49 protein-coding genes and 1 riboswitch (1 of these 50 running past the window's edge) are annotated in these 57,128 nt (G+C 63.7%); of the genes, 30 read left to right on the forward strand and 19 right to left on the reverse strand.

Features of this window, described 5'->3' with window-relative positions; all coding sequences use genetic code 11:
* Both ABB26_RS18725 and ABB26_RS14890 read right to left on the reverse strand, forming a co-directional pair.
* Positions 1–183: transposase (locus tag ABB26_RS18725; RefSeq protein WP_152982700.1), on the reverse strand; the 183-nt coding region annotated here is incomplete at its 3' end.
* Positions 184–685: 502 nt separating this feature from the next.
* Positions 686–1,627, reverse strand: a complete 942-nt coding sequence (locus tag ABB26_RS14890; RefSeq protein ID WP_057635498.1) for an HNH endonuclease — start codon at positions 1,625–1,627, stop codon at positions 686–688.
* A gap of 839 nt (positions 1,628–2,466) precedes the next feature.
* On the opposite strand from ABB26_RS14890, the gene ABB26_RS14895 reads away from it, so the two are divergent.
* Both ABB26_RS14895 and ABB26_RS14900 read left to right on the forward strand, forming a co-directional pair.
* On the forward strand, positions 2,467–3,684 hold the full coding sequence (locus ABB26_RS14895) for a GGDEF domain-containing protein (protein WP_057635499.1): 1,218 nt from the start codon (positions 2,467–2,469) through the stop codon (positions 3,682–3,684).
* Positions 3,685–4,012: 328 nt separating this feature from the next.
* Positions 4,013–6,196: an arylsulfatase gene (locus ABB26_RS14900; RefSeq protein WP_161809063.1), complete on the forward strand. Its 2,184-nt coding sequence runs from the start codon at positions 4,013–4,015 to the stop codon at positions 6,194–6,196.
* A 141-nt stretch (positions 6,197–6,337) separates the two neighbouring features.
* Here ABB26_RS14900 and pnuC read toward each other — a convergent pair whose 3' ends face one another.
* The 3 genes from pnuC to ABB26_RS14915 form a co-directional block, all read right to left on the reverse strand.
* Positions 6,338–6,931 (reverse strand): nicotinamide riboside transporter PnuC, encoded by a 594-nt coding sequence (pnuC, locus tag ABB26_RS14905; RefSeq protein WP_211261975.1) that lies wholly within the window; start codon positions 6,929–6,931, stop codon positions 6,338–6,340.
* Positions 6,928–9,099, reverse strand: coding sequence for a TonB-dependent siderophore receptor (locus ABB26_RS14910; RefSeq protein WP_057635501.1), 2,172 nt, complete (start codon positions 9,097–9,099; stop codon positions 6,928–6,930). Before ABB26_RS14910 ends, pnuC begins: the two co-directional genes overlap by 4 nt.
* 68 nt (positions 9,100–9,167) lie before the next feature.
* Positions 9,168–9,263, reverse strand: a riboswitch (TPP riboswitch).
* Positions 9,264–9,318: 55 nt separating this feature from the next.
* The gene (locus ABB26_RS14915) at positions 9,319–10,455 is read right to left on the reverse strand and encodes a phosphotransferase enzyme family protein (protein WP_057635502.1); all 1,137 of its coding nucleotides are present in this window, start codon (positions 10,453–10,455) and stop codon (positions 9,319–9,321) included.
* 242 nt (positions 10,456–10,697) lie between these two features.
* On the opposite strand from ABB26_RS14915, the gene ABB26_RS14920 reads away from it, so the two are divergent.
* Positions 10,698–11,651, forward strand: coding sequence for a hypothetical protein (locus ABB26_RS14920; protein WP_057635503.1), 954 nt, complete (start codon positions 10,698–10,700; stop codon positions 11,649–11,651).
* A gap of 154 nt (positions 11,652–11,805) precedes the next feature.
* On the opposite strand, the gene ABB26_RS14925 is transcribed toward ABB26_RS14920, so the two are convergent.
* The gene (locus ABB26_RS14925) at positions 11,806–12,756 is read right to left on the reverse strand and encodes a hypothetical protein (protein ID WP_057635504.1); all 951 of its coding nucleotides are present in this window, start codon (positions 12,754–12,756) and stop codon (positions 11,806–11,808) included.
* A gap of 278 nt (positions 12,757–13,034) precedes the next feature.
* Between ABB26_RS14925 and ABB26_RS14930 the strand changes: the two genes are divergently transcribed.
* From ABB26_RS14930 to ABB26_RS14940, 3 genes are all read left to right on the forward strand, one after another.
* Positions 13,035–14,129: a DNA glycosylase AlkZ-like family protein gene (locus ABB26_RS14930; RefSeq protein WP_057635505.1), complete on the forward strand. Its 1,095-nt coding sequence runs from the start codon at positions 13,035–13,037 to the stop codon at positions 14,127–14,129.
* Between the two features lie 64 nt (positions 14,130–14,193).
* A complete protein-coding gene (locus tag ABB26_RS14935) occupies positions 14,194–14,589 on the forward strand; it encodes a hypothetical protein (RefSeq protein WP_152982701.1) in 396 nt (131 codons plus the stop codon).
* 229 nt (positions 14,590–14,818) lie between these two features.
* A complete protein-coding gene (locus tag ABB26_RS14940; protein ID WP_057635507.1) occupies positions 14,819–15,970 on the forward strand; it encodes a YncE family protein in 1,152 nt (383 codons plus the stop codon).
* 54 nt (positions 15,971–16,024) lie between these two features.
* On the opposite strand, the gene ABB26_RS14945 is transcribed toward ABB26_RS14940, so the two are convergent.
* Positions 16,025–16,465 carry a helix-turn-helix domain-containing protein gene (locus ABB26_RS14945; protein WP_057635508.1) on the reverse strand — a complete coding sequence of 147 codons (441 nt, stop codon included), beginning with the start codon at positions 16,463–16,465 and terminating at the stop codon, positions 16,025–16,027.
* A gap of 69 nt (positions 16,466–16,534) precedes the next feature.
* On the opposite strand from ABB26_RS14945, the gene ABB26_RS14950 reads away from it, so the two are divergent.
* Together ABB26_RS14950 and ABB26_RS14955 are read left to right on the forward strand one after the other, a co-directional pair.
* The gene (locus tag ABB26_RS14950) at positions 16,535–17,017 is read left to right on the forward strand and encodes a DUF2938 domain-containing protein (protein ID WP_083490864.1); all 483 of its coding nucleotides are present in this window, start codon (positions 16,535–16,537) and stop codon (positions 17,015–17,017) included.
* A 150-nt stretch (positions 17,018–17,167) separates the two neighbouring features.
* A complete protein-coding gene (locus ABB26_RS14955; RefSeq protein ID WP_057635509.1) occupies positions 17,168–17,353 on the forward strand; it encodes a hypothetical protein in 186 nt (61 codons plus the stop codon).
* Between the two features lie 109 nt (positions 17,354–17,462).
* Here the strand turns inward: ABB26_RS14955 and ABB26_RS14960 are convergent, their stop codons facing one another.
* From ABB26_RS14960 to ABB26_RS19315, 6 genes are all read right to left on the reverse strand, one after another.
* A complete protein-coding gene (locus tag ABB26_RS14960; RefSeq protein WP_057635510.1) occupies positions 17,463–17,684 on the reverse strand; it encodes a hypothetical protein in 222 nt (73 codons plus the stop codon).
* Positions 17,685–17,764: 80 nt separating this feature from the next.
* Positions 17,765–18,139: a BON domain-containing protein gene (locus ABB26_RS14965; RefSeq protein ID WP_057635550.1), complete on the reverse strand. Its 375-nt coding sequence runs from the start codon at positions 18,137–18,139 to the stop codon at positions 17,765–17,767.
* A gap of 762 nt (positions 18,140–18,901) precedes the next feature.
* Complete coding sequence (locus ABB26_RS14970) at positions 18,902–20,536, reverse strand: alkaline phosphatase D family protein (RefSeq protein WP_057635511.1); 1,635 nt, start codon at positions 20,534–20,536, stop codon at positions 18,902–18,904.
* Positions 20,537–20,668: 132 nt separating this feature from the next.
* A complete protein-coding gene (locus ABB26_RS14975; protein ID WP_057635512.1) occupies positions 20,669–23,683 on the reverse strand; it encodes a TonB-dependent receptor domain-containing protein in 3,015 nt (1,004 codons plus the stop codon).
* Between the two features lie 307 nt (positions 23,684–23,990).
* On the reverse strand, positions 23,991–25,154 hold the full coding sequence (locus ABB26_RS14980) for a hypothetical protein (RefSeq protein ID WP_057635551.1): 1,164 nt from the start codon (positions 25,152–25,154) through the stop codon (positions 23,991–23,993).
* A 220-nt stretch (positions 25,155–25,374) separates the two neighbouring features.
* Positions 25,375–25,674, reverse strand: coding sequence for a hypothetical protein (locus ABB26_RS19315; RefSeq protein ID WP_057635513.1), 300 nt, complete (start codon positions 25,672–25,674; stop codon positions 25,375–25,377).
* Positions 25,675–25,856: 182 nt separating this feature from the next.
* Here ABB26_RS19315 and ABB26_RS14990 point away from each other — a divergent pair, with 182 nt between their 5' ends.
* The 6 genes from ABB26_RS14990 (at position 25,857) to hemC (ending at position 32,374) form a co-directional block, all read left to right on the forward strand.
* Positions 25,857–26,786: a CorA family divalent cation transporter gene (locus tag ABB26_RS14990; protein WP_057635514.1), complete on the forward strand. Its 930-nt coding sequence runs from the start codon at positions 25,857–25,859 to the stop codon at positions 26,784–26,786.
* Between the two features lie 138 nt (positions 26,787–26,924).
* A complete protein-coding gene (locus ABB26_RS14995; RefSeq protein WP_057635515.1) occupies positions 26,925–27,233 on the forward strand; it encodes a DUF3817 domain-containing protein in 309 nt (102 codons plus the stop codon).
* A 553-nt stretch (positions 27,234–27,786) separates the two neighbouring features.
* The gene (gene mdoH, locus ABB26_RS15000; RefSeq protein WP_057635516.1) at positions 27,787–29,727 is read left to right on the forward strand and encodes a glucans biosynthesis glucosyltransferase MdoH; all 1,941 of its coding nucleotides are present in this window, start codon (positions 27,787–27,789) and stop codon (positions 29,725–29,727) included.
* 202 nt (positions 29,728–29,929) lie between these two features.
* A complete protein-coding gene (locus tag ABB26_RS15005; protein ID WP_057635517.1) occupies positions 29,930–30,592 on the forward strand; it encodes an alpha/beta hydrolase in 663 nt (220 codons plus the stop codon).
* Between the two features lie 104 nt (positions 30,593–30,696).
* The gene (locus ABB26_RS15010) at positions 30,697–31,425 is read left to right on the forward strand and encodes a LytR/AlgR family response regulator transcription factor (RefSeq protein WP_057635552.1); all 729 of its coding nucleotides are present in this window, start codon (positions 30,697–30,699) and stop codon (positions 31,423–31,425) included.
* A gap of 31 nt (positions 31,426–31,456) precedes the next feature.
* Positions 31,457–32,374, forward strand: coding sequence for a hydroxymethylbilane synthase (gene hemC / locus ABB26_RS15015; RefSeq protein WP_057635518.1), 918 nt, complete (start codon positions 31,457–31,459; stop codon positions 32,372–32,374).
* Positions 32,375–32,682: 308 nt separating this feature from the next.
* On the opposite strand, the gene ABB26_RS15020 is transcribed toward hemC, so the two are convergent.
* The gene (locus ABB26_RS15020; protein ID WP_057635519.1) at positions 32,683–33,462 is read right to left on the reverse strand and encodes a DUF481 domain-containing protein; all 780 of its coding nucleotides are present in this window, start codon (positions 33,460–33,462) and stop codon (positions 32,683–32,685) included.
* Between the two features lie 163 nt (positions 33,463–33,625).
* Between ABB26_RS15020 and ABB26_RS15025 the strand changes: the two genes are divergently transcribed.
* Positions 33,626–34,591, forward strand: a complete 966-nt coding sequence (locus ABB26_RS15025) for a helix-turn-helix transcriptional regulator (RefSeq protein WP_057635520.1) — start codon at positions 33,626–33,628, stop codon at positions 34,589–34,591.
* Positions 34,592–34,842: 251 nt separating this feature from the next.
* Here the strand turns inward: ABB26_RS15025 and ABB26_RS15030 are convergent, their stop codons facing one another.
* Positions 34,843–35,442 (reverse strand): lipocalin family protein, encoded by a 600-nt coding sequence (locus ABB26_RS15030; protein WP_057635521.1) that lies wholly within the window; start codon positions 35,440–35,442, stop codon positions 34,843–34,845.
* 137 nt (positions 35,443–35,579) lie between these two features.
* On the opposite strand from ABB26_RS15030, the gene ABB26_RS15035 reads away from it, so the two are divergent.
* Positions 35,580–35,897 carry a hypothetical protein gene (locus ABB26_RS15035; RefSeq protein WP_057635553.1) on the forward strand — a complete coding sequence of 106 codons (318 nt, stop codon included), beginning with the start codon at positions 35,580–35,582 and terminating at the stop codon, positions 35,895–35,897.
* A 68-nt stretch (positions 35,898–35,965) separates the two neighbouring features.
* Positions 35,966–38,065 carry a prolyl oligopeptidase family serine peptidase gene (locus ABB26_RS15040; protein ID WP_057635522.1) on the forward strand — a complete coding sequence of 700 codons (2,100 nt, stop codon included), beginning with the start codon at positions 35,966–35,968 and terminating at the stop codon, positions 38,063–38,065.
* Between the two features lie 420 nt (positions 38,066–38,485).
* Here ABB26_RS15040 and ABB26_RS15045 read toward each other — a convergent pair whose 3' ends face one another.
* Positions 38,486–39,679 carry a pyridoxal phosphate-dependent aminotransferase gene (locus ABB26_RS15045; RefSeq protein WP_057635554.1) on the reverse strand — a complete coding sequence of 398 codons (1,194 nt, stop codon included), beginning with the start codon at positions 39,677–39,679 and terminating at the stop codon, positions 38,486–38,488.
* Positions 39,680–39,836: 157 nt separating this feature from the next.
* Here ABB26_RS15045 and ABB26_RS15050 point away from each other — a divergent pair, with 157 nt between their 5' ends.
* The 9 genes from ABB26_RS15050 to hslU all read left to right on the forward strand — a co-directional run bounded on the left by ABB26_RS15050 (position 39,837) and on the right by hslU (position 48,193).
* On the forward strand, positions 39,837–41,945 hold the full coding sequence (locus ABB26_RS15050) for a S9 family peptidase (protein ID WP_057635523.1): 2,109 nt from the start codon (positions 39,837–39,839) through the stop codon (positions 41,943–41,945).
* A gap of 15 nt (positions 41,946–41,960) precedes the next feature.
* Positions 41,961–42,368 (forward strand): YbaN family protein, encoded by a 408-nt coding sequence (locus tag ABB26_RS15055; RefSeq protein ID WP_057635524.1) that lies wholly within the window; start codon positions 41,961–41,963, stop codon positions 42,366–42,368.
* Between the two features lie 50 nt (positions 42,369–42,418).
* Positions 42,419–42,655 (forward strand): LPS translocon maturation chaperone LptM, encoded by a 237-nt coding sequence (gene lptM, locus ABB26_RS15060; protein WP_057635525.1) that lies wholly within the window; start codon positions 42,419–42,421, stop codon positions 42,653–42,655.
* On the forward strand, positions 42,648–43,499 hold the full coding sequence (gene dapF, locus ABB26_RS15065; RefSeq protein ID WP_057635526.1) for a diaminopimelate epimerase: 852 nt from the start codon (positions 42,648–42,650) through the stop codon (positions 43,497–43,499). Before lptM ends, dapF begins: the two co-directional genes overlap by 8 nt.
* The gene (locus ABB26_RS15070) at positions 43,496–44,173 is read left to right on the forward strand and encodes a DUF484 family protein (protein ID WP_057635527.1); all 678 of its coding nucleotides are present in this window, start codon (positions 43,496–43,498) and stop codon (positions 44,171–44,173) included. Before dapF ends, ABB26_RS15070 begins: the two co-directional genes overlap by 4 nt.
* Before the next feature lie 15 nt (positions 44,174–44,188).
* Entirely contained in the window at positions 44,189–45,067 is an 879-nt protein-coding gene (gene xerC / locus ABB26_RS15075) for a tyrosine recombinase XerC (RefSeq protein ID WP_083490866.1), read from the forward strand.
* Between the two features lie 113 nt (positions 45,068–45,180).
* The gene (locus ABB26_RS19625) at positions 45,181–45,996 is read left to right on the forward strand and encodes a DUF1203 domain-containing protein (RefSeq protein WP_245626236.1); all 816 of its coding nucleotides are present in this window, start codon (positions 45,181–45,183) and stop codon (positions 45,994–45,996) included.
* Positions 45,997–46,177: 181 nt separating this feature from the next.
* The gene (gene hslV, locus ABB26_RS15090) at positions 46,178–46,729 is read left to right on the forward strand and encodes an ATP-dependent protease subunit HslV (RefSeq protein ID WP_057635528.1); all 552 of its coding nucleotides are present in this window, start codon (positions 46,178–46,180) and stop codon (positions 46,727–46,729) included.
* A 90-nt stretch (positions 46,730–46,819) separates the two neighbouring features.
* Positions 46,820–48,193 carry an ATP-dependent protease ATPase subunit HslU gene (gene hslU, locus ABB26_RS15095; RefSeq protein WP_057635529.1) on the forward strand — a complete coding sequence of 458 codons (1,374 nt, stop codon included), beginning with the start codon at positions 46,820–46,822 and terminating at the stop codon, positions 48,191–48,193.
* A 155-nt stretch (positions 48,194–48,348) separates the two neighbouring features.
* Here hslU and ABB26_RS15100 read toward each other — a convergent pair whose 3' ends face one another.
* Positions 48,349–49,020, reverse strand: a complete 672-nt coding sequence (locus tag ABB26_RS15100; protein WP_057635557.1) for a TetR family transcriptional regulator — start codon at positions 49,018–49,020, stop codon at positions 48,349–48,351.
* Positions 49,021–49,240: 220 nt separating this feature from the next.
* Here ABB26_RS15100 and ABB26_RS15105 point away from each other — a divergent pair, with 220 nt between their 5' ends.
* Entirely contained in the window at positions 49,241–50,431 is a 1,191-nt protein-coding gene (locus ABB26_RS15105) for an efflux RND transporter periplasmic adaptor subunit (protein ID WP_057635530.1), read from the forward strand.
* Between the two features lie 12 nt (positions 50,432–50,443).
* On the forward strand, positions 50,444–53,587 hold the full coding sequence (gene smeE, locus ABB26_RS15110; protein ID WP_057635531.1) for a multidrug efflux RND transporter permease subunit SmeE: 3,144 nt from the start codon (positions 50,444–50,446) through the stop codon (positions 53,585–53,587).
* Positions 53,588–53,802: 215 nt separating this feature from the next.
* Here smeE and ABB26_RS15115 read toward each other — a convergent pair whose 3' ends face one another.
* Together ABB26_RS15115 and ABB26_RS15120 are read right to left on the reverse strand one after the other, a co-directional pair.
* Positions 53,803–54,051, reverse strand: coding sequence for a hypothetical protein (locus ABB26_RS15115; protein ID WP_057635532.1), 249 nt, complete (start codon positions 54,049–54,051; stop codon positions 53,803–53,805).
* 113 nt (positions 54,052–54,164) lie between these two features.
* Positions 54,165–54,617 carry a nucleoside deaminase gene (locus ABB26_RS15120; RefSeq protein WP_057635533.1) on the reverse strand — a complete coding sequence of 151 codons (453 nt, stop codon included), beginning with the start codon at positions 54,615–54,617 and terminating at the stop codon, positions 54,165–54,167.
* A gap of 103 nt (positions 54,618–54,720) precedes the next feature.
* Here ABB26_RS15120 and ubiE point away from each other — a divergent pair, with 103 nt between their 5' ends.
* Both ubiE and ABB26_RS15130 read left to right on the forward strand, forming a co-directional pair.
* On the forward strand, positions 54,721–55,485 hold the full coding sequence (gene ubiE, locus ABB26_RS15125) for a bifunctional demethylmenaquinone methyltransferase/2-methoxy-6-polyprenyl-1,4-benzoquinol methylase UbiE (protein ID WP_057635534.1): 765 nt from the start codon (positions 54,721–54,723) through the stop codon (positions 55,483–55,485).
* Positions 55,486–55,632: 147 nt separating this feature from the next.
* Positions 55,633–57,128 carry the 5' portion of a M1 family metallopeptidase gene (locus tag ABB26_RS15130; protein WP_057635535.1) on the forward strand. Its footprint extends 460 nt past the window's final position, so only the first 1,496 of its 1,956 coding nucleotides appear in the window; its start codon is at positions 55,633–55,635; its stop codon lies off the right edge, out of view.

Consider the following 57,128-nt stretch of genomic DNA (forward strand, 5'->3'; position numbering starts at 1 on the left):
CGCTTTCTGATTAACCTCAACGCGCCGGCCTACCTCCCCTAAGCCGTGCTGACGTCTCCAACCATACAAACTGTGGACCGATACACCCAGCCGCTCAGCAACCTCAGCTACTGGCCGGCCATATTCGACAATTTGCCGAACCGCCTCGATCTTGAACTCATCCGTGTAACGTTTCGTACTCATAACCACCTCCGCCTAAGCCATAGTTTATGGCTGCGAGGTGTCTACGAAATCCTGGGCGATTCACTCATTCTAAGGCTGCTCCTTGCAACTAGCTGGCGGTTTGCGCCTGGGATTATACGCTGAAGACAAGGTGGGCAGAATCGGGTCGAGTCTGATCTGACTCCTGCCGACTACGGTCGATTAGAGGAAAACAGGGGTCAGATTCAGGTTAATTCTTATCTGGCTCCTGTCGGCTGCGGCCGGCCAAATCTCAGCGAACGATTGTGTCCGATTTGCGGGTAGGCCGCAGATTGCTTATGTGAAGAAGGCGGCAGAACCGTTTGAATTCTCAGCTGAGATGGCAACGCCAACGGCCCAGGACTGAAACGATAGGATGCGGGTAAACCCGCCCGTTAGGGGGGGGGTATGTAGCAGGGAAATGGGGTCAGAATCTATTTGGCTTAGTTGCCAATAGTATTGATTCCCATTTCTACCGTACATTTCCTATTGGATTAGCTGGGTGTCAATTAAATTTTTGAGCGAAAGCAGCACGGTGCTGTTCAAGAAAAGGCGTTTGTTCGGGTCTAAAGCCATCAAGCTTCTTCTGCGAATCAATGCCCCAGCGCTCCAGTACGTCCAGAGAAAGTGACTGGTGAAAGCGCATACGCCCATTGTCTTCGAACGTCATTAGGTGGTCGTCAAACAGCGCGTCCACATGTGGTGACAGCAAGATGCCGTTGTGACCATTGAGGCGTTCGATGTTGCTGGACGTACGCCAGGGTTTGATGTGACTTGCGATAAGTACCCGGCTATCTCCCACGCCGGTGACGCGGCAAGCAGACTCCAGCAGCATCACGCGCTTTCGATACAAGCCTTGGCCCACGCGTGCTTTGGCTAAGTGCAGACGCTGTGTCTCAAGCATGCTTGGATCCTGCTCGATCACGCGCAAGTCCTCCAACAGCTCCGGCGCAGGCACATGCTCGGCGACGGGGTGATGGAGCCAAGGTTTCGGGTCGATCTCCAGCAGTGCGAGCAAGATATGGCCCAGCGCTTCGCTGATCGCGGCCAGGTAGCAGCCTTGGTTGCCGTGCCCTGTAGTTTTCTGGATTGGGGAATGCTTGTCTGGCAACAGTGCTGCTAACTGCTGCAGGTGGTCAGTAGGGCGCAAAGGCTGAGCAACCGGCTCGAAATACACATCCACTAGCCAGCCAACATCGGACCAATTGTCGCCTACGTTGCCAAATTCCTCTGGCTTTGGGCCCGGTACTGCAGCAGCAGTGACAGTACCGACATACGCGATATTCCCGAAGCCGTATGAAAACACGGTGTCGCCAACCTTTACGTGGCGCATATTTTCGTAGCTCTGATTGAATGCGCCATTGGCGTTACGGTACGGAGACCACAGGTAGCCCCCGCGAACCTCATGAGCACGCGTCTGCTTGTGATTAACCCACCAGAAGCTCATCGGCCGGCCTCAATGCAGCAGACGAAGTTTGTTGATTGGGAAGTAGTAAAGACCGCATTTGCCATTCAGATTTTCCCCCTTTTGGGGGATGGTAGGCGAGCAGTCCGGAATGTTCCATCTCATCGCGCGGGACGCACCTAGGCCAGGCTCGCTGCTCCTTGGTTCTGGGGCTGACGAAATGAGAGAAAGAGTGAGTTACTCCGTACTGGAGTACATGTATCGCGATGCAGGTAACTGGAAGACCTACGGGGCAGCGCTACTACAGGGTCGAGCGGGGGCTTATGAAGCGAGGATTCGATCCTGCTTAGATCCAGGAGAGCTCTTCGTACCGGAGCAAGTGCTGTTGCTCGGTCTGCATCGGCGTCATTGGGAACACTATGGCGATGGGCCAAGCGATATGGATCATGCGTTCCATGAGTTTCTAGGGTTGCGCGACGCGCAGGAGGATGACCTGGCTTTGCGTCCGCCGGTGGGAACTACGAGGCTGGCTGTATCGCTGTTTCTAGCGGCGTGCTGCAGCTGGGATGTGCGCTGCTCGCGGTACTTGATCGACGAATATTCTGGTTGGCTTGGATGAGTTCGCTCAGACCGTTGGCCTGACCAATTGCTCCATTAATTACCAATACGCTCATCGAACAGCGCTTCCGTCGCGTTGATCGTAAGAGACGGGTGCAACGCTCATGCTGGCAATAAAGCCCGATACGAAACGGCGGCCAAGCAATGTGATTGGGTACGATACGCGCCACCTAAGCTTCACCGCACTGGATTCCCCAGCCTAATTGGGCGGACCGTAATCCGCGCCGCTTCGCATCCGTTCTGTCCCCAACGTTGAACACCCCATGATCGCCACCCTTCTCGTAGGCATGTTGTGTGTCTACCTGCTGAGCTTCACCGTGATGTTCCTGCTCATCAGTCGGCGTCTGCATGGCGAGAAGATGGGCATGGATGCATTTGCGGTGGGCAACCTCACGCTGGGCATGGCGTATGTGCTGCAGCTGCTGGAAGAGCCGGCGGGATTGAGCTGGATGAGTGTGATCAATCATTCGCTCACGCTCTGCTCGCTGCTGGCGTACTGCGTGGGCGGGGCGCGCTTCTTCGGTCGCTCGACGCCGCTGCTCTGGCCGTTGATCGGCGTGGCAGTGGGCTATGGCGTGGTGCAGGTTGTGGTGGATGCGGCGTGGGGGTCGGTGGCGCGCTATTCCATGCTCGCGGCGACCTGTGCGCTGTGCTTCGTCGGCATGGTCGGGATGCTGCTGTATGGCGCGCGGACGTTCGCGCGGGACCTGCGCGGCGAAGTGCTGTTGTTCGCGTTGTTGATCAGCGGCATCTGCGTGTTGAACATCATCAAGCTCAGCAAGCTGTTGAGTGGCGGGCTGGCGGCGCTGAGCATGGATGGCCAGTTCCAGATGGTCTTCTATGTCTACATGTGTTCGCTGGCAACCATTCTTCCGCCGTCCATCGTGTGGCTGGTACTCCGCCGCCTGACGGACGCCCTTCGCAACATGGCCGCACGCGACCCGCTGACGCAGCTGCTCAACCGCCGTGGCCTGACCGAGGCGCTGGATGTCAGCTTCCAGCGGCCGAACAGCAGGGCGCGTCTGCTGCTGATCGATGTCGATCATTTCAAGCGCATCAACGACGACTACGGCCACCACGTGGGCGATGCCGTGTTGTGTGGTGTTGCCGAGGCGCTGCGCGGTGCCGTGCGCAAGGACGATCTGGTCTGCCGGCTGGGTGGCGAGGAATTCGCTGCGATCTGCATGGGGGCCGACGATGCAGCCGCATTGCGCGTGGCCGAGCGGGTGCGCAGCACCATCGAGCAGAAGGTGATGCTGCAAGGGCCGCGCTATGAAGGGCTGCGTTGCACGGTGACGGTCGGTATCTCCGACTGCTTTGGCGACGAGAAGTCGCTGGACCGGGCCATGCAGGCTGCGGATGCGGCGCTCTATCGGGGCAAGGAGGCTGGGCGCAACCGGGTGGAGTGGGCATTGCCGGTTGCGGACGGGCTTCTTTCGAGCGACAGGCCAAGGAAAGTTGCGGAAGCGGCGCTTCCCTGAGGTGCGATCACCATCAGGCATGGGGTCGCGCGAAGCTGGCTCAGTCCCGATGCAACGGGATCAGGATCGACAAGACACGCGCACGGCCGATGGGGGGAGGAGTCAGGCAGTTGGCGCAACCTGAATCCGCCTACGGGCTCTCCTTATCTGGTGGGTCGATCAATAAAACATCAGAACCCGCCAATGCTTCTGTCAGAAGTGAAGCCCGCTGGCTTGTTTCAGATGCAGGAGCTGCGCATGGTGTGCAGCAGACAGATGAACCGGTGATGGTGCGATGGGGCGGACTAGGCAGGTGATGTTGCGGTGTCGTGGGCGCGTGATGGCGGTCATGGCGTTGGCGTTCATCGCACCATTGGCCGCCAACGACTGGCAAGTGGCAACTGCCGCCAAATCCGCACCCAACATCATCGTGATACTGCTCGATGACGTGGGTTTCAGCGATCCGGCTGGTTTCGGCGGCGTGGCGCGGATGCCCGCGTTCGACAAGGTGGCAGAGGGCGGTCTGCGTTTCACCAACTTCAATACGACGGGCATGTGTTCGCCGACACGGGCATCCCTGCTGTCCGGCCGCAATCATCATGCGGTCGGCTTTGGGCGTGTCGCCGATTGGGCTACGGGCACGCCTGGTTATGACGCGATCTGGAAGCCGGATGCGGCACCGATTGCTCAGGTACTCGCAAGCAGCGGCTACAGCACGGCGGCCATCGGCAAATGGCACAACACGCCGGAGTGGGAGGTATCGCCCGCAGGCCCATTCGATCGCTGGCCCACGGGGCTGGGCTTCGATTACTTCTACGGGATCATGAATCACGGCGGTGACAACCATTGGGAGCCGGCAAGCCTGTACCGCAATACCACGCCGGTTGAGCCGGTGCAGCGTCCCGGGCAGACGTATCACCTGACCTCGGACTTCGTGGACGAGGCCATTGGCTGGGTGCGCACGCAGCGTTCGGTCGCGCCGCAGAAGCCGTACTTTCTGTACCTGGCCACGGGCGCGGTGCATGCACCGCATCATGTGCCGCAGGAATGGATACAGCAGTACCGGGGAAAGTTCGACCAAGGGTGGGACGTCCTGCGTGAGCAGATTTTCGCCCGGCAGAAAGCACTGGGCATCGTGCCTGCCGACGCGGTGCTGACAGCGCGACCGGTGGAAATCCCGCCGTGGGAATCGCTGAGTGCGGAGCAGCGGCAGGTCTTTGCCAGGCAGATGGAGGTGTTCACCGCTTACCTGGCGCATACCGATCATGAAGTTGGCCGTTTGCTGGAGCAGGTGAACGCGGATGACCCGGCCAGCAATACGCTGGTGTTCTATGTGGCCGGAGACAACGGCGCCAGCGGCATGGAGGGAATTCACGGCTATATGGATGCCGCTGCGGGACATGCGCCGCAGTTGGCGCATCTGGATGAGCTTGGCGGGCCAAAGCACTTCAATGACTACTCCTCCGCGTGGGCATGGGTAGGCAGCACGCCGTTCCAGTGGATGAAGCAGGTAGCGTCACACTTTGGTGGCCTGCGCGTCGCGATGGCGGTTTCCTGGCCGGGCAAGATTGGTCAGCCCGGTGCGACCGTTCAACGGTTTGCGCATGCCAATGATGTGGCCGCTACCATTCTGGAGGTTGCCGGTACTGCCATGCCGGAAGTGCTGGAGGGTGTGGCGCAGCGCCCGCTCGATGGCGTGAGTTTTTCCGGTACGTTCAAGGACGCCAACGCCGCTGCCCCCGCGCGTGTGCAGTACTTTGAGATGCTTGGGAACCGTGCGCTTTACCAGGATGGCTGGATTGCAAGCGCGCGCCATATGACGCCCTGGATAAAGCCCTATCCGGAGGGTTTCGAGAAGGACCGTTGGGAGCTGTACAACCTCAACCAGGACTTCAGCCAGTCCATGGACCTGGCAGCGGCGTACCCGGAGAAACTGGAAGAGATGAAGCAGCGCTTCGATGAGCAGGCGCGCGCCAACAATGTCTATCCGTTGGCCAATTACGTGGAAGGCCGCGACTACGGCGCACCGACGGTGGCCGGCACGCGCCGGCAGTTCGCGTTTGTTCCGCCCCTGCAGCGCCTGCCGACCAAGGCATTGCCGCGGCTGTCGCGCAACAGCTTCAGCATGCAGGCCGAGGTGGAGATTCCCGCTGGTGGCGGACACGGCACGCTGATGGCCTATGGCAGCCGATTGGGTGGGTTTGCCTGGTATCTGAATGACGGGCATGTGGTATTTGCCAACAACGTCAATGGGCGTGACCGTTCGCAGCTGGTATCTGCAAACGCATTGCCCGCGGGGCCGGCATCGCTGGGGATGTCCTTCGTGCGCGACGCACAAGGCAATGGTGGCGTGGTCACCCTGCACGTCAACGGCAAGCCGGCAGGCGAACGCCGTGTCGAACGGCTGGGCTCCCCGGTGCTGGGCTCGTTGGGTATTGCCCGTGCCTATACCTCACCGGTCAGCGCGGACTATGAGCTGCCCTTTGCCTTCAACGGGACGATGAAGCAGTTGCAGATCACGCTCGATCAGTGACTGCGAGGTGCTCGGTCGCCGCATCGTGATGATGTCGGGTCGCAGCGAAGCTCAATCCTCGCCTGCTTGGCCCAATCAGCCTAGCTGCTGTTGCGCAGACGAGGCCGTGAGGTGTTCAGCGGGCCGCGGTGCCCTTTGAACTCAGTGGCTCGGGGTAAGCGCATGACGCTGACCCCGGTGTTCTTCCTTCTTCCAGGCACGAAGGCCCATCGCGGCCAAGCCGACGAAGACCAGATACAAGCCCGCCGTCGCATGCAGCGACTTCACCGCATACATGCCGATGTAGACCACATCGACCACGATCCACAGCCACCACGCGGCGGTGTGGCGGCGTGCCTGCCACCATTGGGCGACCAGGCTGAGCGCGGCGAGCATGGCGTCCAGCCAGGGCAGGGCGGCGTTGGTCCAGCTGTGCATGGCCGCACCGAGCGCGATGCCGAAGGCGATGCCGATGCCCAGGTCACGCGCCAGCAGGTGATTGGCCAGCGGCACGATGATGACGCGACCATCGGGCCGGTCCTGCCGCTGCCAGTTGATCCAGCCGTACAGCAGGAAGGCCGCGAAGGCGCATTGCAGCAGCGTGTCCGAGTACAGCCGGGCTTCGATGAACACGAAGGCGTACAGGCCAACCGAGATCAGCCCCACCGGCCAAGCCAGCATCCGCCGTTGCGCCATCAGCCACACGCCGAGGATGCTGGCGCCGACTGCCGACCATTCCAGAATCGCCGGGTTCATAGCGCGACGGTGACCGACAGGCGCGCCTGACGCGGGGCACCCGGGAACAGGTAGTAGTCACCGGAGCTGCTGCCGGTGTCGCGCCAGTAGAAGCGGTTGAACACGTTGTCCACCGACAGGTTCCAGTTCACCGCGTGCTCGCGCAGCTGGTGCTGGAAGCGCAGGCCCACATCGGCGACGTTGTAGCTCGGTGCACGCACGCGGCCGTCGGCGGTGGCGACGTTCGAGGACGCATAACGCCAGCCGCCGGTGACGCTCAAGCCGGCGACGAACGGCAGTGCGTAGTCGGCATGCAGGCTGGCGCGCGTGCTCGGCACGTTGATCAGCGGATGGCCCTCATAGGCCGGCGTGCCGGTGTTTCGTGCACGTGCGCGCAACGCGCTGGCGCTTGCGGTCAGCAGCAGGCGTTCGGTGACGCGGCCTTGCGCGCTCAGTTCCAGGCCGATGTGGTTCTGTTGGCCTTCCTGCACGAAGGTGTAGCCGTAGGCGCTGTCGTCTGGCTTGGCGTACTGGAACGGTTGGCTGATACGGAACAGCGCCGCGCCCAGCGTCAGTGCATCCGACGGCGTGTACTTGGCGCCCATTTCCAGCTGGCGCGAGCGCACTGCCGGCAGGAAGGTGCCTTCATTGGTGGTCCAGAACGGCGCTTCCTGGCCGAGCGAAATGCCCTGCGCGTAGCTGGCATAGAGGTTCAGTTCGTCGTTGGCGCTCCAGATCAACGCGGCCTGCGGCAGGAACCGCGACAACCGGCTGCTGCGTTCCAGGTTGCCGCGCTTGTCGAAGGCGCGCTCGTCCAGCCGCACGAAGCGGCCACCGGCCAGCACCTGCCAATCGTCGGCGAAGCTCATGCGGTCGAGCAGGAATAGCGATTTCTGCGTGCTGTCCAGGCGACGCACCGAAGGGCCCGGTTGCAACGGCGACGGCGCAAACTGCGGCACGTGCTTGTCGTGGATGTTGGCGGTGCCGACGTACTCGTTGACGTTGCGGCGCTTGTCGACGGTGCGGTCGAAGTAGTCCGCACCGAAGGTCAGCTGGTGCTCGACGCCGCCGGTGCTGAAGCGCCCGCGTAGCTCGGCGCGCAGCTGCTGGTTGCGGCGGGTGTCGTCCGGGCTGCGGTAGTCGTAGATGTCGTAGTCGCCATTGGGCGCGAAGTAGTTGCCCGGCACGCTGCCGTCGGCGCATTCGGCGGCGTAGTAGCAGCCATAGGCGAAGGCGACGTTGTCGTCGATGACCGAGCGGCTGTAACTGGCCGACACGCGCGACTGCCACGCGCTGTTGAAGTCGAAGGTGTGCAGCGCGGTGATGTTGGTGCTGTCGATGCCGACCGGCTCCTGCCACGCCTGGTGGCCGAGCATCTTCTTGCGGTCAACGTTGCGCGGCAGCGCGGTGGCGCCCAGCAGCTGGTAACCGGAGGCCGAACGCTGCGCGCTGGTCTGGTAGTTGGCATCCACTTCCAGCTTGCCGCGCTCGCCGATCAGCCAGTCGGTCGCCAGCGAGTAGAAATTGCGGCGGCCATCGGCATTGTCGATATAGGAACTGCTGTCATCCCACGCGGCGTTGAAGCGCAGGCCGATGCGCGGCGTGACCCAGTGGCCGACGTCGATGGCGGCGTAACGGCTGCCTTCCGAATCGGTGCCGAGGGTGACGCTGCGCACTTCGGCCGGGCGCTTGCCCACATAGTTGATGACGCCGCCCGGCGCGATCACGCCGGCGGCCAGGCCGGCTTCGCCCTTGAGGATCTCCACCTGCTGCACGTTCTCCAGCGCCAGGCGTTGTTCGCCAGCGATGGTCAGGCCGTTGAAGCGGTAGCCGGTGGCGGTATCCAGTGCGAAGCCACGGATGGCGATGTTCTGGTAATAGCCGACCGGTGCGTAGCTGTCGCCCAGCGATGCGTCGTTGTAGGCCAGCTCGGATAGCGTGCGTACGTGGCGGCTGTCGAGCAGCTCGCGGTCCAGTACGGTGATCGAGGCGGGGGTGTTCTTCCAGTCACCCACACCGAAGCTGTTGGACTGGGTGTTCTTTGCATGCGGCTGCGCGGCCTGCACGCGCACGGCGGCCAGCTCGGTGGGCGAGCGGTCGGCGGCAGCGGTTTCGGGGTTGCTGGCGTGCAGCGGCAGGGCCGCGCTCAGGGCAGCAGTCAACAGCGAGATTCGATAGCAGCGGTTCATTCGTTTCGTCATCAGCCGATGGGGGAGACGAAGCGAAGGCGCGCACGCGCAACGCCATGGAGGCGGTGTGCCTGCTGCTCAAAGCTCCCTACGCCGGTGCAAACCGGATCAGGTTCCAAGGGACTCTCTCAGCCTGCAAAAACCAGGCACCCCCGCTTCAGGCGCGTATTGGACCACAAACGGTACGGTTTTGCCCTCCGTCCGTGTTCAGGTGGTGACTCAGGCGGCGGCGTGCAGTGCGGCCAGCAGTGCTTGTCCGTCGTGGCTGCGGAACCATTGCGCGTGGCCCAGCAGGAAGACGTGATAGGCCACGTCAGCGTCGGCGGTCGAACCGGTTGCGCCCTGGAAGTACTCGACTTCCGACAATGCGAAATCGAAATGCACTACCGGCAGCAGGTCGGCCAGCAGATGCACCTGCGCAGCAGATAACGGCCGCACCTGTCGGTAGCCATCGAGCAGGGCGAGGGCGATATCCACATGCATCGCCTGCGCGCCACGTTCCAGTTCCAGCCACGCCACCGCGTTGCGCTCGATTGCCGTGGCCAGATCAAACAGCGCGCTGGTCGGCGAGGCCAGGCCGAAGTCGAGCACGCTTGCCACGACCGTGGCAGCACCTTCGCGGCGCCAGAGCAGGTTGGAGACATGCCAATCGTTGTGCGCCCACAGCCGTGGCTCGTCCTGCAGGCGCTCGGCCAATTCCGCGTGCCATGGCAATACGGTTTGTTCGAGGTCCCATTGCCAGGGCTTGTGCGACAGGTAATCGGCCAGTGCGGGTCGGTCGATGAAGTCGCGCTCCAGCATTGCGATGGGGTCGGCGGTGCGGAGCAGATCGTCGCGCGTCACCAGCATGTGGGTGCTGCGCTGGGGAGCGATGTAGCTTGCCGAGGCCTGATGCAGCGTGGCGAGCATTCTGCCGGCCTCGCGCGCCTGATCCCGCTCGGTCAGAGGTGTCCAGGACGGTGCATCGCGGTACAGATCTTCGCCATCGGCGAGGGCATGCACTTCGTAGGTCCAACCATCGTGTGCCACGGCCGTCGCACCGTCGCGATCCTTCAACACCTGGACCACCGGTACGCCTGCCCCGGCAAGGTGCGCGATGAAGCGGTGTTCCTCGCTCAGACACGCCACATCACGGACGCTGTGGTGGTGACGCTTGATGAAAGTCCGCCCCGTCGCGCTTTCGACGATGCCAGCGGCAGACATGGGACGAGGGCTATGCCACAGCACCGGGCCAGCACCTTCAAGCTGCGGGAAGCGATCACGCAGCCAAGCGACCTCGCGGTCGCTGATCGCAGGCCAGTCGGCTGGGACCTCGTCATTGTTGAGGCCTTGGACGCGGTGTTGGGGGGTGGTCATGAAAGGTAGATCGGAGCGTGCGGGATGGTGCGGGGAGCGAATAGGGTAGCGCGTGTTGTCGAGCACGGTGACTGCCGCAATGGCGCCTTGCAGCAGCGCCTTCGGCAACGGTTGGCATGTATACGCTCGTTCATGGCGTCTATAAACTCCGGGCCCGGGGCATCACCCAACGCAGCGCCTGCGCTTGTCGGGGCGTCAACGCATCGGCCCCTGGATACCCTCTCGAAACGGAAGTCGAACGCATGAAGATCCGCTTGTTGGTTGCAGCGTTGGCAGGCTTTGCCTGTGCCGATGCCTTCGCAGTAGAAGACACCGCGCCGCAGGGGCCCATCGCCACCATCGAGCGGCCCGCACGCATCCGCTTGTTTGGCCAGAACGGTGTTGGTTTGACCATGTATACCAATGCGCGTTGTGAGGATGAGTACGACGAGGAGATCGAGGCATCCGGCGCGTTATCGCACAACTTCAAGGCGCTGATCGGGAAGAAGCGACCGAACGAGTCCATCGGCATTCCCGAAACCGACAGCACGCGGAATCTGGCCTCCCGCGACAAGCTGTGGGCCAGCCCGTACTACGCGGAGTATCCGTTGGTGCCGGGGCAGCCTGTATCGCTGCAGGCGAACATCGCCAGTGGCTCGGGGTGGAGCTGCAACCGGGGGCGTGGAATACATATCGCTTTCGTCCCGGAGCCGGGAGTGGATTACGAGGGCGACATGATCCGCGATTTCGGCGGTGGCAGCTGCGGCATCGCGATCCGTCGTGTCGCTGAGGACGGCAGCGTGAGTGCGGTCCTGGGTACGCCGGTTCCGTCCAGGTGCGCGGTGGAAACCGCCAAGGTGCCGGAGCTGATGGTGATGCTGCTGGAGCCGGAGCGTCTGCAATACCGGCTTGCGGAAGAAGGCGCTGGCGTCGATGAGCTGGACAACGACGATGACAGCGTCGAGGATCTGCAGGAGATGCTGGCCGAGGCGCCCATCGCGCAGGGCATGCCGGTATGCATCGTCGCCGCTGATGAAACCCGTGCCAGCGAATTCGGCAAGGCACTGCCTGCGCTGCTTCAATCACGCGGCGTGCAGGGGCAGGTGATCCACGGCGATGCCAAGGCTTTGGCGAGCGACTGGCAGCTCACCGCAGAACGGCCACTGACCTTCGCCCTGGCTGAGTACTACTGCCGCTCGGTGGCCGGCAATCGCTGACGATTGGCGGGATGGAGGTGCGGCATGCTGGTTACACATAGCCGCCGCATGGCACTCCTCCCGGCGGGGAGGAGTGCCTTCACGTGATGCGGGTAGCTTGCCGGCGCCTCCCAGACCGCGGAATGAGCAATTCGTCCAGCAATGACACGGTGGCTCATCTCACCACGCATTTCAGCGTCCGGCCGTCCCATCCGCAGGACATGCGATTTCGGCCTGCAGAAGAGCCTGTGATCGGGATTCCGTACATCTGTGCAGCCTGCATCCACCTTTCCAGGTTCCTCGATCCGCCTGCATCCACTTCACCGAAGTAGTACCCACCAGCGTACTCGGGGGCGGTCTGAGGCTGAGCGATTGTCTCGTCGGGGATTTTGTTTCCAATGTTGTCACGGCTCTCGCCCTTGACGTATTTGGCTTCAGCCACATTGTCCTGCGTTATCCGGTAGGTCGTCCGTGAGCCATCGCGCCAGGTGATCACTATCGTGATTGCGCCGGCGCCGAATTTTTCGCCCCAGTTCAAGGCCAGCTTCTGCACGGAAAGTGCGATGGAGTTCCAGGCGGCATTGTCGGTATTCGCACCAGCGAGGTCGGTAGCCAACTGCTGACCCAGCCGAGACTTGAATGTGGCCGACTGAACAATCTCATGCGCATTGGAATCTCGATAGGCATTGGGAAAGCTGGCTCCCAAGGGATTTGAATGCTGGGGATTGTCCGGGTGAAGGGTAACTATCATGCCTCCGTCACCCTTCCTGGGTAGGGTTTTTGGCTCCTTGACGCCCTGGTTCGGAGGGGAGCTGCCCCTTGGCGCCGTGACCGTTCCTGACGCATCAAGTACACGGTAGAACGCTGCGGATATCTGCGTGGGTACGGAGGCGGGAAGGGTGCGCCAGCGTCTCAGTTCCCTGTCGTACTCAACGTTGTAAGCCGTCAGTCTGGCATTGCTGAAGTCGACGACCAGGGTCAATCCGATACCCCCCGAGATCGCGGCATTTCGGGTGGATGGGCAGTTGTTGCATTCGATGACACCTCCCGCGTGGGAGGGGGCGGCGAACATTGTCGAGAGCAGAACAAAGCCGAGCAGTAGCGGGAAGATGGAAATCCGATTCATCGGGGGATCCTTGTTCGCAGCTGATGCTGCACAGGAATGCTGGCGTGGCCATCCATCCCTTGCATCGCCAAAGTGGAAGCAGAAAGTGTCAGCGCAGTGCAATGAATGGCATGGGGGATTTCCCGAAGAGCGTGATCAATCCGGCCTTTGGGCTGGAGTGGCACGAACCCGGGTTCCTCGTCGGATCAGTCCCGCTGTCTCCGGTCACCCGGGAGCGCCTGGGGAGGCCGAGTGCAGTCGTACCTGACTCCGGCGCAGGTTTTGGTCATGATTGGTCCATGACCCTCAACCTCGACCACCTGCGCCGCTACGCGGTCGCCCGCTCGCTGTTCAAGCCGACCACGTTGATGCGGGCGATCGGCAAGCTGGGCTTTGTCCAGGCCGATCCCATCCGGGCACCTGCGCGGGCGCAGGACCTGACCTTGCGTCACCGGGTCAGCGGCTACCGTGCCGGCGAGCTGGAGCAGCGCTATCCGCGATTGGCCCTGGAAGAGGACTTCTTCGTCAACTACGGCTTTCTGCCGCGCGAGCACCATGCATTGATGCACCCGCGCGAGGCGCGCGTGGTATGGACGCCGACACGTTGGAAGCAGGCGCACGCGGTGCGGGAGTTCATTGCCGAACGCGGGGCGGTGCACCCGCGTGAAGTGGATGCGCACTTCGCCCATGGCAAGACCACCAACTGGTTTGGCGGCTCGTCCAATGCCAGTACCCAGTTGCTCGATGGCATGCACTACCGGGGCATGTTGCGCGTGGCGCGCCGCGACGGTGGCACACGCGTCTATGCCCTGCGCGGCGGGGATGCGGCGCCGGTAGACGAGTTGGTGGCCCATGCGCGCCTGGATGCGCTGCTCGACATCGTCGTACGCAAGTACGCACCGCTGCCGGCGGCCAGTCTGGGGCAGCTGCTGGGATACCTGCGCAGCGGCGTGCCACAGTGGCAGGGCCTGCGCGCTGCCGCGCTCAAGCGTGCACGTGAGCGCCTGGGCACGGCCCGCATTGACGGTGTGGACTGGTACTGGCCAGCGGACGAGAATCCACGCGCGGCACGCTGGAAGCCCGATGATGCGGTGCGGCTGCTGACGCCGTTCGATCCAGTGGTGTGGGACCGGCGCCGTTTCGAGTTGTTCTGGGGCTGGGCGTATCGTTTCGAGGCCTACACACCCGCACCCAAGCGCAAGCTCGGTTACTACGCGTTGCCGCTGTTGTGGCATGACCGGGTGATCGGCTGGGCCAACCTCAGTGTCGCCGGAGGTGAGCTGCAGTCGCAATTCGGTTATGTGGACGGTCGTGCACCGCGTGATGCTGCGTTCCGCTCGGCATGCAACGCGGAGCTGGAGCGCATGCGCATCTTCCTTGGGCTGGAAGGATGAGTTCATCCGCGTTGTCCGTCATGGAAATTTTGTGTCATCCGATTACTGATCAGGCAGGGAAATGATGAAGTCAGCGTCGACAGCCAGCCGCAGCAGCGCAGTGCACATGGCAGTGGCCTTCATCGCGATGGGCGGCTGGGCGGCGTTCGCAAACAGTGCGCATCCGATGCCGGGGCCGCTGATTGCGGGCGTGGTGCAAGGCACGCTATCCGCACTGATCACGCTGTTTCTCAAGCGCATGATCGAGGCGTTGTCGGCCCGGTACCCAGGGAGCGTCGGCACCTGGCTGCCGCCGCTGGTTGCGGTGCTGTCCTCTTTGGCCCTGCTGAGCAGCGTCCACTGGTTGGCCGGTACGCCGGAGATCGTGCGCACGATGGCTGTCCCGCTTTCGGTCACAGCGGTCTACGCCACCGTGTACAACCTGGCGTTGCGTCGGGTGGCTGCCGGCGGTGTTGGTTAGGCCTGCCGGCGCGGCGTTGATTCGACCCTGATCCCGGTTCTTTGTTTTCTGATTTCGCGCGTCGTGCCGCGATGGGGGGCGGCGTGGTATGAGCAAATGCTCGACGTGCCGGCCGGTTTTGCCTACCATGCCGCCACCAGCAAGCCAGCCCGCGATTCCGCAGGCCCTGCCGTTCGAAGACGGCCCAGCGAGCCAGGACACCCTCCGTGCCCTATCAAGGAAGCTCGCAATGTCTCCATCTTTCCTGTCCCGTTCCGTCGCGCTTGCGCTGACGGTGTCTTTTGCGCTGGCTGCACCGGGCGCCTTCGCCGCCGCGCCAGCCGCCGCCCACACCGCCGCTGCTGCGGGTGTGCAACGTCAGGCCGTGGCCAAGGGTCTTTACGAACTGGCTTACAGCCCCTTGCAGAATGCTCTGTTCGTGGCCTCCTCCGGCGGGTTTGGTGATGACGCCGGCCCCGCGCAGGTACTGCGCCTGGATCCGAAAACGCTGGCCGTGCAGGCGCGCATTCCGCTGGAGCGCAAGGCGTTCGGCGTAGTGCTCGATGATGTCGGTCATCGTCTCTACGTGGGCAATACCGTCGATACCTCGGTGACGGTGGTGGATACCGCGCAGAACAAAGCCATTGGCACCGTGCAGCTGATGGAAAAGGTGGTCGGCAAGGACGGCAAGTCGTACTACAGCCATGACCTGCGTGAGCTGGTGGTCGATGCGCCGAATCATCGCCTGTACGTCACCGGCCACTCGCAGGAAGGCAGTGTGCTGTTCGTGGTGGATACGCAGTCGTTGACGCTGGTCGACACCATCGCCGGACTGGGCAACGCCAAGGCACCGGGGTTGGCCCTGGATACGGCGGGCAAGCAGGTATACACCTCCAACCTGTTGGGGGAACTGGTCAGGGTTGGCACCGACAGCGGCAAGGTTGAGCAGCGCTTCAGGATCAGTGCCGAGCAGCCGATGAACATCGCGCTGGATCCTTCCAGCCCGCGCCTGTTCGTCACCGACCAGGGGCTGGAGATGATCCGCAGTTACCAGGGCAACAGCATCGCGGGCTTCGTCTCGCGTCATCCGGGCAAGCGCGTGCTGGTACTCGACCGCAGCACCGGGCAGGAGCTTGCCAGCATTGCGACCGATGCCGGCCCGCTGGGCATCCTGCTGGACGCACCGCGCAAGCGGCTGTATGTGACCAACCGCGAGGCCGGCACGGTCACTGCGTATGACAGCGACAGCTATCAGCAGCTGGCAAGCTGGTCGGTGCCTACGCACCCCAACAGCCTTGCGCTGGATGCGAAGAACAACGTGCTGTACGTGAGCATCAAGAACGGCGAAGCCGACCCGAAGGGCGGCGAGGAAAGTGTTGCCCGTATCGAGCTTGGCAGTTGAGTGATGCGATTGGCGCATGATTGCGCCGCAGGGGGCCAGGGCAGTACGTGCCCGTTACCCTGGTCCCTTGTTTCCTGCTGACACGGCTGCGCGCTGCGGGGCCTGCCGGCGCAGCGCCTTGTTCATCAGGCACTGGAATGTCGGGCATTGCAGGTGGTCAGCCTGCTGGCAGCGGGCCGCATGACGCAGGCCGTCGCGCAGTGCCTGCAGGCGCGCGATGTGCCTATCGAGATCGTTGGCCTTGCGCAACAGCAGCGGGCGGTCCATCGCGAACTGGCCGTGGGCGTCGAACATGCCGGCGATCTCGTCGAGCGAAAAGCCCGCAGCGCGGCCCAGCGCGATCAATGCCAGCCGCTGCATCACCGCCGCATCGTAGACGCGGCGCAGTCCCTTGCGGCCCAGTGGATGGACGAGCCCGCGCGCTTCGTAGTAACGCAGCGTGGAGGCGGGCAGGCCGGACTGGCGGCTGACCTGGCCGATGTCGAGCTCCTGCATGCTTGACCTCAAGTCGACTTCAACTAGCAGACTGGATGAGAACAGGAATCCAGTGGAGAGGAAAGCGCCGTGACGACGTCGGAGTGGGCAATACGAATCGTGGTGCTCGGCGGTGTCGCCACACTGGTGATGGATGGATGGGCGTTGTTGCTGCGCTGGATGGGCCTGCCGACACTGGACTATGCGCTGGTTGGCCGCTGGCTTGGGCACATGCGTGAAGGGCGCTGGTGGCATCGTCCAATCCAGCACAGCACGCCGATACCCCATGAGCGCCTGCTGGGTTGGGGTGCGCACTATGCGCTCGGCATCCTGTTCGCACTGCTGTTGTGGATGGTGGCGGGGGAGGGCTGGCTTCGTCAGCCCACGCTGGCACCGGCGCTGGTGTTCGGCGTGGCGACCGTGATCGTGCCGTGGTGCGTGATCCAGCCGGCGTTCGGTGCCGGTGTGGCGGCATCACGCACACCGAAGCCTTGGCGTGCACGCGTGCAGAGCGCAGCAACGCATGCGGTATTCGGTGTGGGCCTGTTCATCGGTGCTTTGGTCGTTGCCTGAGGCGCGGATTGTCGCCCGGGTCGCAGCGGCTAATGTGGTGGTGTTGCCTGGTTACGTTTGTAGCGGGACGCACACAAGGGGTTACAGCGAGATAACCGTTGGGCGCGCAGGCTGCTGGTGCGGCAGTGTGCCGTGATGTGGAGGTAGACGATGGGCAGCAAGCAGCACCCCAACCCGCCGCAGAAGATGGACCAGAACCGGCCGGGGCGTCCGGGTGTGGATGACGCGCAGAAGGCCAATCCTTCGCGGCAGGCGTCGCGCACCGAGCCGAGCCACCAGAAGGACATGCAGGACAGGCAGGCGTCGCAGAAAGACCGGATGGCGCCCAAACATTGATGTCGCTGTAAACAGGCAAGGCCCCGGATCGGGGCCTTGCCATGCTGCTCTGGAGCGACGCCGGAGGCAGCGGGAAAGCTGCAGCCAGCATGAAGAGGAGGGGGCGCCTCTAATCCGAGACGATCAACGACCAGATGCCGAAACGTTCACGGAACTGATAGCGGTAGCCGCTCTTGTCGGTCTGTTCGGCAATGTTGCCGTTGTCATCGACCAGGGTGCGGCGCGTGGCTTCGTTCGTGACCTGGGGTGAGCCATACGACTCAGCGTCCAGGGTAGTGACTGGGATGGTTTCGCGACCGGGGCCTTCGAGAAACAGGTGGAGCGTATCCATTGGAGTCTGCCTTTTCCGGGGCTGGGTACGCATGCCCCTGGCATGGGGGGCTGCCAGGGGCATGACGGGAAATGTGTGGATCAGCGTCCGTGCGCGGCATGACCCACGACGATACCCGAGCTGTCCACGCGGCTCACGCCCTCGATCTTGCGTGCCACGGCGACCGCACGGTCGGCTTCAGCCTGTGTGCCGACATTGCCACTCAGGGACACCACGCCATTGACGGTTTCGACCTTCAACTCCATGCCGGGCACATCCTTGGTGGCAAGCAGGTCGGCTTTTACCTTGGTGGTGATCCAGGTATCGCTGCCGGGTTGCTCGGAGTGGGTGCTGGCCACCTTGTCATGGCCACTTTCCTGTGCGCGCGGATCGCTGGTAGCGGCCACCGCGACGGGCGCGCATGCCGGCAGTAATGCCGCAGCAAAAAGCAGATTGCGAACGTTCAAGTGCTTCATGTTTTGGTTCTCCATCTGGTGATGGGGGCTGGACTCGATGCACTGAATCCGGTTTCACCCTAGGGGGGCGCGTGTTAACACCGCGCGCTGGTGATGTGAGTTGCCAATGCGTCGCATGATCACGTTGCAGAACGAAGCATGAAGCGTCGTGCTGAATGCACAGTTCGAAACTCATGCGAGCGGGTTTCGAGGAATCTTCGGCGTGCTGATCACGCAACTGCGTCCAGCGTATGCAGGCACACAGGTCCGGAGAGTGGTGATGACACGCGGTGAAGAACGCGCTTATACGGGAAACAGAAACGCCAGGCTGAACACATCCAGCAGCGTGAGCGCGAAGATGGCAGGTCGAAGCAGGATGCCGCGCGCATTGGCTGGGCAACGGTCAACAAGCAGGACGGTGGCGGCAGGAAATCAGGGTCCGGCAGAGCCCATGCCAGGCATCACTGAATTGGTGTCCGGTGGACGCCGATGTCCTGGCAGAGGGAGACGCGAAGCAGGTAAGCGGGAAATCAGTACCGGAAATCGGAGAGTCGGATCGCCGGCAGTTCGCGGGGACTTGGTGCGGTTGCCCGCTTCTCCTTGGCAGGAGAATGCGTACCGAAGAAGCGGGAGAGGGGAGCGCGAAACGTGCCGGGTTTTCCCGGCTTCGGCTTCCCCTCACCGCAACTCCCGCTCGCAGCACCTGGGCTGAAGCGGGGGCCCAATCAATGCGCGGTCGGTTCGTGCTTCGGCATCCGCTCGGTTTCACGGCGGGAGGGTTTCTCACCCTGCGAACACTTTACGATCCTGCTCCACGCGCATTCGATGTGTCCCGGCAACCGCAGTACCGCGCGTCTTGATGTCCTGCATGAACACCCACTCGCTGCTGACCTGTTGCGGCGTGATCTCGATCATCGCGTAGCCGCGCTGTGAGGTGTCGCACCAGCTGATTTCCGGATTGGTTGCCATGAACGCTTTGGCCACGTTGCGCGGATCGGTCGCCATGCTGCCTTCGATGCCACCGGAGGTGACGGCCTGCACCGCGAACTCCACGCCGGCCGGTCGGCCGTCCTCCTGCAGCGAGAATGCCCAGGCGTTGTGGCTGTCACCGGAGAGCATCACCAGGTTGGCGTCGGCCTGCTGGGCGGCACGCAGCAGGCGCGAGCGCGCGGCGGGATAGCCGTCCCAGCGGTCCATCCACATCGGCAGCCCAAGGCGCGCGGCGCGCACGTTGTCCTTGAACGCTTCGCGGCTACGGTCGCTGGCTTCCGGTCGCAGCCAGCCCACGGTTTCCTGCGGCATCACGGTACGGCCCAGAATCGTGCCCATGCCCACCAGTTGCCAGTGACTGCTGCGCGCGTTGGCTTGCAGGGCGTGATGCAGCCAGCTTTCCTGCTCCAGGCCCAGCATCGTCGCGGAGGCGTCCTGCCACGGCCCATCACGGAAGACTTCCAGTGCGGCATCGGTACCTGCGGCAAAGGCGTTTTTGATATCGGCCGGCTGGGTCCTGCCGATCAACCGCGACTCGGTGCGATACAGCGTGGCCAGTGTGCCGATTGAATAGGCTTTCCACGGCTCTTCGGAAACCGGCATCCATTCACGGTAGGCCTGCACCGCTGCCGCCTTGCGGATGTTCCAGTCGCCTTCCTTGTCCGGCTGGTGGTTCTGTGCGCCACCTTCCCAGCTGTCGTTGGTGATTTCGTGGTCGTCCCACAGTGCCACCATCGGCGCCATCTGATGCAGCTTCTGAAGATCGGCATCGGCGCGGTAACAGGCAAGGCGCATGCGGTAGTCGAGCAGGGACACCATCTCGTGATCGTGTGCCGGCATGACGTCGCGCTCGGCAATCCGATCCTGCGGTTTGTAGGACGCGATGCCGTACTCATAGATGTAATCGCCGACGTGCAGCCACAGATCCATGTCGTCGCGTTCGGCGGCGTGTGCGTAGGCGTTGAACCAACCGATGGGCAGGTTGGCGCAGGAGAACAGGCCGAGCTTGAAGCTGGCCACATCACCTACCGGCAAGGTACGGGTGCGGCCCACCGCTGAGACGCTGCCATCGGGCGCGATGAAGCGGTACCAGTAGGTGGTGCCCGGCTGCAGGCCGTCGATGGTGAGTTTGGCGGTCCAGTCGCGGTAGGCACCGGTGCGTACCGTGGCGCCGCCGATCACACGGGTGAACGCCGGGTCCAGCGCCATCTCTGCCTGCAGGCGGACTTCGTCGGAAGTACCGCGCGGCACGTAACGCGTCCACAGCAGCATCGAATCACTGCCGGGTTCGCCGCTGGCGACGTTGTGGGTGAAGCCCTTGGCGTTGAGCACTTCAGCGGCAAGCAGCTTGCCTGCCGGCAACAACAGGGCACCCAGGCCAAGGCCGGCGCCGATGATCAGGCGACGGCGGTCTATGTTGAGGGTCATTGTGGGAATCCTGGCAAAGCGTTGTGGGGAGATGGGGAAGGGCGGTGAAGTCGTTGTGCTTGAAATCTGCCCTCACCCCAACCCCTCTCCCGCATGCGGGAGAGGGGCTCTGGACTGCTGCGTTTCTTTTGCTCAGAAGCGCCCGCGGATGCCGAAGTTCCACATCGAGCCGTAGACCGTGTACATCTGCACGCGGCTGGGGATGTTGGAATAGATGACTTCCGGTGCGTTGAAGATGTTGCGGCCGGACAGCATCACGTCGATGTTGTCGGTGAGCTTGTAGCTGGCGCTGATGTTCCAGAGCTCGCGCGAGTCACGGTAGAGGATGCCGTTGTTGGCGCTGGTCGGCGTGTTGCTCAGCGCGCTGATGCGGTGGCTGGACTGGTAGTTGCCGTTGACCTGGAAATCAAAGCGCCCGTAGTTGTAGCGAATGCCCCAGTTGGCGGCTTCCTTGGGAATGTTCTGGCGCGGGCCGTCCGGATTCACTTGGGTCAGCGAGCCGTACACGCTCAGGCCCTTGAACGCACCGGGCAGGAAGGTGAGCTGCTGGTTGTACTCCAGCACCATGCCTTCGTTGGTGCTGGTACCGGGCAGGTTCTGCGCGCTGCGGAAGGTGTAGCCCTCGTAGTCGCCGGGATTGAAGCCGACGCTTTCCGGATCGACCGTGATGCCGGTGACCTGCATGTCCTGCATGTCCAGCTTGTAGTAGGACAGGCCGAGCATGCCCGACGGCTCCAGGTAGTACTGCAGGCTGGCGTAGTACTTGGTGGAGTGCTCGGGCTTGAGCTGGGCGTTGGGCACGGTGACGATCATGGTGTCTTCGTTCACCGACACCACGCCGCCGAGGTTGCCGTAATCCGGGCGCAGGATCGATTCACTGAAGGACAACTGGCCGACCAGCTTGTCGGTGAAGTCGTACTTCATGCCGCCACTGAGGAAGAAATCGTCGTAGTCGCCGCGACGGGTGACATAGCGGCCGTTGTTGTACTGGAACATCACGCCTGCGACGGTGTTCGGGTCCAGCCCGGCGGCGGTGACTTCGCTGAGCGGCCGCACATCGGCCATGCGTGCTGCGGTCTTGGTCTTCTCGTAGCGCAGGCCGAGATCGAAGCGGGCATCGCCGATCCGCGTCTCCGCTTCGATGTAGGCCGCATCCACGTCCTCCTGGATGCGCTTGTTGTTGTCCAGCCGACGCTTGAGGTTGCCCACCACATCGGCCTCGAAATACTCCGGGTGGTCCTTGAAGATGTCGTACATCGCGTAGTTGCTGTCGGCGCGCCAGCCCTGCTGGTTCATGTTGCCCGCACCGGTACCGATGATCTCGAAGTCGTAGTTCTCGGTCCACGGGATGGTCGAGGACGGATCGGTCTGGCTGCCATTGGGGCCGACATACTTGTACTGCTGCCAGGACCCTTCGTTGGTGCGCCAGTCATTGCGACGTGTGCCCAGGCCGCCCATCAGGGTGAGTGGGTTGTCCAGCCAGGTGAAGTGCTTTTTCAGGTCGAGGTTGACGCCGGACTGGTCGTTGACCGCGTCCGACTCGGCCGTGCGCACGTTGTAGCCGATGGCGGTATCCCGGTTGAAGTTGGTCGGGTCGTTCCACGGGCGTCCGCCGGTCTGCGCCAGGTTCCACTCGTGCGAGCTTTCCGACGGGCGATCCAGGGTGAAGCCGATACCGGTCAGCCAGCTGTCGGTACGCTGGAAGAAGCCCTTGCTGTTGTCGCGGAAATTGAATTCGGCGCCCGAGTAGCTGCCGCGCAGCACCGCCTCCCAACTCTCGCCCTTGTACTCGAGCTTGGGTGCGATGAGGTACGCAGGCGTGCCCGCGTAGCGGTGCGAGTACTGCGTGTGCAGGCGTGTATTGGTTCCGTTGGGGTTGACCACGATGTGGTTGGGCGTGGAGCCCGGTGCAGCTTCGGATTTCGACGTGGTGCCGAAGATCAGGTAGGTGTACTGGTTGAAGTACTCCACGTCGTACATGGAGTAGGTGCTACGCAGCGAGGCGACCAGGTTGTCGGTGATCTGATAGTCCAGGCTCAGGTTCGCAGCAGTACGGCTGGTCATCTTCGGGCCGGGGCGCCACATCACCCGGTAGGGCATCGCGCTGCCATCGGGCTTGTAGGCGTAGTCGGTCTGGATGCGGTCCTGCTGCACGTAGTTGGCGTTGTAGCTGGCGTTGAATTCCACGCCGAACCGGCCATCCATGAACACATCGCCGAAACCGAACTGGCCGGACGGGTAGATGGTCGAGTGTTTCTTGTCATCCGGAAAGTACTTGCCCGACCAGGTGGAGTCCGACGTGCCCACCGCGCCCAGCTGGAACACCAGGTCGCGCTTGGTGCGCTGGAAGGCGTACTTGCTGCGCAGGTTGATGTTGCCGCCCGGTGCGTCGGCTTCCATCGCCGCGGTGAGCGTGTGGTTCAACTCGATCGACTCGATGCCGGTGATCGACATCTGCTCGAAGGAGTTCTGGCGGCCTGAATTGTTGTTCGACGTGGCCGTGGCCATGCGCGCGCCATCGGTGGTGAAGGTCGAATACTTCGGATCCAGGCCGCCGATGCGCACGGCGGTGGCGTCGACTTCGGTGTAGTCCAGGGACAGGCCCGGCATCGACTTCATGAACTCGCCCACATCGCCCATGGTCAGCGCGCCGTAGTTGTCGGCGGCCACCACGTTCTTGGCGTTCATCGCCGCACGGCGCTCCATGATGGCGCTGGCCTGGCCATCGCGCGACGCAGTGACCTTGATCATGTCCAGGTCGGTGGCATCGCCGCCGCCGGCCACGTAGGACGGTGCCTTCAGCGCGACATCCAGCACGCCGGCCTTGCCCGCCTCGATGCTGACGGTTGAGCGGGAATCCTGCAGGCCGGTGTATTTCACCAGCACCGTGACGTCACCTGCTGGAATGCCGGTGAGCTGGAAGTGGCCACCTTCCTGCGTGTAGGTGACGTTGCGGCTGCCTTCGACACGTACTTCGGCGTTGCGCACGTAGTCGCCGGTGGCGGTATTGAGCACGCGGCCACGCAGGCTGCCGGTACCGATGTTCTGCACGGTGGCGGTGTCGGTCTGTTGGGCGAATGCATCAGGCGAAACGCAAAGCGCAGCAAGGATGGCGCTGACCAGCGCCGGCTTCTTCAATTCGAGCATGGATCTGTTCCGGAGGAGTGTGGGAGTACCGCACACAGCTGAGGTTCCGCCGTGCAAGCGGCGCAACGATACGTCCGGACAATTACAGAAACTTTACGTTTTCCCCATGCAGATGCAGATGTGTGAATCTGGTTTTTCTTGTGTGCCACGCATACGCCACCGTATGAAGGGCGCGCGGATGAGGCATGCAGAGCGGCTTCAGCCGCGGAGCGGGCACACGCTCAGGTTGCGCAACGCACGCATCTGCAGGGACCCGGTCGGCGCCATCAGCTTCACGGCTGAAGCTGATGCTACGGCGGGGTGTGCTTCACCGCCGGTCCGCATCCACACGGATGAAAGGCTGTTGCGCATCGTCGCTCCAGCGCATCAGCTGGAGGTCCGCACGCTGCTTGCCGTCTTCCTTCGAGTTTCCAACCAGATAGAACAGGCCATCGCCGACAGGTTGCAGGCCGACATCGGCTTTCTGCTTCCAGCCACGGATGCCGGTGGTTTCGTCCCTCAATCCTGCATCGGCCAGTGGCAGCAACAGGCCTTGTTCCCAGCGCCGGCCATGTTTTCCGGGAACACCGATCAGGCTGCCCCGCTGTGGTTCTGCCTGTGCATCAACGGCAAACATCAGGTAGTTGGGGAAGCTGGGCTTTTTGCCCGGGTACACACCCATGAACCATCGCTGCTGTGCCGCGTCGTACGCCAGGTTCTGCACGCCATAACTGGTGTTGCCGGTACGCACGAAGTACTTGCCATCCACTGTTCCAGGTCCACTGCGATGAGGAGCGCTTTCGTTCAGCGGGTGGGCGAGGCGATGCCAGTCCGTGATGTCGTATTGCAGCAGCACCTGGTGATCATTGTCGCTGCGCGTGGTGTTGCCGTAGATGCCATAGGCAACCGTAAGCAACTGCGGGCCATTGGTGCGTCCGAACTGCGGACCGAACGAAACGCCGTCGATGCCTGAGCAGCCGTAGCGATGATCCGGTGAGGCCGTCACGTTGTCGTGGTACCTGCCATCGTCGCCATCGAACGTACCATCCCCGTTCACATCGGCGGTGTAGTCGGCCACCACTTCCGGCAGGTACACCGTCCGCAGGATGTCCACGTCCTTTGCGTTGATGCCCACGCGATCGATCCGCGCGACATCGATCACCGCAATGTAGAACGCCTCATCCTTCTTGTACTCCAGCGAGCCGTAGACCTTGCCATCGGCTGCATTGAAATCCAGGTCGCCGAGGTGGCCGGTCCAGCCCACCAGCGTGCCGATCAGCTTTCCGCTGAAGTCGTAGCGCGCCAGCAGATTGGTGAAGGAGTAGTAGATGTAGCCGCCGCGCATGTCCACTGCGATGCCCTGGACATGGCCGGACTCCCAACTGCCACCGTGCTGAGTGAGCGGCAGCCTGGGCAGTTCATTGGCTGATAGGGGCGGTGCGGAGGCGGCGAGGGTGCCGGCAAGGAAAAGCAGGGAGAAGCGGAGTTTCATGCGCAGGGCCATCGCGGCGGGTACGACCGCGCAGCGTTGCGGCAGGGAGTGACGGGGTGATGACAAGAAGGGTGTCGGTGGCGGTCACCGGCGCGTGCGACCTGATCGGAAGCGTGCCATGTGTGGGGCCTGTGCCCCGAAACGCCATGGCGGCGTGCCCGGAACGCGGCGGGCACGCAAGGCAGCCGGCATTGCACCGGCCGCCCAGGGAGCGAAGGGTTCAGGCTTCTTCTTCTTCCTCTTCTTCCTCGTCTTCTTCTTCCTCGTCGCCCTCTTCTTCGTCCTCTTCTTCCTCGTCCTCTTCCTCGAACGCTTCCAGCTCTTCAACGCGCACGAAGTTGGGCAGGGTGTCGGCGAGGCTGATTACCTTGCCGTTGGCGAGCATCGGGCGCACCGCGCGCTTGCCGGCTTCTTCCACAATGGCAAAGCACACCAGCGTCTGCGCGCTCTCTTCACCATTCTCTTCAAATACGGCGACCCAGCCGTCGGCGGGGATGATCTGGATGATGTTGTCTTGCATGGCTGGACTGTTGGCGAAGGGAACGCAGAGCTTGCGTGAAGCCGGTGGCGCTGTGCAATAGCCGTAGCCCGGAGGGAGGAGGTGCCGTCCACCGCAAGCCCTGCCTTGCCCGGGCGGGTGCCTTTACGCGGTCGCCAGATGGATGGAGGATGCCGACAGGTTCTTTGTTCGAGGCGCGCCCCATGCTGCATTGCCGGACCATTGTTGAAGCAGGATCGGGTGCGAAGTCCGCCTTGTGGGTGGACCTTTGCCAACCCACGCCGGAAGAACTGGCACAGGCAGCGCAGCAGGTCGGGTTTCCAATCCCGGATCGGGCCGGCATCAGCGAGATCGAGTTCAGCAGCCGGGTGCGGATGGAAGGCGAGGCATTGGTGCTGAACCTGCCGCGTTTCCAGTACGAGGCGGCGCAGGTGGTGGCACCGCTCGGGTTCGTGGTCGCGCCCAACGCCCTGGTGGTGCAGCGCGAACATCCCGTGGATGCGTTCACCGCGCTGGAGGCCGAACTGGGCAAGCACCCCTGCGTTGGCCCCGCCGATCTGTTCCTGCGCATGATCGAACGCATCGTCGACTATCTGGCCGACCTGCTCGAATCGCTGGAGAGCAGCATGAGCGAGTTCTCGCGGCAGGCCTTCAACAAGCCCAAGGGCCGCCGCACACCCCGACGGCTGGAACGCATGCTGCACGAAGTAGGGGTGATGGGGCGTCATATCGGCGCGCTGCACAACACCTTGCATGGCCTGCTGCGGATGATGAATTACCTGGACGAATCCGCGCCGGAGTGGTTCGGCGCCGACGCACACAAGCGGATCAAGCTGGTGCTCAAGGACATCACCTCGCTCAGCGAGTTCGAGCAGCAGCTGGGTGACCGCAACGAATTCCTGCTCGACAGCGTTCTGGGCCTGATCAACATGGACCAGAACGAAGTGATGAAGGTGATGGCGGTGGCCTCGGTGGTGGGCATTCCGCCAACGGTCCTGGTCGGCATCTGGGGCATGAACTTCGCCACGATGCCGGAGCTGCATTGGCATTTCGGCTATTGGATAGCGCTGGCGGTGATCGTGTTGAGCATCGTGGTGCCGCTGGCGTGGTTCAAACGGCGTGGCTGGCTTTGAGCCAGGAGCGAGCGAAGGGTAGGGTGCTTCTGCTGCTGCCCTCTCTTGCTCACCACGCATCTCCACTCCCGCCCAGCCCTTTCGCCTAGAATCTCCGGTCCTCTTCCACCCACCGGAGCCGCAATGCCCGCCAAACCCATGTCCCCCACCGGGAAGCTGTTCGCCACTGCCGCAATGATTGAAGGCGTGACCTGGGCCGGACTGTTGATTGGCATGCTGCTCAAGCGTGGCTTGGAAATCACCGACCTGGGGGTGCGGATCTTCGGGCCGCTGCATGGCATGGCCTTCCTGTTCTATGTGGTGGTGTGCCTGTACGCCTGGATCAAGCTGCGCTGGCCGCTGTGGGCAATGCTGGTGGCGCTGGTCGCAGCGGTGCCGCCGCTGGTGACGGTGCCGCTGGAAATGTGGTTCCGTCGCCTGGGTCTGCTGTCCGCGCGCACGCCCTGAGGCGTCACCTACGCGCATTGCCGGCCACCCGTGCCGCGCCCATGACGCGCGGCACCCCGGTCTTCCATTGCTGAAACCCTGCCTCGCGGCACGAGGCGGGCAACGCGGTTTAGCCAGCGTTATGCATGGCTGAATGCCCGCCAGATACCCCGTGCGGCCGCACCTGGCGCAGAAAAGCCGCGATGAAGCCGGCCGTTGTCCATTGCGTTCGCGCCAAAGCCGAGGCGCCGGTGATGCCGGCCCCGCTGGCGGTGAGGCTTCCCCATTGTGGATAATCTGCTGCTACGCAACGGCGCATGGCCGTGGCGGGGCACCCGGAAAGTGGCGGGTGATGCGGTTGAGGGGGCTCCCGCGGTGCCTGAGGCAGGGCACATCAACAAGGTGGCATCAGCGCGTTTGCCGCAGGTTTAAGTTTGATCTTCTAGTTTTTTCCGCACGTCACGTTCTCCCTTCAAGGAATTCCGGTGCAACACGCAAGCAGTGAATGGCACGGTGCAACGCGCCTTTCCGCACAAGGCAATGATCGCGCGGTGACGCCGCAGCGGAGCGATCGATGAGCAGCGCCACCCCCATCCTTTCCAGCAGCAAGCCTGTAGCGGTCGCCACGGGGCTGGATGCCGGCATGGCCGTGCTGCCGGCCGAGCATCCGTTGCAGATGCCGGAGCAGTCGCTGCGCGAGGGCAAGCTCAAGGTTCGTCGGCAGGAAACCGCGCCGCCCAACATCGGCCTGCGCCGGCTCTACGTGTTCGGCACCACCGCGGTGATGACCGCGGTCGCCACCGGGATGATGGCCCGTGTACTGGCCAATGGCGGCATCAACGTGCTCGAAGGCTGCCTGTTGGTGCTGTTCGTGGCGCTGTTTGCGTGGATCGCATTGTCCTTCGTCGGCAGTCTGGCCGGCCTGCAGGCACTGCTGCGCGGCCGCCGCAAGCTTGGCATCTACCCGGATACGCCGCTGCCGGTGCTGGAAACGCGCACCGCCTTGTTGATGCCCACCTACAACGAGGACCCGCGCCGGATGATGGCCGGGTTGCAGGCGATCTACGAATCGGTCGCGGCCACCGGTCAGCTGGATCGTTTCGATTTCTTCGTGCTCAGCGACACCACCCGTGACGACATCGGCCGCGCCGAGGAACAGGTGTTCCTGCGACTGGTCGAGGAGACCGGTGGTGCCGAGCGGCTGTTCTACCGTCGCCGTGCCAGCAACGTCGGCCGCAAGGCCGGCAACATCGCTGATTGGGTGCGCCGGTTCGGCGGTGCCTATCCGCAGATGCTGATCCTCGACGCGGACAGCCTGATGACCGGCGACGTGATCGTGCGGTTGACCTCGGCCATGGAAAAACACCCCAGCGTCGGTTTGATCCAGTCGCTGCCGGCGGTGGTCAACGGCCGCACCGCGTTCGCCCGCATGCAGCAGTTTGGTGGCCGCGTGTACGGGCCGGTGATGGCCTACGGCGTGGCCTGGTGGCACGGCGCCGAGAGCAACTACTGGGGCCACAACGCGGTGATCCGCACCCAGGCTTTCGCCGAGCAGGCCGGCCTGCCGGAACTGCCGGGGCGCAAGCCGTTCGGCGGCCACGTCCTCAGCCATGACTTTGTCGAGGCTGCGCTGATGCGCCGTGGTGGCTGGGCCGCGCACATGGTGCCGTACCTGCAGGGCAGCTATGAAGAAGGCCCGCCGACGCTGACCGACATGCTCATCCGCGACAGGCGCTGGTGCCAGGGCAACCTGCAGCACTCCAAGGTGGTGGCGACGCCCGGCCTGCATTGGATCAGCCGCGTGCACATGATGATCGGCATCGGCCATTACTTCACCGCGCCGATGTGGGCGATGTTGATGCTGATCGGCATCGCCATTCCGTTGATTCACGGCGGCATCGACCTGGTCGAAGAGCTGCACTTGAAAGTGTCGCCCGCGCAGTACTGGCGCGGCCTGGACCAGCAGGGCGTGGTGTGGGTTTTCGCCGTGACCATGGCGGTGCTGCTGGCGCCCAAGATGATGGGTTACATGGCGATGCTTACCGCGCGCAGCGAGCGCATTGGTTGCGGTGGTGCATTGCGCGCATTGGTGTCGGTGTTGCTGGAAACGCTGCTGGCGGCGTTGATGGCACCGGTGGTGATGTACGTGCAGTCGCGTGGTGTATCCGAAGTGCTGGCCGGCAAGGATTCGGGCTGGGACGCACAGCAGCGCGATGACGGCACTGTTTCCTTCGGCACGTTGCTGCGCAGCTACGGCGGGCTGAGTGTGTTCGGCCTGGTGATGGGGGCGATGGCCTACGCCGTATCGCCTCCGCTGGCTGCCTGGATGGCACCGGTGGTGATCGGCATGGCACTGGCGGTGCCGGTGGTGGCATGGACATCGTCGCGTCGCGCCGGTGACTGGCTGCGCCGTCACCAGTTGCTGGCCATTCCGGAAGAAAGCCACCCGCCGCGCGTACTCGTACGCGCCGCCGAACTGCGCGCCGCTGCAATGCGCGAGTCGGTGCAGCAGTAAGCACTCCTGCGTTGCAGGCAGTTGCAGATGCGAATCCCGGGTACACGCGGCGTGCCCGGGATTTTTGCAGCAACCTGCCGGCATGGTGTCCCAGCAACGTGCATGGCACCACCGATGCAACGCTCGTAATGGCGTATTTCCTAGTGCCATCCCCGGCCTCCCAACACGGCATAATCTGCGTCTGTCTTCGGGAGTCGTGAAAATGCTGGAAACGGTGGAACAGGAAACCGGCGCGTCGCCGCAGTGGTCGATCATCTGGCTGCATGGGCTGGGTGCCGATGGCCATGATTTCGCGCCCATCGTGCCCGAGCTGGTGCGTCCGCAATGGCCGGCGATCCGTTTCGTGTTTCCGCATGCACCCAAGCGTGCGGTGACCATCAACAACGGCATGCCGATGCGCGCGTGGTACGACATCGTCAGCATGGATTTCCGCAGTCGTGCCGACGCTGCCGGCGTAGCCGAATCGGTGGCGCAGGTCGAAGCCCTGATCGCGCGCGAACAGGAGCGTGGTATCGCACTGGACCACATCGTGTTGATCGGTTTCTCGCAGGGCGGTGCCATCACCTTGGCCACCGGCCTGCAGCGTCGCGAAAAGCTGGCCGGGCTGGTGGCCCTGTCCACCTATCTGCCTGAGGTCGATGCCGCCGCCGCGCAGCTGGTCGCGGGTGCCAACACCCAGCCGGTGTTCATGGCCCACGGCACGGGTGACCCTGTGATCCCGGTGCAGATCGCCGAGCACAGCATGCAGGTGCTCAAGCAGCTGGGCTTTGCCGTGGAATGGCATCGCTACCCGATGGCGCACCAGGTCTGCGGGGAAGAGATCCATGCACTCGGCGATTGGCTGCAGGCCCGTTTCGACGCATGAACGCCAGGGTGTGAAGGACTGCGCAGTTCCGCATCCGGCCACGCCGGTTTCGCATCGGTGCGGCTACCATGGCCGCACCAGCACTGCGTGACGGGGAGGAACGTGTGAAGGTGGTTATTGCCGACGACGAGCCTTTGGCACGCGAACGCCTGCGTTCGCTGCTGGCCGAGCATGCTGGAACAATCGTGGTGGCCGAGGCGGCCAATGGCGCCGACGCGCTGCACGCCTGCGCACAGACACAACCGGACCTGGTGCTGCTGGATATCGCCATGCCCGGTATCGACGGACTGGAAGTGGCCCGCCACCTCGCCCATTTCGAGCCGCGTCCGGCCGTGGTGTTCTGCACCGCTTACGATGCCCACGCGTTGTCCGCGTTTGAAGCGGCCGCGGTGGATTACCTGATGAAGCCGATCCGCGCCGAGCGCCTCGCTGCTGCGCTGGCCCGTGCACGCACCGTCATCGCCGGGCGCGCCACGGCGGCGCCTGCGCAGACGACGCAGGCACGCCGGGTGCTGTGCGCGCGTCTGCGCGGCAGCCTGCGGCTGGTGCCGGTGGAGGACATCGTCTACCTGCAGGCCGAGGAAAAGTACGTGGTGGTCCACCACAAGCGCGGCCAGGACCTGATCGAGGAATCGCTGCGCTCGCTGGAGGACGAATTCGGTGAGCGCTTCATCCGCATCCATCGCAACTGCCTGGTGGCCCGTGACCAGCTGCAGGAAGTGCGGCGCACGCCGGCCGGGCAGGTGCAGGCGGTGCTGCGCGACATGCCCGTGTTGCTGGAAGTCAGTCGCCGCTGCGTGGCCAACCTGAAGACCGAACTGATCCGGTTGTGACCGTCGCGTCGGCAGCGGCGATAATGCGCGCATGACCATCCTGCGTATCGCTACCCGAAAGAGCCCGCTTGCCCTGTGGCAGAGCGAACACGTCGCCGACCGCCTGCGTCAGGCCCATCCCGGGCTGTCCGTGGAGCTGGTACCGATGAGCACCCGCGGTGACGAAGTGCTGGACCGTTCGCTGGCCGCCATCGGTGGCAAGGGCCTGTTTCTGAAGGAACTGGAGCTGGCGATGATGCGCGGCGAAGCCGATTGCGCCGTGCATTCGCTCAAGGACGTGCCGATGGAGCTGGAGGCGCCGTTCGCGTTGCCGGCCATTCTGGTCCGCGCCGATCCGGCCGATGCCTTCGTGTCCAACCGCTACGCCTCGCTCGATGCCCTGCCGCAGGGTGCCTGCGTCGGCACGTCTTCCTTGCGTCGGCAGGCGCAGCTGCGTGCATTGCGTCCGGACCTGCAGGCGCGGGACCTGCGCGGCAACGTCAATACCCGCCTGGGCAAACTCGATGCCGGTGACTACGACGCCATCATCCTGGCCTGCGCCGGCCTGGAACGTCTGGAGCTGGGGGGGCGTATCCGTGACCGCCTGCGCGCACCGCAGTGGTTGCCGGCACCGGCACAGGCGGCGGTGGCCATCGAATGCCGCCAGGACGATGCGAAGGTGATCGCCCTGGTTGCCGCCTTGGACGACGCCCCGACACGCACCTGCGTCGAAGCCGAGCGCGCGATGAACCGTGCCCTGGACGGTAGTTGTCACGTGCCGGTGGCGGGTCTGGCGCAATGGCAGGGCCAGGACCTGTGGTTGCAGGGCCTGGTCGGCGGTGTGGCCGATGGCCGCATCGTGCGCGCCGAGGCACACGGCCCGGCGACCGATCCGGAAGCACTGGGTCGCAATGTCGCCCGTCAGCTGTTGGATGCCGGCGCAGGTGAACTGCTGGGCAACCCGGCCTGAAGCAAGGCGTTGCGCGGTTCCGAACCTACCGTGCAACGGCATGAAGCCAGCCCCTTTTCAGCCCTTACTTTGGCTGCAGCAAAGCGAGGGGGCGATCTAGCCTGGGCTGCCAGATCGCAGCGAAAGCCGCTTCTGCTCCCTCCCTTTCGCGCAGCGAAGGGAAGGGCGGGAGGGTGGTAACACGCCAGAGGAGCATGGCTCCGGCTCTACTGGTGGCTCCGGGAGCAGGGCCCGCAACAAAAAGGGAATGGCCCGCGCCGCAGCGCAGAACCATTCCCTGTTCCCAATCCCTCAACCCCGCTTCAAGATCACTTGAAGCTGTAAACCACGTTCATCGTGGTCAGGGTGTCGGTCTTGCGCTTGTCTTCGGCCACGTCGCTGTTGTGACGGGCCTGCCAGCCGGCCTTCAGCGCGAAATGCTTGTTCATGCTGACCGACACGCCAAAGTCATTCTGCGCGAAGGTGTTGTACGAGCCGGATTCGACCAGCAGGCTGTTGACCAGCTCGGTGTTCTCGGTGATGGAGAACTTCAGGTCGAACAGGCCGCGGCCGATCAAGCCGGTGCGGTTCTCATCGGTGTCGGCATTGTGCGAACGGCGCACACCCGGGCCGATCTGGGTGTCCAGGATCAGCCGCTCACCGTCGATCAGACGCGTGCCGTAACCCAGACCGAAGCTGCTCTGGCGGTCATAGGTGGCGAAATCATCGCGTTCATGACGCACCGTGGCGGTCAGCTGGCGGTGCTCGCCCAGCTGCAGCGCGCTGCCGGCGCCAGCGGTGTAGCGGTTGGCGGTGGTCTGACGGGTGCGGCTGGTGCTGCCGTCGTCATTGGTCTGGTTGTACTGGGCGCTGGAGCGCAGGCCGAACAGATCCATGCTGTGCACCCAGTCATCGTCGGTGTAGCGCAGCTTGAGGCGGCCGTTGAAGCTTTCGGTGGTGCTGTTGCCGTGTGCGGAGGCAAAACCGAGCTCACCGCCGCTGCCGCTCCACGGTGACGTCATGGCGGCCAGGTCGGAGGCATCATCTGCCCAGGCGGCCAGCGGGGCGCACAACAGCAGCGGCAGGAACAGGGAAACACGCAGTGACATCAGTCAATCTCCGGAATGAAATCGGGGCAAGTAAGCGTTTTCATGATACCGGAAGGCTTGCGCTGGCTCGGTTCCGGGGCGGCGGGCGCTTCAGACGGCGTTTGGCGGGGAGGCTGTCGCCGGCCCGCAGCATTGCGGCCCGGAGTCGGACATAATCGGGCCCATGGATCGTTACGAACGCATAAACGCGCTGCATCGGCTGCTCAAGTCCGCCCGTTATCCGGTCACGGTGGCTCGCCTGCAGGAAGAACTGGGATGTTCCAGGGCAACGGTCTATCGCGACCTGGCCTTTCTGCGCGATGCGCTGATGGCGCCGGTGGAAGGCGATGGCGAGGCCGGTTTCCGCTATCTGAGTGGCGAAAGCGACCGTTTCGAGCTGCCCGGCCTATGGCTGAGCTCCGAAGAACTGCATGCCTTGCTGGCCTCGCAGCACCTGCTGTCGCGGACCGGGGGCGGGGTGCTGTCCTCGGTGCTGGCGCCGCTGCAACAGCGGATTGAAAGCCTGCTGGCGGCGCAGGCCGGCGCGACCTCCTGGCCGGTGGAGCGTGTGCGGGTGATCCCGCACCGCGGCCGCAAGCTCGACGAAGCCAGCTTCCGCACCGTTGCCTCCGGCGTGCTTGAGCGCAAGCAGCTGTCGTTCGAATACCGCGCGCGTTCCACCGATGAGGCCACCCGCCGCACGGTGTCCCCGCAGCGCATCACCCATTACCGCGACAACTGGTACATGGACGCGTGGGATCACACCCGCGACGCGGTACGCAGTTTCGCGGTGGACCGCATTCATCAGGCGCGGCTGCTCGATCAGCCGGCCCGTGACGTACCGGATGCCGAGCTGGATGAACAGCTGGCGGCCAGCTACGGCATCTTCTCCGGCGCCCCCAAGGGCTGGGCAACCATCGTGTTCAGTGCCAAGGCCGCGCGCTGGGTCGCCGATGAACATTGGCATTCCAAGCAGCAGGGCCGGTTCCTGGCGGATGGCCGCTACGAACTGAAACTGCCGTACAGCGTCTCGCGCGAACTGCTGATGGACGTGCTGCATTACGGTTCGGATGCGGAAATCATCGAGCCCCAGTCCCTGCGAGAACAGGCCAAGGCTCTGTTATCGCTGGCGCTGAGCAATTACGACTGAGTTCCGTGGCGGTGCGCCATGAGTAAAGCGGCGCGCGCTTCAATTCAATCCGGTTTGCCGCAGAGATGTCATCCGGGCCAGCGTGTTGCACCGGGATTGATTGCATGGCGATCAACCGCATTGCATGCGTCCCACCCCAGGCCCGGCTGCGTTGCGCTCGCCGGGGTGACTGAAGTGGGTGACTCTGGTTGAGGTGAGCACGGGGTGCGAAGACTCGCTTCCGCCCTCCGTCACTTCTCACCCCGCTTCACTCACTTCTTGTTGGGTACCTCGAAGCCGAGTCGTCCCACCTGCTCCGGGTGCTGCGGCACGCGCTTGAGCTTGTCGGTGTTGACGTCGTACTTGTCACGCAGGCGCAGGGCCAGGTGGCGATACAGCGTGTTGTCCATGTCCGGTTCGCGGGCAAAGATCCAGGCCATCTCGCGGCCGGGGTAGCCGATCAGTGCCCAGGAATAGTCCGGTGCCACTTCCAGGATCCGGGAGTGCGTCGGTACCACCCGGTAGAACCAGGTGCGCCAGCGGCGGTTGCCACTATCTTCGTCCACCTTGGCGCGGATGCTGAGTTCCTCGGTGGGCTCACCGAAGCCTTCGCGGAACTGATAGTTGATGGCGACCTTGTCGTCTTCGCGCAACGTATAGGTGTTGACGCTGGCCACATGCCCGCGCTCGACGAAGTTGGGTACCCGGCCGATCACATACCAGCGGCCCATGAAACGCTGCAGGTCCACCGGGCCTTCGGAATCGCCTTCCACGATGGGTGTCGCGGCGGGGGCTTCCTGCGCGTGGGCAGGCACCAGCGGCAGGGCCAGGCTCAACAACAGGGCGGACAGAAACGCTGGAATTGGTCGCATTACGGGTTGGAGCGCCATGGGTGGGTGACGGCTGCATGTTCAACGGCGGCGATAGGCACGTCAATGGCAGGTCGCAGTCTGTGAGATGAGCGGCATTGAGGATGCACTCCAACACAGTCATGTTGCCGGAGAACGTCATGTCCAAGCCGTCTGCACCGTCATACCGCCGTAAGCAGGAGTCGAACCCGGATCCGCGCGTGTTGCGCTGCGTCAGGCAAGTCGCGCTGGCAGGCATGGCCCTGGTGCTGGTCTGGCCGGCCGCGCGTGGGCACAGCATCTGGATCGGCTGGTTGCCACTGTGGCTGGTCGGCATGCCGCTGGCCTCCTGGTGGGCGTTGTATGGCTTCCGCCTGCCGGCGGCATGGCGCAACCGCAAGGCTGGGCAGCGCCGCCGTGGCCCGCAGGCCCGACGCGCGCGCCGTCCCCTGCGCTGGCGTGGCTCGCAGGCGGCCTGACCTTCGACACGGGAGCGCCATCGGTTGCCTGTGCTAGCGTTCGGCGCTTATGACCGCGTGGAGCCAATATGTCCCGAATCACCTCCGCCTGCCTCGTGGCAGGGCTGCTTTCCTCCGGCCTGGCCGGTGCTGCCATGGCTGCTGACCAGCCCCAGGATCCGTATGCCTGGCTGGAAGACGTCACCGGCGACAAGCCGTTGACCTGGGTGAAGGAGCAGAACGCCAAATCCGAGGGGCGGCTGGCACAGAGCCCGCAGTTCAAGCAGATGGAGGCCGGCATCCGCGAGGTGCTGGATTCGGACGCCAAGATCCCGGGCGTCGAGAAGATCGGCGACTACTACTACAACTTCTGGAAGGACAAGCAGCACGAGCGCGGCATCTGGCGCCGCACCACGCTGGTGGAGTACCGCAAGGCCGAGCCGCTGTGGGAAACCGTGCTGGACCTGGACGCGCTGAACAAGGCCGAGGGCGAGAACTGGGTGTGGCATGGCGCCAACTGCCTGCGCCCGGAATACACCCGCTGCCTGATCGCGCTGTCGCGCGGCGGCGCGGATGCCGATGTCACCCGTGAGTTCGACCTGTCCAACAAGCAGTGGATCAAGGACGGCTTCTTCCGTCCGGAAGCCAAGGGCGGGCTGGGCTGGATCGACCAGAACAACGTGTTCGTCTATACCGATTTCGGCGACGGCACGATGACTACCTCCGGTTACCCGCGCGTGGTCAAGCGTTGGCAGCGTGGCACGCCGATCACGGCTGCCACCCCGGTGTATGAAGGCAAGCCGGAAGACATGTACATCGCCGCGATGCACGACGATACGCCGGGCTTCGAGCGCAACTTCGTCAGCCGCACCATCGCCTTCTACAACAACGAACTGTTCGTGCTTGGCGCCGATGGCAAGCTGACCAAGGTGGATGCGCCGAATTCGGCCGAGAAGGGCGTGCGCCGTGAATGGCTCACCCTGGAACTGCGCGAGCCGTGGACCGTGGGCGGCAAGACCTATGCCGCAGGTTCGCTGCTGGTGACGAAGTTCGATGACTTCATGGCCGGCAAGCGCGACTTCGACGTGCTGTTCGCCCCGACCGACACCACCTCGCTGGCCGGCATGTCCTGGACCCGGTCGCACGTGGTGTTGAACGTGCTGGACGACGTCAAGAACCGCCTGCAGGTGATGACCCACGGCAAGGACGGCTGGGTTGCCAGCGAGTTCGCCGGTGCGCCGACCTTCGGCACCATTGGTATCGGCGCGGTGGATGCCGACGAAAGCGACGCGGTGTGGATGACCGTCACCGACTACCTGACCCCGACCACGCTGGCCCTGGCCGAGATCGGCCAGCAGCCGGAAGTGCTCAAGACCATGCCAGCGTTCTTCGACGCCAGCGGCAAGGTGATCGAGCAGCATTTCGCCAACAGCAAGGATGGCACCCGCGTGCCGTACTTCGTGGTGCACGACAAGGCGATGAAGCTGGACGGCTCCAACCCGACCCTGCTGTATGGCTACGGCGGTTTTGAGATTTCGCTGACCCCGAACTACTCCGGTGGCATGGGCCGCGCGTGGTTGGACAAGGGCGGCGTGTACGTGGTGGCCAACATCCGTGGTGGTGGCGAGTACGGCCCGCGCTGGCACCAGGCCGCACTGAAGCAGAACCGCCACAAGGCGTACGAAGACATGGCGGCGGTGGCGCAGGACCTGGTCAGCCGCAACATCACCTCGGCCAGGCACCTGGGCGTGCAGGGCGGCAGCAACGGCGGTCTGCTGACCGGCAACATGCTGACCCAGTACCCGGAGTTGTTCGGTGCGGTGGTGGTGCAGGTTCCGCTGCTGGACATGAAGCGTTACAGCCACCTGCTGGCCGGCGCCTCGTGGATGGCCGAGTACGGCAACCCGGATACGGCCGATTGGGACTTCATCAAGACCTTCTCGCCGTACCACCTGTTCGACCCGGCCAAGAGCTACCCGCCGGTGCTGTTCACCACCTCCACCCGCGATGACCGCGTCCACCCGGGCCACGCCCGCAAGATGGCGGCCAAGATGATCGATGCGGGCAAGGACGTGACCTACTACGAGAACATCGAAGGTGGCCACGGCGGCGCAGCCAACAACGCACAGGCCGCGCACATGTCGGCACTGGCGTACAGCTTCCTGTGGGAGCAGTTGAGCAAGAAGTGATGTGCCGCAGGTGAAGTCACCTGTGCATGATTGAAGCAACGACGCCACCACAAGGTGGCGTCGTTGTTTGAAGCCCCTCTCCCGCAGGCGGGAGAGGGGTTGGGGTGAGGGCAGGGGCGAAGTCGTGATGGTGAATCCATATGATCGCTTTCGAAGCCCAAAGCCCAAAGCCCAAAGCCCAAAGCCCAAAGCTCCCCCATCCGCCCTTCGGGCACCTGCATTCGGTACATCCCTGCGCCTCACCCTTCGGGCGGCTTCGCCGTGCAACTCGGCAATCCTGCCGAGTTGTCGCCCCGCGGGCGGGAGAAGGAAGCGGCCTTGCGGCAGTTTCATCTGCCAGTTCCCAGCCCTTCGAGCGTTCCGCCTTTTCGGCGTCAGGCCTTTTGTCCCGTAGACGGGAGGGGCGGCCCGCCCGGCAGCTCACTTCCTCTGCCAGCTCTCCAACCCACGTCCAATCCGCATCACCGCCTCCTGCAGCCTCGCCACATCCTGTGTGTAGGCAATCCGCACATGCTGGTTGGCGCGGTAATGACCAAAATCCAGGCCCGGCGTGAATGCCACATGCTCGGTCTCCAGGAAATGCGCGCAGAACGCCTGCGCGTCATCGGTGAACGCACTCACGTCGCAGTACAGATAGAACGCACCCTGCGGCTCCACATCAATGCGGAAGCCGAGTCCGCGCAACGCGGGCAGCAGGTAATCGCGGCGCTGACGGAACTGCTCCCGGCGTTGCTCGAAGATCGCAATCGTCTCCGGCTCGAAGCATGCCAGCGCCGCATGCTGGGCCATGGACGGCGCGCTGATGTACAGGTTCTGCGCCAGCTTCTCCAGTTCGGGCACGGCTTGTGGCGGCGCCACCAGCCAACCCAGGCGCCAGCCGGTCATGCCGAAATACTTGGAGAAGCTGTTCAACACGAAGGCTTCGTCATCCACCTGCAGCACGCTGGGTGCATCGAAGCCATAGGTCAGGCCGTGGTAGATCTCATCCACCACCAGATGACCACCGCGCGCTTTCAAGGATGCCGACAAGGCGGCCAGCTGTTCGGCGTCGAGTGTTGTGCCGGTCGGGTTGGCCGGCGAGGCGACCAGCGCACCGACGCTGTTGCTGTTCCAGCGTTGTTCGATCAATTGCGGCGTGAGCTGATAGCTGTCTTCCGGGCCGACCGGCACCAGCTGCGCCGCGCCTTCGACCAGCCGCAGGAAATGGCGATTGCAGGGATAACCCGGGTCCGCCAGCAACCAGTGTTTGCCTGGGTCGACCAACAGGCTGGAAGCCAGCAGCAGCGCGCCGGAGCCACCGGGCGTGACCAGGATGCGTTCGGGATCAATGGCCAGGTGATAACGGTCGCGATAGAAGCCGGCGATGGCCTCGCGCAATGCTGGCAGGCCGCGTGCAGCGGTGTAACGGGTGTGGCCGGCAGCAAGGGCTGCCTGGCCGGCGCGGATGACCGGGTCGGCGGTGGTGAAATCCGGTTCGCCGATTTCCAGGTGGATCACATCGTGACCGGCCTGTTCCAGCGCATTGGCGCGGGCCAGCAGGGACATGACGTGGAACGGGGCGATCTCGTGGCTGCGACGGCTGTAGCCGGACGGCGTGGGGGGGGGCGTGTTCATCGCCGCATCATAGGACGACGCGGCCACCGAGGCATTGCGACCAACGGTGCATGGCGGCCACCACATTGAAGCTGTCCACGCCTCGAAAGGCCCAGGCTGCCCGTGGCACACTGTGGTCTTGCGCGGGGGCGTCGCTCCTGTCGATGGGAGCCTCTCCGTGAAACCTGCCCTTTGCCTGTTGGTAGCCAGCCTGATGATGAACACCGCCGTCGCCGCAACGCCCACCCCGCCAGATGTCGCCAAGCGTGCGCATACGGTCAAGGCGCCGTTTGGTGCCGAACGCCAGGACGAGTACTACTGGTTGCGCGATGACAAGCGCGAGAATCCGGAGATGCTGGCCTATCTCAAGGCCGAGAACGCCTACACCGACGCGCTGATGGCGCCGCTCAAGCCGCTGCAGGAAACGCTCTACGGCGAGATCGTCGGCCGCATCAAGCAGGACGATGCCAGCGTGCCGTACCGCGAGCGCGACTACTGGTATTACACCCGTTATGAAACCGGCAAGGACTACCCGATCCATGCGCGCCGCAAGGGCGACATGCAGGCGCCGGAACAGGTGCTGCTGGATCTGAACGTCATGGCCGAAGGCAAGGGTTACTTCGGCGTCGATGACATGGAAGTGAGCCAGGACAACCGCCTGCTGGCCTGGGCCGAGGACGATGTCGGTCGTCGTCAGTACACCATCCGCTTCAAGGACCTGGAAACCGGAAAGCTGCTGCCGGACGTGATCACCGGTGTTTCGGCCAACGTGGTGTGGGCGGACGACAACCGCACCGTCTTCTATGTCGAGAACGACCCGGAAACCCTGCTCACCGTGCGCGTGAAGAAGCATGTGCTGGGCACGCCGGTCAGTGCCGATACGCTGGTCTACGAGGAAGAGGACGACAGCTTCTACATGGGCATCGGCCGCACCCGCGATGACCGCTTCATCACCATCGGCGTGGACAGCACGGTCGCTTCCGAGCTGCGCTACACCTCGGCCGCCAACCCTGGTGATTTCACCGTGCTGGCGCCGCGCGAGCGTGACGTGGAGTACGACGCCGACCACTTCGACGGCCGCTGGGTGATCCGCACCAATGCCGACGGCGCGAAGAACTTCAAGCTGGTCACCGCCCCGGACGATGCCACCAGTCGCAAGCAGTGGAAGGACTGGGTGGCGCACGATCCGCAGGTGCTGGTCGAAGGCTTCGAGCTTTTCAACGGCTACACCGCCATCGCCGAGCGCGCCGACGCGCTGGAACGCATCCGCCTGCTGTTCGCCGATGGCCACAGCGAGTTCGTCAAGGCCGACGAGCCGGCCTACTCGATGGGCCTGTCGGTCAATGCCGAGCCGGATACCGAATGGCTGCGTTACAGCTACACCTCGCTGACCACCCCGGCCACCACCTACGAACTCAACGTCAAGACCGGCGAACGCCGTCAGCTCAAGCAGCAGCCGGTGATTGGCTACGACCCGTCGCTGTACCAGACCGAACGCGTCTGGGTGACCGCGCGTGACGGTGCCAAGGTGCCGGTGTCGCTGGTCTACAAGAAGGGCTTCAAGAAGGACGGCAGCGCCGCGCTGTACCAGTACGCCTACGGCAGCTATGGCATGTCGATGGATCCGGGCTTCAACCAGAGTGTGGTGAGTCTGCTGGATCGCGGCATGGTCTACGCCATTGCGCACATCCGTGGTGGCGAGGAAATGGGCCGCAACTGGTACGAGGACGGCAAGCTGCTGCACAAGCAGAACACCTTCAACGACTTTGTCGATGTCACCCGCGCGCTGGTCGCACAGGGCTATGCCGCGAAGGACCGCGTGGCCGCGTCCGGCGGCAGTGCCGGGGGCCTGCTGATGGGGGCGGTGGCGAACCAGGCGCCGCAGGACTACCGGGTGATGGTGGCGCAGGTGCCGTTCGTGGATGTGGTCACCACCATGCTCGACGCCAGCATCCCGCTGACCACCAACGAATACGACGAGTGGGGCAACCCGGAGCAGAAGCAGTACTACGACTACATGCTCAGCTACTCGCCGTACGACAACGTGCGCGCCCAGGCCTACCCGTCGCTGTTCGTCGGCACCGGTCTGTGGGATTCGCAGGTGCAGTACTGGGAGCCGGCCAAGTGGGTGGCGCGACTGCGTGACGTCAACACCGGCAACCTGCCGATCGTGTTCCGCACCAACATGGAAGCCGGCCACGGTGGTAAGTCGGGCCGTTTCCAGCGCTACAAGGAACAGGCCGAATCGTTCGCCTTCGTGCTGTCGCAACTGGGCGTGGCGAACTGACCGCATCGCGCGCGCATGTCAGAGCCCCCGTCATCGCCAGAACCACGCCCGGTGCGGATGCGCTGGGCGTGGTGGTTGCTGGCCTATGTGAGTCTGGGCATCGGCATTGTCGGCATCTTCGTGCCGGGCCTGCCGACCACGGTGTTCGTGCTGATTTCGGCCTGGGCGGCCTCGCGTGGATCCAAGCGCCTGCATCACTGGCTGGTGACGCATCCGCGTTTCGGCCCGGCGATTGGCGACTGGCAGGCGCACGGCGCAGTGAGCCGCAAGGGTAAGTGGATGGCCAGCATCACCATGCTGGCCTGCGCCCTGATCACCTTGTGGTGCGTACCGTTGGCGTGGGTGAAGTGGACCTCGATCAGCATCATGGCGTGTGTCTGCCTGTGGCTGTGGATGCGGCCGTTGCCACCCAAAGGCAGCTGAACAGCGAGTGCCGCCAGCGGATTTCATGGTCCAGTGGCTATACTTCGGCAATGAACACGACGTCCCGTTTGCTGATGCTCATCCCGGCGGCCTGCGCGCTGCTGGCCCTCTCTGCCTGCGGCAACAAGGGGCCGCTGGTCATGCCCCAGAAGCCGGTGCCGATCGAGGAGCAGGAAGTCGTCCCGGACGATGCAATCCCCACCGAGAGCACCCCGGCAACGCCGGTCGAAACCAAGGACGATGCCGAGACCAAGCCGGCCGAAAGTGACGCCAAGGGCAATGAGTAAGTCGGCTTCGGGGCACCTGCGTTTCACCAAGATGCACGGTGCCGGCAATGATTTCGTGGTGCTGGACCTGCGTGACGGCACGCCGCCGCCGGACGCGGCATTGGCCGCCAGGCTCGCCGACCGCCACCGTGGCGTGGGTTGCGACCAGATCCTGACCATCGAGCCGCCGCGTGAAGAAGGCTCGGTGGCCGCGTACCGCATCTGGAACTCGGACGGCTCCACTTCGCAGCAGTGCGGCAATGGCGCGCGCTGCGTGGCGGCCTGGCTGGTACGCGACGGCGCCGTACAGGGCGACGAATTCGTGATCGACAGCCCGTTGCGCACGCATGCCGTGCAGCGTCTGGCCGACGATCGTTACGCGGTGACCATGGGCAAGCCGGATTTCGAGCCGGCCCAGATTCCATTGGTCGGCTTTCCGCGTGCGCGTGAGGAATACGCGGTGTCGTTGCAGGGCGAGAACGTGCGCTTTGGCGCGGTGTCGATGGGCAACCCGCACGCCGTGCTGGAAGTCGGCCTGATTGATGCGGCTCCGGTGGAGCGGGTCGGTTCGCTGTTGCAGCAGCACGCATCGTTCCCGGAATCGGTGAATGTCGGCTTCGCGCAGGTGCTCGATGGTGGTCACGCCAGGTTGCGTGTATTCGAGCGCGGCGTTGGCGAGACCCTGGCCTGCGGCAGCGGTGCCTGCGCCGCCGCCGTGGTACTGATGCAACGCGGTCGCCTGCAACGCGACGCTTTGATGTCATTGCCGGGCGGCGATCTGCGCATCCAGTGGCCGGATGATCAGGCCGCCATCGTGATGTCCGGCCCTGCAGCATTCGTTTTCGACGGAGAGTGGATGGGATGAACGAGACCGCGGAAAAAATCGGTGCCCACGAAGTAGCCGCATGGCTGCGTCGTCACCCGGGCTTCCTCAAGCAGTTTCCCGACCTGGCCCTCACCCTGGTGGTGCCACGCGATGATGGCCCGACCGCATCGCTGGCCAGCTATCAGCTGGAAGTGCTGCGTGACAAGAACCGCGAGTTGTCGCGGCGTCTGGCCGACCTCGGCAGCAATGCGCAGATCAACGAGCGTCTTGCGGTGCGCACGCATCAGCTGACCCTGGCGTTGATGCGGCAGACCAGCGCCGCCGACACGCTGCGGGCGATGGCGGCCTCGCTGGAAGAGGATTTCGCCGGCGATTTGGTACGCATCGTCTCCTTCGAGGCCATGCCGGAGCTGGAGCAGGCGCCGTGGTTGCAGGTCATCGGCCGTGACGACCCGCGCCTGGCTGCGTTCCACGATTGCCTGCAGGACGGTGAGCCGATCTGCGGCCGCCTGCAGCCGGAAAAGAACGACCTGCTGTACGGCGAGCGCGTGGGCGAGGTGTCTTCCACCGCCTTGTTGCCGCTGCCGGGCGTGGGCCTGATCGCGGTAGGCAGTCACGATTCAAACCGCTTCTATCCGGGCATGGGCACGCTGTTCCTGCGCATGATGGGCGAGTCGCTGGTGGTGGGTCTGCAGCGTTTCCGCAGCGCTTGACCGGGTGATGCGGCGATGAGCGCCGTCCAGAAATTCCTGTCCTACCTGCAGGTCGAGCGGCGCATGTCCGCGCATACGCTCGACGCCTACCAGCGCGACCTGGCCGCACTGTCGCAATGGTGCGAGGGCAACGATGTTGCCGATCCGCAGGCGCTTGCCGGCGAGCAGCTGCGTGATTTCATCGCCGCCGAGCACCGGCGTGGGCTATCGCCCAAGAGCCTGCAGCGCCGCTTGTCAGCCTGTCGCAGCTTCTACGCGTGGTTGCTCAAGAACGGCGCCATCGACAACAGCCCTGCCGCTGGTCTGCGTGCGCCCAAGGCACCGCGCAAGCTGCCCCAGGTGCTGGATGCCGACGAGGCGGTGCAGCTGGTCGAGTTGCCAACCGACGCCCCGCTGGGATTGCGCGACCGCGCGCTGCTGGAACTGTTCTATTCATCCGGGCTGCGTTTGAGTGAGCTATGCGCCTTGCGCTGGCGTGATCTGGATATACCCAGTGGGCTGGTGCTGGTACATGGCAAAGGCAACCGCCAGCGCAGCGTTCCGGTGGGTTCGCATGCGTTGAACGCGCTGCAGGCGTGGCGCAGGGACAGTGGCGGCGGCAACGAAAACCCGGTATTCCCGGGGCGTGGTGGCGGGCCCATCACCCAACGCGCGGTGCAGATCCGGATCAAGCAGCTGGCGCAGCGGCAAGGATTGTTCAAGAACGTGCACCCGCACATGCTGCGGCACAGTTTCGCCAGTCACATCCTGGAATCCTCCGGCGACCTGCGTGGTGTGCAGGAACTGCTCGGCCACGCCGACATCGCCACCACGCAGATCTATACGCATCTGGATTTCCAGCACCTGGCCAAGGTTTATGACGCGACGCATCCGCGGGCGAAGCGGAAATCCTGATCCACTCGGCAGCAGGGTTCGCTGATTTCCAACTTTGGGTTTGATGTCCGATCACGGCGAGCGTCGCACTATGTGCCTGGCCCAAGCTGCGTGCTCCAAACAAGGAGCATGCAATGACATCCTTCGTCCTGCACGGCTTGAATGCCGACGACTTCGCAGCGTTGTTCCAGTTGGATGATGCCGCGCTTGCCGCGCGCCAGATCAAGCGCGTGGTGGCGCATGAGGCCAAGGCATTTCCGTGTCGGGTGAGTCTGCTGGATGCGGCAGTCGGCGAAGAGCTGTTGCTTCTGCCCTATCAACATCAGCCGGCAGATTCGCCGTACCGGGCCAGTGGTCCGATCTTCGTGCGGCGCGGTGCAGTGGCTGCCGATCTTGCGGTCGATGAAATCCCGATGGCGATGCTTCACCGTCTGATGTCGCTGCGCGCCTATGACGCCGCGCATCAGATCATCGATGCGGAGGTGTGTGACGGCACGGCAGTGGCGGTATGGCTGCAGCGTGCTTTCGACGATGAAGCGGTGGCGTATGTGCATCTTCATCATGCCCGTTACGGATGTTATTCGTGCCGGGCCAATCGCGTCGGCAAGGCTCAATCCCATGCGCCAGACGCAGACAACCCGCAGTCAGCTGAGCAGCGGTCAGGTGAATGCGTTGCAATTGATTTCCATCAGGGCGGCCTCATCGATGGGCGCGCATTGTCGGGGTCAATCGGAGGTGCCGAAATGGCCAAGCCATTCCCACTCAAACCCAAACACCCCGAACGCATCTGCTGGGGCTGTGATCGCTACTGCGCTACCGATGCACTGGCATGCGGCAATGGTTCCGGGCGCACCCAGCATCCGGTCGAGACGCAGGGCGAGGACTGGTATGTGGCATGGGGCATCGAACCGGAGCCGGACCGGCCGAGTCACGCCAAGCTCAAACCATAGGCAGGCAACTTATCCCCGCGTGGGCAAGGGAACTGAGCCCCCACGGGGTGGGTGATGCCGAGCCGGGTTCGGCACGACGACGCTGTTTTTCTGAACGCTGGCTGTCGCGGGCAGGGGAGGGGGCAGGCTTGATCGCGGCCAACACGTCCCCATTACCGTTGAACAGTATCCCGGAGGCCGTATGGACCCCAGTCAGAACCCGAACGTTTTTCATGCCACCACCATCTGCTGCGTGCGTCGCGGCGAACATGTGGCGATTGCCGGTGACGGCCAGGTCACGCTGGGACACACGGTGATGAAGGGCAACGCACGCAAAGTGCGCCGGCTTGGCCGCGATGGTCAGGTGTTGGCCGGTTTCGCCGGCGCTGCTGCGGACGCCTTCACCCTGTTCGAACTGTTTGAAGCAAAGCTCGAAAAACATGGTCAGTTGACCCGCGCAGCGGTGGAGCTGGCCAAGGATTGGCGCACCGAGCGCCGTCTCGGCAAGCTCGAAGCGCTGCTGGCAGTGGCCGACCGTGAAACCTCGCTGATCATCGGTGGTACCGGCGATGTGATCGAGCCGGAGGACGGCATCATCGCCATCGGTTCCGGCGGCTCCTATGCACTGAGCGCGGCGCGCGCATTGCTGGCGCACACCGAACTGGATGCCAGGACGGTGGCGATGGAGGCAATCAACATTGCCGGCGGCATCTGCATCTACACCAACAAGAATGTGGTGGTGGAAGAACTTTGAGTTGAAGGCAGGGAAGGTCGAGCCCGGCTATTGCCTCCTGCCCGCTGACGCGCCCTCCCGTTCCCCATTCCCTATTCCGGCTGTCAAAACATGACTCACAAGATCGAAGTTTCTTCCGCCACCATGACCCCGCGCGAGATCGTGCAGGAGCTGGATCGGCATATCGTCGGCCAGCACGACGCCAAGCGCGCGGTGGCCATCGCACTGCGCAACCGCTGGCGTCGCATGCAGCTGCCCGGCGAGCTGCGCAACGAAGTGATGCCCAAGAACATCCTGATGATCGGGCCGACCGGTGTCGGCAAGACCGAGATCGCGCGTCGCCTGGCCACGCTGGCCAATGCGCCGTTCGTGAAGGTGGAAGCCACGCGCTTCACCGAGGTCGGCTATGTCGGCAAGGACGTGGAGCAGATCATCCGCGACCTGGCCGATACCGCCGTCAAGCTGTATCGCGAGCAGGCCAAGGTGCGCGTGCGCACGCAGGCTGAAGAGAAGGCCGAAGACCGCATCCTCGATGCGCTGCTGCCGCGTCGTAGTGCCGGCATCGGTTTTGATGCCGAGGCGGCACGCAATGAGCCATCGGCCGGCGACAATGAAACCCGCATCAAGTTCCGCCGCATGCTGCGTGCCGGTGAGCTGGATGAGCGTGAGATCGAGCTGGACGTCACTGCCAATGTCAGCATGGACATCATGACCCCGCCGGGCATGGAGGAAATGGGCCAGCAGTTGAAGTCGATGTTCGCCAACCTGGGTAGCGCCAAGTCGAACAAGCGCACGCTGACGATCAAGGCGGCGCGTCCGCTGCTGATCGAGGAAGAGGCAGGCAAACTGGTCAACGAAGACGACATCCGTACGGCGGCGATCGAGGCCTGCGAACAGCACGGCATCGTGTTCATCGATGAAATCGACAAGGTCGCCAAGCGCGGTGACAACGTCGGCGGCGGTGATGTGTCGCGCGAAGGCGTGCAGCGCGATCTGCTGCCGCTGGTGGAAGGCTCGAATGTGTCGACCAAGTACGGCACTATCAAGACCGACCATATCCTGTTCATTGCTTCGGGCGCGTTCCATCTTGCCAAGCCAAGCGATCTGATTCCCGAGCTGCAGGGTCGCTTCCCGATCCGTGTGGAACTGGGCGCGCTGACCAAGTCTGATTTCGTGCGCATCCTCACCGAACCGAAGGCCGCGCTGACCAAGCAGTACGAAGCACTGCTGGCGACCGAAGGCGTCAAGGTGAGCTTCACGGTTGATGCGGTGGACCGTCTTGCCGAGATCGCGTTCCAGGTCAACGAGCGTCAGGAGAACATCGGTGCGCGGCGTCTGCACACGGTGCTGGAACGTCTGCTGGATTCGCTCAGCTATGAAGCGCCGGATCGTGATGGCGAAACCATCACCATCGACAGTGCCTACGTGAACAAGCATCTGGGTGAGTTGGTGCAGGACCCGGATCTGAGCCGTTACATCCTGTAACGGGCGGTTTTCGCGAGGAAAGGAACGGCAGCACTTCGGTGCTGCCGTTTTTTTTGCAGGAAGGCGCGTAGTGCCGAGCAATGCTCGGCAGAGGCTTTATCAGGCATGCCAAAGCGCAGCATGGCTGCGCTCTACCGTGCACGCGGCCAACGAATTCAATCGACTTCGTCGGGATCCGGCAGCGGGGAGGGTGGGTCGCCGGGGCTGAACACGCCTGGCTTCACGTAATAGAAGAGCAGCGCGTCCATCGCTTCAAGATTGTCGCGCTCCAGGTCGAAACGTTCCGGCTCCATCATCGCGCTGTACAGCACGCCGGTAACGCCGGCATACAGGATGCGCGCGGCGGTGGCCGCATCGACGTTGTCACGCAGTTGTCCCAATTCCTGTGCACGCTCAAGCGCGCGGCGGAAGATCGCCAGTTCTTCGTCGAGACTGTCGTGCTGCAACTTCTGCATGGCCAGGCTTTCGGCCGACAGATCGTTGCGCAGCATGATCTCCATCATGTTGCGCAGGCGCGGTTCGTTGGCCAGCTCACTCACCGAGACCAGCATCGCCGAGCGCAGGTCCAGCACCGGGGTGACGCGGTGGGGCGAGTAGGTGCGGTGCAGGCGCTTGATGAAGGGGATGCGCTCACGGTGGATGATGGCCTCAAGCACTTCGGTCTTGTTCTTGAAGTGCCAGTACACCGCGCCGCGCGAATACCCGGCGCGCTCGCCGATGGCCGCCAGCGAGGTGCTCGCCACGCCGGTTTCATGGAAGCACGCCAAGGCCGCATCGAGGATGCCTTCGCGGGTGGCTTGCGCCTCTTCTTTGGTTTTTCTGGCCATTGCGTTGTGCAAATGCTGGATGAACCGGCCCGGAGTGTAGTCGTTTACAAACATCCATGCATGTATGTATATTCCCGCAGCTTGCTTCGCAGGATGCCCGGGCTGTGTTTGTGGTGGCAGCCCCATGGCTCTCCCCGTAACGTATGTGCACAGTCCGTGTGCCGCTGGTGGGGGTTGCCAGCCACGTTCTGCGAGCGTCACTTCCCTTTCGAGCCTTCCAATGTCCCGAATCAGCAACTGCCGTGTTCTCGCGCTTTCTCTTGCCCTGACCCTCGCGCTCGCCGCGTGCAAAGGCGGTGGAGAAGCTCCCCCGCAGGGTGGCCCGGGTCAGGTCACTGTGGTCACTTTGAAGGCTGAACCGGTCACGTTGAAGCGTGAGCTGGCGGGCCGCGCCAACAGCTACCAGGTAGCCGAAGTTCGTCCGCAGGTGAGTGGCATTGTTGCCAAGCGCCTGTTCACTGAAGGCAGTCTGGTGAAGGAAGGTCAGCCGCTGTACCAGCTGGATGACGCCGCCTACCGCGCCCAGGCCAACAGCGCACGCGCGCAGCTGGCACGCGCCGAAGCCACGGCAAATGCCGCACGCCTGGCTGCACGCCGCAGCGAGGCGCTGGTCAAGTCGCAGGTCATCAGCGCGCAGGACAACGAAAACGCACAGGCCACCTGGAAGCAGGCCGAGGCCGACGTGCTTGCTGCACGCGCTTCGCTGGATGCGGCCAACGTGACGCTGGGCTATGCCCGCATCACCGCGCCCATCAGTGGCCAGATCGGCAAGTCCTCGGTCACCCAGGGCGCGCTGGTCAGCGCCGGCCAGGCGGCTGCACTGGCGACGATCAATCAGCTCGATCCGATCTATATCGATGTCACCCAGTCCTCGGCCGAGCTGCTGCAGCTGCGCCGTGAACTGGCCGAAGGGCGCCTGGAAGGCGCTTCCGAGCTGCCGGTGGACATCGTGCTTGAAGATGGCACCCCCTTTGCCCACAAGGGCAAGCTGGAGTTCTCCGAAGTCAGTGTCGATCCTTCCACGGGCAGCTATGGCCTGCGCATCCGCGTTGAGAACCCCGAGCAGGTATTGATGCCGGGCATGTTCGTGCGTGCCGTGCTGGGCAGTGGCGTGCGCCCGAATGCGCTGCTGGTGCCGATGCAGGGCATTGCCCGCGATCCCAAGGGCAGTACCACCGCGATGGTGGTCGATGCGGAAGGCAAGGTTGAACAGCGCCCGGTCACCGTCAGCCGCACCATCGGCGACAAGTGGCTGGTCGAAAGCGGTCTGAAGGCCGGTGACAAGGTCATCGTCGAAGGGTTGCAGAAGATCGGTCCGGGCATGCCGGTACAAGCCACCGAGAAGGGTGCCGAATCCGCCAAGCCTGCTGCTGCCGCGCCCGCCGCGGCGGCGCCGGCTGACAAGCAGTAAGCGGAGAAATACATGGCTCGCTTCTTTATCGACAGGCCCATCTTCGCGTGGGTCATTGCCATCATCATCATGCTGGCCGGCGCGCTGGCGATGCTCAAGTTGCCGATCTCGATGTACCCGGAAGTGGCACCGCCGGCGGTGTCGATCTCGGCGAACTATCCGGGTGCTTCGGCCAAGGTGGTCGAGGACTCGGTGACGCAGATCATCGAGCAGAACATGAAGGGCCTGGACGGGCTGATGTACTTCTCGTCCAACAGCTCCTCCAACGGCCAGGCCAGCATCACGCTGACCTTTGAAAGCGGTACCGACTCGGACATCGCGCAGGTGCAGGTGCAGAACAAGCTGCAGCTGGCCATGCCGTTGCTGCCGCAGGAAGTGCAGCGCCAGGGCATCAACGTCGCCAAGTCCAGTTCCGGCTTCCTCAACGTCATCGGTTTCGTGTCCGAAGACGGCAGCATGGACGAGAACGACATCTCCGATTACGTCGGCTCCAACGTCGTTGACCCGCTCAGCCGCGTGCCGGGCGTGGGCAGCATCCAGGTGTTTGGTGGCAAGTACGCCATGCGCATCTGGCTGGATCCGAACAAGCTGCAGACCTACAAGGTCTCCGTTGATGAGGTGACCGCATCGGTCAAGGCGCAGAACGCGCAGGTTGCGGTGGGTCAGTTGGGCGGCGCGCCGGCGGTGAAGGGCCAGCAGCTCAATGCGACCATCAACGCACAGGACCGCCTGCAGACGCCGGAGCAGTTCCGCAACATCGTGCTGCGGACCGAAACCGACGGTTCCACGTTGAAGCTGGGCGATGTGGCCCGGGTTGAACTGGGCGCGGAAACCTACGACTTCGTCACCCGCTACAACGGCAAGCCGGCCTCCGGCCTGGCCGTCACCCTGGCCACCGGCGCCAACGCGCTGGAAACCGCCGAGGGCGTGAGCAAGACCCTGGAAGAGCTGAAGGCGAACTTCCCGCGTGGCATGAACGCTGTGATTCCGTACGACACCACGCCGTTCGTGAAGGTGTCGATCAAGGGCGTGGTCAAGACGCTGCTTGAGGCCATCGTGCTGGTGTTCGTGGTGATGTATCTGTTCCTGCAGAACTTCCGCGCCACGCTGATCCCGACCATCGCCGTGCCGGTGGTGTTGCTGGGTACGTTCGGCATCCTTGCGGTGCTGGGCTTCTCGATCAACATGCTGACCATGTTCGCGATGGTGCTGGCGATCGGCCTGCTGGTGGATGACGCCATCGTGGTGGTGGAGAACGTCGAGCGCATCATGTCCGAGGAAGGACTGTCGCCGCTGGAAGCCACGCGTAAATCGATGAGCCAGATCACCGGTGCGCTGGTCGGCATCGGCCTGGTGCTGTCGGCGGTATTCGTGCCGATGGCCTTCATGAGTGGCTCCACCGGCGTGATCTACCGGCAGTTCTCGGCGACCATCGTGTCGGCGATGGCATTGTCGGTGCTGGTCGCCATCGTGCTGACCCCGGCACTGTGCGCAACCATGCTCAAGCCGCTGAAGAAGGGCGAGCACCACGTCGCGCACAAGGGCCTGTCGGGTCGCTTCTTCAACGCCTTCAACAACGGTTTTGACCGCACCAGCGGTACCTACCAGCGCGGCGTGCGCGGCATTCTTGCCCGTCCGGGTCGCTTCATGGCGGTGTTCCTGGCGCTGGCGGTGGTGATGGGCGTGCTGTTCGCGCGGCTGCCCAGTTCGTTCCTGCCCAACGAAGACCAGGGCATCCTGATGGCGCTGGTGCAGGCACCGGTCGGCGCTACCCAGGAGCGCACGCTGGAGTCGATCTACAAGCTGGAAGATCACTTCCTGAACAACGAGAAGGACGCGGTGGAATCGGTGTTCTCGGTGCAGGGCTTCAGCTTCTCGGGCATGGGCCAGAACTCGGGCATGGCCTTCGTCAAGCTCAAGGACTGGAGCGAGCGCAGTGCCGATCAGGGCGTGGGCCCGATCACCGGGCGTGCGATGGCGGCCCTGGGCCAGATCAAGGACGCCTTCATCTTCGCCTTCCCGCCGCCGGCCATGCCGGAGCTGGGTATCGCGTCGGGTTATTCGTTCTTCCTGAAGGACAACGCCGGGCAGGGCCATGACGCGCTGGTCAATGCGCGCAACCAGCTGTTGGGCATGGCAGGCAAGAGCAGCATGCTGGCCAATGTCCGCCCGAATGGTCTGGATGACACCCCGCAGCTGCGTCTGGATATCGACGTGGCCAAGGCCGGTGCGCATGGGCTGTCGCTGGATGCGATCAACAACACGCTGGCCACGGCCTGGGGTTCGAGCTATATCGATGACTTCATCGACCGTGGCCGCGTGAAGCGCGTCTATGTGCAGGCTGATGACGGCTTCCGCATGAATCCGGAAGACTTCACGCTGTGGACGGTGAAGAACAACGTCGGTGAGATGGTGCCTTTCTCGGCCTTCGCCAGCCAGCGTTGGGACTACGGTTCACCGCGCCTGGAGCGCTACAACGGCGTGTCGGCACTGGAGATCCAGGGTGAAGCCGCACCGGGCGTGGCCTCGGGTGACGCGATGCTGGAAGTGGAAAAGCTGGCCAAGCAGTTGCCGGCCGGTTTCAGCATCGAGTGGACGGCCGTGTCCTACCAGGAGCGTGAGGCTGGTTCGCAGACGCCACTGTTGTACACGCTGTCGCTGCTGATCGTGTTCCTGTGCCTGGCCGCGTTGTACGAAAGCTGGTCGGTGCCGACCTCGGTGCTGATGGTCGCGCCGCTGGGCATCCTCGGTGCGGTGCTGGCCAACACCATGCGTGGCATGGAGCGCGACGTCTACTTCCAGGTGGCGATGCTGACCACGGTGGGCCTGACCTCGAAGAACGCGATCCTGATCGTGGAATTCGCCAAGGAGCACCTGGAGAAGGGGGCGGGTGTGATCGAAGCGACGATGCATGCCGTGCGTGACCGTCTGCGTCCGATCATCATGACCTCGCTGGCGTTCGGCCTGGGCGTGCTGCCGCTGGCCATTGCTTCCGGTGCGGGTTCCGGTGCGCAGCGCGCCATCGGTACCGGCGTACTGGGCGGCATGGTGGTCGGCACCTTGCTGGGCCTGTTCTTCATCCCACTGTTCTTCGTGGTGGTGCAGCGCGTGTTCAACCGCAAGCAGCTGGCCAGGAACGGCGACCTGCCGAAGTAACGCGCGGCGACATGGATACTGAAAACGCCGGGCATTGCCCGGCGTTTTTTTTTTGGTGTTTTTTTTCAGCAGGCGGGAGTAGTGCCGTGCTCCGCCGAAGCTCTAGCGGGAACTCCCGTGCCAGGCTTGGCCGGACACTGCGGGCATGGCTGCTGCAACAAAAAACGCCGGGGCGGGCCCCGGCGTTTTCATGGCTGTCATTGACGGCGCGGTCATCACTCCAGGTCCACCGTTTCCAGCAGCTGTGCCTTTTCAACGGCACCCAGGCGCTGGGCGAACACGGCCAGGCGGTTGCACAGTTCGGCCTGGTGCTCGGGGAAGGCGCTCACCAGTTCGCGTTGCACCTGTTGGTAAGCATCCCAGAAGGGCGCGGAGCTGCGATAACGGTCGTAGTGCCGCCGCAAGCGGTGGCTGGCTTCCTGCAGTGACCGCCGACTGCGGTTCTGGATAGGCATGACTTGCATCGCTTCACCTCCATGGCAGAGCCCCTGTGCCCCGAGCATAGCCCGACTCCCTTACGATTTCGTTGCAGATGTCTCATTTTGGAGTGAAACCGGTCAGAGCCGGGTCATCTTTGTCACTCGCCGATGTCCTCATTCCAGATGTCAGGGTTCTCCGCGATGTAGCGGCCCATCATCTCGATGCAGCCGGCGTCGTTCAGGTCGATGACGTTGACCCCGGCCTCGCGCAGCCATTCGATGCCGCCGCCGAAGCTGACCGACTCGCCCACCACCACCGTGCCGATGTTGAACTGGCGCACCAGTCCGCTGCAGTACCAGCACGGGGCCAGGGTGGTGACCATGATGGTGTTGCGATAGCCGCGCTGGCGGCCGGCCTTGCGGAACGCGTCTGTCTCGCCGTGGATGGACGGGTCGCCTTCCTGGATGCGGCGGTTGTGGCCGCAGCCGAGCAGCCGGCCATCGTTGTGGTACAGCGCCGCACCGATCGGAATGCCGCCCTCAGCCAGGCCCTGGCGGGCTTCGGCAACGGCGGTTTCAAGCAGGGCGCGGTAGTCGGGGGTGGTGATCATGCGGAGTCCTCAAGGCGCTGGGCGCGCCGGCAAGGGGCCATGATAGCTGCGGCGTTTGGTCGCACCGACGACGTTGCGCGCCGTCGGTGCGATAATTGCGGGCATGAGCGAATCCCCCTACAAGAGCGGCACCACCCACTTCGGCTTCCGCGATGTACCGGCCAAGGACAAGCAGAAGCTTGTCGGCCAGGTGTTCACCTCCGTGGCCGACAACTACGACCTGATGAACGACCTGATGAGCCTTGGCATTCATCGGTTGTGGAAGCGTTACTTCGTGGCCACCGCGCAGGTGAAGCCCGGCGATCGCGCCTTGGACCTGGCTGGCGGTACCGGCGATATCGCGGTGTTGCTGAAGGAGCGTCTGGGCGATGAAGGCAGCGTGGTGCTGGGCGACATCAACGCCGGCATGCTGTCGGTGGGCCGTGACCGTCTGATCAACCGCGGCCACGTGTCCGGCTTTGACTGGGTGCAGTGCAACGCCGAGGCGCTGCCGTTCCCGGACCAGAGCTTCGACCTGGTGACCATTTCCTTCGGCCTGCGCAACGTGACCGACAAGGACGCGGCCCTGCGCGAGATGTACCGCGTGCTCAAGGTCGGTGGCCAGGCGCGTGTGCTGGAGTTCTCCGAAGTGACGCTGGACTGGTTCAAGCCGATCTACGACTTCCATTCGTTCAAGGTGCTGCCGAAGCTGGGCAAGCTGTTCGCCCGTGGCGACGCTGACAGCTACCAGTACCTGGCTGAAAGCATCCGCAAGCACCCGCCGCAGGAAGCACTGAAGGCGATGATGACCGAGGCCGGTTTCGGCCGCTGCCATTACAAGAATCTCAGTGCCGGCATCGTTTCGATCCATTCCGGTTACAAGCTCTGAGGTTTCGGTCGAACGCATGAATGCGGGCAGGGAGCGGCGAAAGCCGCTCCTTTCGTTTCCGTGCGGGGCGATTCGCCGCAGTGCCGCATCGGGAATGGCCAATCGGGTTTAAAATCAGCGGTTGTTCCCTGAACCGGCTCTACATCAATGCGTTCTCCGTTCCTGATGCTGCCCCTGGCCGTGGCGCTTGTCGCCGGTTGTGCCAAAGAACCCGCTGCGCCCACCGTCGACCCCGTCGCCCAGAAGCCCGCCGCCGCCGTGAATACCGTCAGCCGCAGCCACGATGAAAGTTCCTATGCCGAGCCGGACAAGGTCGTCATCAAGGATCTGGCGCTGGACCTGAAGGTCGATTTCGACACCAAGCAGATTGGTGGCACCGCCACCTATACGCTGGAGTGGAAGGACAAGGCAGCCAAGCAGCTGCTGCTCGACACGCGTGAACTGACGGTCGAGAAGGTCGAAGCCGTGGCCGCCGATGGCGCCGCCTCGCCGCTGCAGTTCGCACTGGCGCCGGCCGACAAGGTGTTCGGCAGCAAGTTGAGCATCGAAACGCCGGAACAGCCGGCCAGCGTGCGCATCACGTATCACACCGCACCGACCGCCTCCGGCCTGCAGTGGCTGGATCCGTCGATGACCGAAGGCAAGAAGTTGCCCTTCATGTTCAGCCAGTCGCAGGCCATCCACGCGCGTTCGTGGGTGCCGTTGCAGGACACCCCGAGCGTTCGTTTCACCTACAGCGCCCACGTGACCAGCCGCCCGGACGTGATGGTGCTGATGAGCGCCGACAACGATCCCAAGGCCGCGCGTGATGGCGACTACGCCTTCAAGATGCCGCAGCCGATCCCGTCCTACCTGCTGGCCATCGCTGCCGGTGACGTGGTGTTCGAGCCGATCTCCGCACGTTCCGGCGTGTGGGCCGAGCCGACCATGGTGGCCAAGGCCGCCAAGGAATTCGAAGACACCGAGAAGATGATCGGTGCCGCCGAAAACCTGTACGGCGAATACCGCTGGGGCCGCTACGACATGCTAGTGCTGCCGCCGTCGTTCCCGTTCGGCGGCATGGAGAACCCGCGCCTGACCTTCGCCACCCCGACCGTGATCGTGGGTGACAAGTCGCTGGTGTCGCTGGTCGCGCACGAACTGGCGCACAGCTGGTCCGGCAACCTGGTGACCAATGCGAGCTGGAAGGACATCTGGCTCAACGAGGGCTTCACCACCTACGTGCAGGGCCGCATCACCGAAGCGCTGTACGGCACGGAAATGGCCGAGATGGAGCGCGAGATCGACCAGACCGATCTGCTCAATGAAGTGAAGGACATGAGCCCGGCCGACCAGGCACTGGCACTGCCGCCGCTCAACGAGCGTGATCCGGACGAAGCGCTGAGCAATGTCGCCTACGTCAAGGGCGCCTGGTTCCTGCAGTTCCTGGAGCAGCGTTTCGGTCGCGAGGTGTTCGATCCGTTCCTGCGCGGCTGGTTCAACGACCATGCGTTCCAGAGCGCCAACACCGACCAGTTCGTCGCCTACATGCAGAAGAACCTGCTGCCGAAGAATCCCACGGCCGTGACCGAGGCCGAGCTGAAGGCGTGGCTGGAAGAGCCGGGCATCCCGGCGTTCGCCACCAAGGCGCGTTCGCGCAACTT

The sequence above is a fragment of the Stenotrophomonas humi genome, assembly GCF_001431415.1.
Lineage (GTDB): Bacteria > Pseudomonadota > Gammaproteobacteria > Xanthomonadales > Xanthomonadaceae > Stenotrophomonas > Stenotrophomonas humi.

Excerpts from the sequence above, each read along its gene's own strand:
- ABB26_RS15115 (WP_057635532.1), bottom strand. The coding sequence starts at position 54,051 with ATGCAAGTCATGCCTATCCAGAACCGCAGTCGGCGGTCACTGCAGGAA.
- smeE (WP_057635531.1), top strand. The coding sequence starts at position 50,444 with ATGGCTCGCTTCTTTATCGACAGGCCCATCTTCGCGTGGGTCATTGCC.
- ABB26_RS15100 (WP_057635557.1), bottom strand. The coding sequence starts at position 49,020 with ATGGCCAGAAAAACCAAAGAAGAGGCGCAAGCCACCCGCGAAGGCATC.
- ABB26_RS14990 (WP_057635514.1), top strand. The coding sequence starts at position 25,857 with ATGCTGCATTGCCGGACCATTGTTGAAGCAGGATCGGGTGCGAAGTCC.
- ABB26_RS19625 (WP_245626236.1), top strand. The coding sequence starts at position 45,181 with ATGACATCCTTCGTCCTGCACGGCTTGAATGCCGACGACTTCGCAGCG.
- ABB26_RS14900 (WP_161809063.1), top strand. The coding sequence starts at position 4,013 with ATGGCGTTGGCGTTCATCGCACCATTGGCCGCCAACGACTGGCAAGTG.
- ABB26_RS14935 (WP_152982701.1), top strand. The coding sequence starts at position 14,194 with ATGAAGTCAGCGTCGACAGCCAGCCGCAGCAGCGCAGTGCACATGGCA.
- ABB26_RS14965 (WP_057635550.1), bottom strand. The coding sequence starts at position 18,139 with ATGAAGCACTTGAACGTTCGCAATCTGCTTTTTGCTGCGGCATTACTG.
- hemC (WP_057635518.1), top strand. The coding sequence starts at position 31,457 with ATGACCATCCTGCGTATCGCTACCCGAAAGAGCCCGCTTGCCCTGTGG.
- ABB26_RS15055 (WP_057635524.1), top strand. The coding sequence starts at position 41,961 with ATGTCAGAGCCCCCGTCATCGCCAGAACCACGCCCGGTGCGGATGCGC.
- ABB26_RS14925 (WP_057635504.1), bottom strand. The coding sequence starts at position 12,756 with ATGAATCGGATTTCCATCTTCCCGCTACTGCTCGGCTTTGTTCTGCTC.
- ABB26_RS15005 (WP_057635517.1), top strand. The coding sequence starts at position 29,930 with ATGCTGGAAACGGTGGAACAGGAAACCGGCGCGTCGCCGCAGTGGTCG.
- xerC (WP_083490866.1), top strand. The coding sequence starts at position 44,189 with ATGAGCGCCGTCCAGAAATTCCTGTCCTACCTGCAGGTCGAGCGGCGC.
- ABB26_RS15025 (WP_057635520.1), top strand. The coding sequence starts at position 33,626 with ATGGATCGTTACGAACGCATAAACGCGCTGCATCGGCTGCTCAAGTCC.
- ABB26_RS15035 (WP_057635553.1), top strand. The coding sequence starts at position 35,580 with ATGTCCAAGCCGTCTGCACCGTCATACCGCCGTAAGCAGGAGTCGAAC.
- ABB26_RS14890 (WP_057635498.1), bottom strand. The coding sequence starts at position 1,627 with ATGAGCTTCTGGTGGGTTAATCACAAGCAGACGCGTGCTCATGAGGTT.
- ABB26_RS14915 (WP_057635502.1), bottom strand. The coding sequence starts at position 10,455 with ATGACCACCCCCCAACACCGCGTCCAAGGCCTCAACAATGACGAGGTC.
- ABB26_RS15020 (WP_057635519.1), bottom strand. The coding sequence starts at position 33,462 with ATGTCACTGCGTGTTTCCCTGTTCCTGCCGCTGCTGTTGTGCGCCCCG.
- ABB26_RS14995 (WP_057635515.1), top strand. The coding sequence starts at position 26,925 with ATGTCCCCCACCGGGAAGCTGTTCGCCACTGCCGCAATGATTGAAGGC.
- ABB26_RS14970 (WP_057635511.1), bottom strand. The coding sequence starts at position 20,536 with ATGACCCTCAACATAGACCGCCGTCGCCTGATCATCGGCGCCGGCCTT.
- dapF (WP_057635526.1), top strand. The coding sequence starts at position 42,648 with ATGAGTAAGTCGGCTTCGGGGCACCTGCGTTTCACCAAGATGCACGGT.
- lptM (WP_057635525.1), top strand. The coding sequence starts at position 42,419 with ATGAACACGACGTCCCGTTTGCTGATGCTCATCCCGGCGGCCTGCGCG.
- ABB26_RS14980 (WP_057635551.1), bottom strand. The coding sequence starts at position 25,154 with ATGAAACTCCGCTTCTCCCTGCTTTTCCTTGCCGGCACCCTCGCCGCC.
- hslV (WP_057635528.1), top strand. The coding sequence starts at position 46,178 with ATGGACCCCAGTCAGAACCCGAACGTTTTTCATGCCACCACCATCTGC.
- hslU (WP_057635529.1), top strand. The coding sequence starts at position 46,820 with ATGACTCACAAGATCGAAGTTTCTTCCGCCACCATGACCCCGCGCGAG.
- ABB26_RS14930 (WP_057635505.1), top strand. The coding sequence starts at position 13,035 with ATGACCCTCAACCTCGACCACCTGCGCCGCTACGCGGTCGCCCGCTCG.
- pnuC (WP_211261975.1), bottom strand. The coding sequence starts at position 6,931 with ATGAACCCGGCGATTCTGGAATGGTCGGCAGTCGGCGCCAGCATCCTC.
- ABB26_RS14955 (WP_057635509.1), top strand. The coding sequence starts at position 17,168 with ATGGGCAGCAAGCAGCACCCCAACCCGCCGCAGAAGATGGACCAGAAC.
- ABB26_RS14960 (WP_057635510.1), bottom strand. The coding sequence starts at position 17,684 with ATGGATACGCTCCACCTGTTTCTCGAAGGCCCCGGTCGCGAAACCATC.
- ABB26_RS15045 (WP_057635554.1), bottom strand. The coding sequence starts at position 39,679 with ATGAACACGCCCCCCCCCACGCCGTCCGGCTACAGCCGTCGCAGCCAC.
- ABB26_RS14910 (WP_057635501.1), bottom strand. The coding sequence starts at position 9,099 with ATGAACCGCTGCTATCGAATCTCGCTGTTGACTGCTGCCCTGAGCGCG.
- ABB26_RS15030 (WP_057635521.1), bottom strand. The coding sequence starts at position 35,442 with ATGCGACCAATTCCAGCGTTTCTGTCCGCCCTGTTGTTGAGCCTGGCC.
- ABB26_RS15120 (WP_057635533.1), bottom strand. The coding sequence starts at position 54,617 with ATGATCACCACCCCCGACTACCGCGCCCTGCTTGAAACCGCCGTTGCC.
- ABB26_RS15040 (WP_057635522.1), top strand. The coding sequence starts at position 35,966 with ATGTCCCGAATCACCTCCGCCTGCCTCGTGGCAGGGCTGCTTTCCTCC.
- mdoH (WP_057635516.1), top strand. The coding sequence starts at position 27,787 with ATGAGCAGCGCCACCCCCATCCTTTCCAGCAGCAAGCCTGTAGCGGTC.
- ABB26_RS14945 (WP_057635508.1), bottom strand. The coding sequence starts at position 16,465 with ATGCAGGAGCTCGACATCGGCCAGGTCAGCCGCCAGTCCGGCCTGCCC.
- ABB26_RS14895 (WP_057635499.1), top strand. The coding sequence starts at position 2,467 with ATGATCGCCACCCTTCTCGTAGGCATGTTGTGTGTCTACCTGCTGAGC.
- ABB26_RS14940 (WP_057635507.1), top strand. The coding sequence starts at position 14,819 with ATGTCTCCATCTTTCCTGTCCCGTTCCGTCGCGCTTGCGCTGACGGTG.
- ABB26_RS14975 (WP_057635512.1), bottom strand. The coding sequence starts at position 23,683 with ATGCTCGAATTGAAGAAGCCGGCGCTGGTCAGCGCCATCCTTGCTGCG.
- ABB26_RS14920 (WP_057635503.1), top strand. The coding sequence starts at position 10,698 with ATGAAGATCCGCTTGTTGGTTGCAGCGTTGGCAGGCTTTGCCTGTGCC.
- ABB26_RS15105 (WP_057635530.1), top strand. The coding sequence starts at position 49,241 with ATGTCCCGAATCAGCAACTGCCGTGTTCTCGCGCTTTCTCTTGCCCTG.
- ABB26_RS19315 (WP_057635513.1), bottom strand. The coding sequence starts at position 25,674 with ATGCAAGACAACATCATCCAGATCATCCCCGCCGACGGCTGGGTCGCC.
- ubiE (WP_057635534.1), top strand. The coding sequence starts at position 54,721 with ATGAGCGAATCCCCCTACAAGAGCGGCACCACCCACTTCGGCTTCCGC.
- ABB26_RS15070 (WP_057635527.1), top strand. The coding sequence starts at position 43,496 with ATGAACGAGACCGCGGAAAAAATCGGTGCCCACGAAGTAGCCGCATGG.